General features: G+C 64.4%; 55 protein-coding genes (1 of these 55 only partly in view). 28 read left to right on the forward strand and 27 right to left on the reverse strand.

The window, feature by feature from the left end; genetic code table 11:
* Positions 1 to 167 precede the first annotated feature (167 nt).
* Positions 168 to 1508 (reverse strand): NAD(P)/FAD-dependent oxidoreductase, encoded by a 1341-nt coding sequence (locus BMW76_RS32665; RefSeq protein ID WP_090872780.1) that lies wholly within the window; start codon positions 1506 to 1508, stop codon positions 168 to 170.
* Positions 1509 to 1966: 458 nt separating this feature from the next.
* On the opposite strand from BMW76_RS32665, the gene BMW76_RS32670 reads away from it, so the two are divergent.
* Positions 1967 to 2821, forward strand: a complete 855-nt coding sequence (locus tag BMW76_RS32670; RefSeq protein WP_090872781.1) for a helix-turn-helix domain-containing protein — start codon at positions 1967 to 1969, stop codon at positions 2819 to 2821.
* Between the two features lie 50 nt (positions 2822 to 2871).
* Here the strand turns inward: BMW76_RS32670 and BMW76_RS32675 are convergent, their stop codons facing one another.
* Positions 2872 to 4716 carry an ATP-binding response regulator gene (locus tag BMW76_RS32675; protein ID WP_090872782.1) on the reverse strand — a complete coding sequence of 615 codons (1845 nt, stop codon included), beginning with the start codon at positions 4714 to 4716 and terminating at the stop codon, positions 2872 to 2874.
* Positions 4686 to 5117, reverse strand: a complete 432-nt coding sequence (locus BMW76_RS32680; RefSeq protein WP_245763477.1) for a molybdopterin-dependent oxidoreductase — start codon at positions 5115 to 5117, stop codon at positions 4686 to 4688. Before BMW76_RS32680 ends, BMW76_RS32675 begins: the two co-directional genes overlap by 31 nt.
* 307 nt (positions 5118 to 5424) lie before the next feature.
* Here BMW76_RS32680 and BMW76_RS32685 point away from each other — a divergent pair, with 307 nt between their 5' ends.
* The gene (locus BMW76_RS32685; RefSeq protein WP_090872785.1) at positions 5425 to 6372 is read left to right on the forward strand and encodes a phosphoribosyltransferase; all 948 of its coding nucleotides are present in this window, start codon (positions 5425 to 5427) and stop codon (positions 6370 to 6372) included.
* A gap of 70 nt (positions 6373 to 6442) precedes the next feature.
* Here the strand turns inward: BMW76_RS32685 and BMW76_RS32690 are convergent, their stop codons facing one another.
* Complete coding sequence (locus tag BMW76_RS32690) at positions 6443 to 8119, reverse strand: ATP-binding domain-containing protein (protein ID WP_090872787.1); 1677 nt, start codon at positions 8117 to 8119, stop codon at positions 6443 to 6445.
* A 167-nt stretch (positions 8120 to 8286) separates the two neighbouring features.
* On the opposite strand from BMW76_RS32690, the gene BMW76_RS32695 reads away from it, so the two are divergent.
* The 3 genes from BMW76_RS32695 (at position 8287) to BMW76_RS32705 (ending at position 10284) form a co-directional block, all read left to right on the forward strand.
* Positions 8287 to 8913, forward strand: a complete 627-nt coding sequence (locus BMW76_RS32695; RefSeq protein ID WP_090872789.1) for a glutathione S-transferase family protein — start codon at positions 8287 to 8289, stop codon at positions 8911 to 8913.
* A gap of 4 nt (positions 8914 to 8917) precedes the next feature.
* Positions 8918 to 9544: a glutathione S-transferase family protein gene (locus BMW76_RS32700; protein WP_090872791.1), complete on the forward strand. Its 627-nt coding sequence runs from the start codon at positions 8918 to 8920 to the stop codon at positions 9542 to 9544.
* A 143-nt stretch (positions 9545 to 9687) separates the two neighbouring features.
* Positions 9688 to 10284, forward strand: a complete 597-nt coding sequence (locus tag BMW76_RS32705) for a Fur family transcriptional regulator (RefSeq protein ID WP_090872793.1) — start codon at positions 9688 to 9690, stop codon at positions 10282 to 10284.
* A gap of 42 nt (positions 10285 to 10326) precedes the next feature.
* On the opposite strand, the gene BMW76_RS32710 is transcribed toward BMW76_RS32705, so the two are convergent.
* The 3 genes from BMW76_RS32710 to BMW76_RS32715 all read right to left on the reverse strand — a co-directional run bounded on the left by BMW76_RS32710 (position 10327) and on the right by BMW76_RS32715 (position 12179).
* Positions 10327 to 10791, reverse strand: coding sequence for a response regulator (locus BMW76_RS32710; protein ID WP_090872796.1), 465 nt, complete (start codon positions 10789 to 10791; stop codon positions 10327 to 10329).
* A 335-nt stretch (positions 10792 to 11126) separates the two neighbouring features.
* Entirely contained in the window at positions 11127 to 11297 is a 171-nt protein-coding gene (locus BMW76_RS41405; RefSeq protein WP_177200560.1) for a hypothetical protein, read from the reverse strand.
* Between the two features lie 162 nt (positions 11298 to 11459).
* Complete coding sequence (locus BMW76_RS32715; protein ID WP_090872798.1) at positions 11460 to 12179, reverse strand: TetR/AcrR family transcriptional regulator; 720 nt, start codon at positions 12177 to 12179, stop codon at positions 11460 to 11462.
* 100 nt (positions 12180 to 12279) lie between these two features.
* On the opposite strand from BMW76_RS32715, the gene BMW76_RS32720 reads away from it, so the two are divergent.
* From BMW76_RS32720 to BMW76_RS32730, 3 genes are all read left to right on the forward strand, one after another.
* Entirely contained in the window at positions 12280 to 13788 is a 1509-nt protein-coding gene (locus BMW76_RS32720; protein ID WP_090872800.1) for an MDR family MFS transporter, read from the forward strand.
* A 465-nt stretch (positions 13789 to 14253) separates the two neighbouring features.
* A complete protein-coding gene (locus tag BMW76_RS32725) occupies positions 14254 to 15480 on the forward strand; it encodes a zinc ribbon domain-containing protein (protein WP_090872802.1) in 1227 nt (408 codons plus the stop codon).
* A 142-nt stretch (positions 15481 to 15622) separates the two neighbouring features.
* Positions 15623 to 16744, forward strand: a complete 1122-nt coding sequence (locus BMW76_RS32730) for a TAXI family TRAP transporter solute-binding subunit (RefSeq protein ID WP_090872804.1) — start codon at positions 15623 to 15625, stop codon at positions 16742 to 16744.
* Positions 16745 to 16881: 137 nt separating this feature from the next.
* Here BMW76_RS32730 and BMW76_RS32735 read toward each other — a convergent pair whose 3' ends face one another.
* Positions 16882 to 17436: a thioesterase family protein gene (locus tag BMW76_RS32735; RefSeq protein WP_090872806.1), complete on the reverse strand. Its 555-nt coding sequence runs from the start codon at positions 17434 to 17436 to the stop codon at positions 16882 to 16884.
* A 339-nt stretch (positions 17437 to 17775) separates the two neighbouring features.
* Between BMW76_RS32735 and BMW76_RS32740 the strand changes: the two genes are divergently transcribed.
* Positions 17776 to 18339: a GNAT family N-acetyltransferase gene (locus BMW76_RS32740; protein WP_090872808.1), complete on the forward strand. Its 564-nt coding sequence runs from the start codon at positions 17776 to 17778 to the stop codon at positions 18337 to 18339.
* Positions 18340 to 18391: 52 nt separating this feature from the next.
* Here the strand turns inward: BMW76_RS32740 and BMW76_RS32745 are convergent, their stop codons facing one another.
* Complete coding sequence (locus BMW76_RS32745; protein ID WP_090872810.1) at positions 18392 to 18946, reverse strand: putative glycolipid-binding domain-containing protein; 555 nt, start codon at positions 18944 to 18946, stop codon at positions 18392 to 18394.
* Positions 18947 to 19219: 273 nt separating this feature from the next.
* On the opposite strand from BMW76_RS32745, the gene BMW76_RS32750 reads away from it, so the two are divergent.
* The 8 genes from BMW76_RS32750 to BMW76_RS32780 all read left to right on the forward strand — a co-directional run bounded on the left by BMW76_RS32750 (position 19220) and on the right by BMW76_RS32780 (position 25732).
* A complete protein-coding gene (locus BMW76_RS32750; RefSeq protein WP_090872812.1) occupies positions 19220 to 20335 on the forward strand; it encodes an urea transporter in 1116 nt (371 codons plus the stop codon).
* Positions 20256 to 21032: a class II aldolase/adducin family protein gene (locus tag BMW76_RS32755; RefSeq protein ID WP_090872814.1), complete on the forward strand. Its 777-nt coding sequence runs from the start codon at positions 20256 to 20258 to the stop codon at positions 21030 to 21032. The genes BMW76_RS32750 and BMW76_RS32755 overlap by 80 nt, the downstream gene beginning before the upstream one ends.
* Positions 20953 to 21264: a 4-oxalocrotonate tautomerase gene (locus tag BMW76_RS42530; RefSeq protein WP_090872816.1), complete on the forward strand. Its 312-nt coding sequence runs from the start codon at positions 20953 to 20955 to the stop codon at positions 21262 to 21264. Before BMW76_RS32755 ends, BMW76_RS42530 begins: the two co-directional genes overlap by 80 nt.
* A gap of 171 nt (positions 21265 to 21435) precedes the next feature.
* Entirely contained in the window at positions 21436 to 21663 is a 228-nt protein-coding gene (locus BMW76_RS32765; protein WP_090872818.1) for a hypothetical protein, read from the forward strand.
* Complete coding sequence (locus tag BMW76_RS32770; protein WP_090872820.1) at positions 21660 to 23081, forward strand: cytochrome ubiquinol oxidase subunit I; 1422 nt, start codon at positions 21660 to 21662, stop codon at positions 23079 to 23081. Before BMW76_RS32765 ends, BMW76_RS32770 begins: the two co-directional genes overlap by 4 nt.
* A gap of 39 nt (positions 23082 to 23120) precedes the next feature.
* Entirely contained in the window at positions 23121 to 24122 is a 1002-nt protein-coding gene (gene cydB / locus BMW76_RS32775) for a cytochrome d ubiquinol oxidase subunit II (protein WP_090872822.1), read from the forward strand.
* Positions 24100 to 24258: a hypothetical protein gene (locus BMW76_RS41410; protein WP_177200561.1), complete on the forward strand. Its 159-nt coding sequence runs from the start codon at positions 24100 to 24102 to the stop codon at positions 24256 to 24258. The genes cydB and BMW76_RS41410 overlap by 23 nt, the downstream gene beginning before the upstream one ends.
* A 721-nt stretch (positions 24259 to 24979) precedes the next feature.
* Complete coding sequence (locus BMW76_RS32780; protein WP_090872909.1) at positions 24980 to 25732, forward strand: response regulator transcription factor; 753 nt, start codon at positions 24980 to 24982, stop codon at positions 25730 to 25732.
* Positions 25733 to 25917: 185 nt separating this feature from the next.
* Here BMW76_RS32780 and BMW76_RS32785 read toward each other — a convergent pair whose 3' ends face one another.
* The 3 genes from BMW76_RS32785 to BMW76_RS32795 form a co-directional block, all read right to left on the reverse strand.
* Positions 25918 to 26256: a hypothetical protein gene (locus tag BMW76_RS32785; RefSeq protein WP_245763475.1), complete on the reverse strand. Its 339-nt coding sequence runs from the start codon at positions 26254 to 26256 to the stop codon at positions 25918 to 25920.
* A gap of 127 nt (positions 26257 to 26383) precedes the next feature.
* On the reverse strand, positions 26384 to 26599 hold the full coding sequence (locus BMW76_RS32790) for a hypothetical protein (RefSeq protein ID WP_143062380.1): 216 nt from the start codon (positions 26597 to 26599) through the stop codon (positions 26384 to 26386).
* A 45-nt stretch (positions 26600 to 26644) separates the two neighbouring features.
* On the reverse strand, positions 26645 to 28474 hold the full coding sequence (locus BMW76_RS32795; protein ID WP_090872828.1) for an ATP-binding response regulator: 1830 nt from the start codon (positions 28472 to 28474) through the stop codon (positions 26645 to 26647).
* A gap of 388 nt (positions 28475 to 28862) precedes the next feature.
* Here BMW76_RS32795 and BMW76_RS32800 point away from each other — a divergent pair, with 388 nt between their 5' ends.
* Together BMW76_RS32800 and BMW76_RS32805 are read left to right on the forward strand one after the other, a co-directional pair.
* Positions 28863 to 29672 carry a hypothetical protein gene (locus BMW76_RS32800; protein ID WP_090872830.1) on the forward strand — a complete coding sequence of 270 codons (810 nt, stop codon included), beginning with the start codon at positions 28863 to 28865 and terminating at the stop codon, positions 29670 to 29672.
* Positions 29673 to 30139: 467 nt separating this feature from the next.
* Positions 30140 to 33556 carry an alpha/beta fold hydrolase gene (locus BMW76_RS32805; protein ID WP_090872832.1) on the forward strand — a complete coding sequence of 1139 codons (3417 nt, stop codon included), beginning with the start codon at positions 30140 to 30142 and terminating at the stop codon, positions 33554 to 33556.
* 39 nt (positions 33557 to 33595) lie between these two features.
* Here BMW76_RS32805 and BMW76_RS32810 read toward each other — a convergent pair whose 3' ends face one another.
* Together BMW76_RS32810 and BMW76_RS32815 are read right to left on the reverse strand one after the other, a co-directional pair.
* On the reverse strand, positions 33596 to 35008 hold the full coding sequence (locus BMW76_RS32810) for an FAD-binding oxidoreductase (RefSeq protein ID WP_090872835.1): 1413 nt from the start codon (positions 35006 to 35008) through the stop codon (positions 33596 to 33598).
* On the reverse strand, positions 35005 to 36000 hold the full coding sequence (locus BMW76_RS32815; protein WP_090872837.1) for an isopenicillin N synthase family dioxygenase: 996 nt from the start codon (positions 35998 to 36000) through the stop codon (positions 35005 to 35007). Before BMW76_RS32815 ends, BMW76_RS32810 begins: the two co-directional genes overlap by 4 nt.
* A gap of 340 nt (positions 36001 to 36340) precedes the next feature.
* On the opposite strand from BMW76_RS32815, the gene BMW76_RS32820 reads away from it, so the two are divergent.
* From BMW76_RS32820 to hutC (BMW76_RS32840), 5 genes are all read left to right on the forward strand, one after another.
* A complete protein-coding gene (locus BMW76_RS32820) occupies positions 36341 to 37180 on the forward strand; it encodes a transporter substrate-binding domain-containing protein (RefSeq protein WP_090872840.1) in 840 nt (279 codons plus the stop codon).
* Between the two features lie 83 nt (positions 37181 to 37263).
* Positions 37264 to 37914 (forward strand): amino acid ABC transporter permease, encoded by a 651-nt coding sequence (locus tag BMW76_RS32825; RefSeq protein ID WP_090872842.1) that lies wholly within the window; start codon positions 37264 to 37266, stop codon positions 37912 to 37914.
* A 10-nt stretch (positions 37915 to 37924) separates the two neighbouring features.
* Positions 37925 to 38587 (forward strand): amino acid ABC transporter permease, encoded by a 663-nt coding sequence (locus tag BMW76_RS32830; protein WP_090872844.1) that lies wholly within the window; start codon positions 37925 to 37927, stop codon positions 38585 to 38587.
* A gap of 38 nt (positions 38588 to 38625) precedes the next feature.
* Complete coding sequence (locus tag BMW76_RS32835) at positions 38626 to 39492, forward strand: amino acid ABC transporter ATP-binding protein (protein WP_090872846.1); 867 nt, start codon at positions 38626 to 38628, stop codon at positions 39490 to 39492.
* 23 nt (positions 39493 to 39515) lie between these two features.
* Positions 39516 to 40376: a histidine utilization repressor gene (gene hutC / locus BMW76_RS32840; protein ID WP_245763476.1), complete on the forward strand. Its 861-nt coding sequence runs from the start codon at positions 39516 to 39518 to the stop codon at positions 40374 to 40376.
* A gap of 13 nt (positions 40377 to 40389) precedes the next feature.
* Here hutC (BMW76_RS32840) and hutC (BMW76_RS32845) read toward each other — a convergent pair whose 3' ends face one another.
* The 5 genes from hutC (BMW76_RS32845) to BMW76_RS32865 all read right to left on the reverse strand — a co-directional run bounded on the left by hutC (BMW76_RS32845) (position 40390) and on the right by BMW76_RS32865 (position 45303).
* The gene (gene hutC / locus BMW76_RS32845) at positions 40390 to 41145 is read right to left on the reverse strand and encodes a histidine utilization repressor (RefSeq protein ID WP_090872848.1); all 756 of its coding nucleotides are present in this window, start codon (positions 41143 to 41145) and stop codon (positions 40390 to 40392) included.
* A 137-nt stretch (positions 41146 to 41282) separates the two neighbouring features.
* Positions 41283 to 42908, reverse strand: coding sequence for an HAL/PAL/TAL family ammonia-lyase (locus BMW76_RS32850; RefSeq protein WP_090872850.1), 1626 nt, complete (start codon positions 42906 to 42908; stop codon positions 41283 to 41285).
* 91 nt (positions 42909 to 42999) lie between these two features.
* Positions 43000 to 43791, reverse strand: coding sequence for an ABC transporter ATP-binding protein (locus tag BMW76_RS32855; RefSeq protein WP_090872853.1), 792 nt, complete (start codon positions 43789 to 43791; stop codon positions 43000 to 43002).
* A gap of 21 nt (positions 43792 to 43812) precedes the next feature.
* Positions 43813 to 44565, reverse strand: coding sequence for an ABC transporter permease (locus BMW76_RS32860; RefSeq protein ID WP_090872855.1), 753 nt, complete (start codon positions 44563 to 44565; stop codon positions 43813 to 43815).
* A 15-nt stretch (positions 44566 to 44580) separates the two neighbouring features.
* A complete protein-coding gene (locus BMW76_RS32865; protein ID WP_087732357.1) occupies positions 44581 to 45303 on the reverse strand; it encodes an ABC transporter permease in 723 nt (240 codons plus the stop codon).
* Here BMW76_RS32865 and BMW76_RS42535 point away from each other — a divergent pair.
* Positions 45302 to 45427 (forward strand): hypothetical protein, encoded by a 126-nt coding sequence (locus tag BMW76_RS42535; RefSeq protein ID WP_281248575.1) that lies wholly within the window; start codon positions 45302 to 45304, stop codon positions 45425 to 45427. The genes BMW76_RS32865 and BMW76_RS42535 overlap by 2 nt on opposite strands.
* Here the strand turns inward: BMW76_RS42535 and BMW76_RS32870 are convergent.
* Positions 45417 to 46286, reverse strand: a complete 870-nt coding sequence (locus BMW76_RS32870) for a transporter substrate-binding domain-containing protein (RefSeq protein WP_090872915.1) — start codon at positions 46284 to 46286, stop codon at positions 45417 to 45419. The genes BMW76_RS42535 and BMW76_RS32870 overlap by 11 nt on opposite strands.
* 774 nt (positions 46287 to 47060) lie before the next feature.
* Between BMW76_RS32870 and BMW76_RS32880 the strand changes: the two genes are divergently transcribed.
* Entirely contained in the window at positions 47061 to 47417 is a 357-nt protein-coding gene (locus BMW76_RS32880; RefSeq protein ID WP_090872859.1) for a DUF4148 domain-containing protein, read from the forward strand.
* A gap of 103 nt (positions 47418 to 47520) precedes the next feature.
* Positions 47521 to 48315, forward strand: a complete 795-nt coding sequence (locus BMW76_RS32885) for an alpha/beta fold hydrolase (protein WP_090872861.1) — start codon at positions 47521 to 47523, stop codon at positions 48313 to 48315.
* A gap of 152 nt (positions 48316 to 48467) precedes the next feature.
* Here the strand turns inward: BMW76_RS32885 and BMW76_RS32890 are convergent, their stop codons facing one another.
* From BMW76_RS32890 to BMW76_RS32915, 6 genes are all read right to left on the reverse strand, one after another.
* Positions 48468 to 48728, reverse strand: a complete 261-nt coding sequence (locus tag BMW76_RS32890) for a hypothetical protein (RefSeq protein WP_090872917.1) — start codon at positions 48726 to 48728, stop codon at positions 48468 to 48470.
* Positions 48729 to 49093: 365 nt separating this feature from the next.
* Positions 49094 to 50815, reverse strand: coding sequence for a ubiquinone-dependent pyruvate dehydrogenase (gene poxB / locus BMW76_RS32895; protein ID WP_090872863.1), 1722 nt, complete (start codon positions 50813 to 50815; stop codon positions 49094 to 49096).
* 115 nt (positions 50816 to 50930) lie between these two features.
* Positions 50931 to 51608, reverse strand: a complete 678-nt coding sequence (locus BMW76_RS32900; protein WP_090872864.1) for a methyltransferase family protein — start codon at positions 51606 to 51608, stop codon at positions 50931 to 50933.
* A 43-nt stretch (positions 51609 to 51651) separates the two neighbouring features.
* A complete protein-coding gene (locus BMW76_RS32905; RefSeq protein ID WP_090872866.1) occupies positions 51652 to 52482 on the reverse strand; it encodes an arylamine N-acetyltransferase family protein in 831 nt (276 codons plus the stop codon).
* A gap of 225 nt (positions 52483 to 52707) precedes the next feature.
* Entirely contained in the window at positions 52708 to 53394 is a 687-nt protein-coding gene (locus BMW76_RS32910) for a hypothetical protein (RefSeq protein WP_090872868.1), read from the reverse strand.
* A 172-nt stretch (positions 53395 to 53566) separates the two neighbouring features.
* Entirely contained in the window at positions 53567 to 54463 is an 897-nt protein-coding gene (locus BMW76_RS32915; RefSeq protein ID WP_090872870.1) for a LysR family transcriptional regulator, read from the reverse strand.
* 120 nt (positions 54464 to 54583) lie between these two features.
* Here BMW76_RS32915 and BMW76_RS32920 point away from each other — a divergent pair, with 120 nt between their 5' ends.
* Positions 54584 to 55519 carry a DMT family transporter gene (locus tag BMW76_RS32920; protein ID WP_090872872.1) on the forward strand — a complete coding sequence of 312 codons (936 nt, stop codon included), beginning with the start codon at positions 54584 to 54586 and terminating at the stop codon, positions 55517 to 55519.
* Positions 55520 to 55752: 233 nt separating this feature from the next.
* Here the strand turns inward: BMW76_RS32920 and BMW76_RS32925 are convergent, their stop codons facing one another.
* Positions 55753 to 55818 carry the 3' end of an MFS transporter gene (locus BMW76_RS32925; RefSeq protein ID WP_090872874.1) on the reverse strand. 1239 nt of this gene lie beyond the right edge of the window, so only the last 66 of its 1305 coding nucleotides appear in the window; its start codon lies off the right edge, out of view — the gene reads right to left on this strand; the stop codon is at positions 55753 to 55755.

The raw sequence follows: 55818 nt of genomic DNA on the forward strand, positions 1-55818 counted from the left end.
ACAAGAGCCGTTGCAAACAGAAGCAAGTGCCGCCCCGCACAGGGGCAACGCCCGCGCCGCGAGGCGCATCGCGGATGCCAGCGAAGGGCAAAGCAAACGACCGCACCGCGGATGCCAGCGAAAGAAGCAAAAAACCAACCAGCGTCGCAGACATCAAGAAACCCGACTCACAACATGCTCCTCGGCCTCTGCATCGTCCCATCGAAAAACCGCTGCAACCGGAACGCCGACAAATCCAGCGACGGCCTGCCGTCATCGATCCATTCCGCCATCAGCCGGCCGACGATCGGTCCCATCGCGAAGCCATGTCCGCAGAAGCCGGTGGCGATCAGCAGACCCGGCGTCTGCGACGGCGCGTCGAGCACGGGAATGCCATCCGGCAGCACGTCGATCAGCCCCGCCCATGACTCGACCACCTGCGCATCCTTCAACGCCGGAAAAAGCGTGCGCAGCTTCTGCAACGCGCGCGGCGCGTGCGCGCGATTCGGCTGCGGATTCGGGTCGCGCGGGTGCAGCACGCGCTCGCCCGTGGGCACGACGCCTGGCAGACGGTCGAGCACGTCGCGCACGAACGCACCGTTCAAATGGAAGCTGAACTTCTCGCGCTGCGTCCATAGCTCGGGCAGGAACCACTTCAGCGCGCGGAAATGGCCGAACGTCATGTCGACGTCGACCTGCATGTCGTCGGCGAGATTGATCGCGCCGTTCGCGCGCTGACGGATGCCGAGGCCATGCCCCCAGAACGTCGACGCCGTGATGGCCGGCAACGGGTTCGTGCGCATGCACGTGCCGCGCACGGCCTGCTGCGGCAACGCGATGCCGAGCGTGTCCAGCAGCCGCCAGCTGCTCGCGCCCGCCGCGCAGATCACATGCCGCGCGCGGATCATGCCGCGCTCCGTGACGACGCCCGTCACCGCGCCCGCCGCCCGTTCGATGCCGATCACGCCGCAGCCTTCGAAAAAGCGCGCGCCCGCTTCGACGGCACGTGCGGCAAACGCAGCCGCCGCGCGTCGCGGCTCGGCCTGGCCGTCGCTCGCCGTGTACAGGCCGCCCAACGCCGGGCCGTGCATGCCGTGCACATGGTGGTCGATCTGCGCGCGGTCGAGCACGCGCGTATCGAGCCCATACTGCTTTGCGACGTCCATCCATTGCTGGAACGATGCCCAGTCTTCTTCGTTGTCCGCGACGTAGAGACAGCCGCCCTGCCGCCATTCGAGATCGAAGTTCAGTTCGCGTTCGAGCTGTTCCCAAATGCGCATGCCCGCCATCATCAGCGGCACTTCGGCGGCTTCGCGGCCCTGCTGGCGCACGAAACCCCATGCGCGCGTCGACTGCTGCCCCGCGATGCGCGACTTGTCGAGCACGACAGCCTTCACGCCGCGCCGCGCGAGGTAGTACGCCGCGGCGCAACCCATGATGCCCGCGCCCGCGATGACGACATCGGCTTGATCGGGAAACGGCGCGTCGGCCGGACTCAGGTTTGCGTGCAGCGGATAGGTCGTCGTCATCGGAAAGCGGATCGCGCAACGTGGCGGTGTCGAGGGTCTGCATCTTCTCAGGCCCGCGCGGATGCCGCAATGCCGGTCATGAAGCGAACCGCCACGCACCATCTTTTGCGCGCCGGCCCCACGCGCGATCGGCATCGGCAAAAGACCATCGACACCCGAGACAATGCGTTACGCATACGTTTTCGCCGCTAAAATAGAAGGGCCGGGCAACGAGCGAAGCTGTGCTGATCCGCGCAGGCAATCGAATTCAACAGAACGGGCCGTTTTCACGGCCAGGAGCGGCACGCCGCCGCGCGAGCGCCGCGCGATTCCAGGCGCGCGGCGCGTTTTGCTGTACATTGGCTGTCCCGCGCGGGGGGCGCGCCCATGCGGCGCATCCGGGAGACCCGCGCTACGCGCCGTCGAAACGACGCTTCGTCATAAACAACGATTCATACTGACAGACAGAAACTTCGCGCATGTCCAACGAAGCCACCTCAACCGACTCGCTCGCCGTCGCCGAACGCGTGCGCGAATTGATGAGCCGTCACGGCATCGGCAAGCGTCAGCAGACCAGCGAGCTTTGCCGCATCCTCGATTTGAGTTTTTCGCAGGGCCACCGCAAGCTGCGCGGCAACAGCCCCTGGACGCTCTCGCAGATCAAGAAGGTCGCCGAAGTCTTTGGCGAACCGGCCGCGCAACTGTTCGGCGCGCAGACGCTCGACCCCGGCATGGTCGGCGCCACCGCGCAAGAGGCCGTGTTCGCGATCGGCTCGATCGAGCTCGCGTGCACCGCATGGATCGGCGCGCCGATCGAAGCGGGCAGCCGGCCGGAATTCATCGCGTGGTCGAAGCTCGACCAGTGGCGCGTCGTGCGCTACGACGGCGCGCTCTATCAGAACGCGCACGAAGTCCACAAGATCGAAATCTATCCGCGCCGCGCCGAAACGGACAAGCCGCTGATCGCCGTCGTCGACGACGACCAGGCGTCCGCCGACAACCTGCGCGACTACCTGGAGCGCAGCGGCTTTGCGGCCGTGGCGATCTACGGCCTCGCCGCGTTCGCCGAAACATTGCAGATGCAGGTGTTCGACGGCGTCGTGATCGACTGGCTGTTCGGCCCGCAGACGTCGGCGGAGGCGATCCGCGCGGTGCGCGCTTCGGAAAATCCGGACGCGCCCATCTTCGTGCTGACGGGCGAACTGCTGACGGGCAAGGCGAGCGAATCGGAGATCAGCGACATCGTGCGCAACTACGATGTGGCCTGCTATGAGAAGCCCGCGCGCATGGCAATACTCGTCGCCGACCTGTCGAAGCGTTTGAGCCGGGCTTAATTAAGCGCACCGCAGGGCTACCGGGACAGGACGATCCTGTCCAGCCCGTGTCACCCTTCCACCGACGCCCCGTGCCGCGCCGCCAGCGCGCGCTGCACGGCGTCGCGCAGCACTTCGTAGTGAACGGGCTTGCTCAGGCTGTCGAAGAACGGCGCGTCGCCGTAGCGTGTCGGTCCTTCCGGCGCGTACGCGCTCACGGCGATCACGGGCGTGCGCGCCGCCGCGCACGTGTTCGCGGCGTACTCGGCCATGAATGCGTAGCCGTCCTTGTCCGGCATGTGCAGATCGAGCAGCACGAGATCGCAGCGCCTTGTCGCCAGCCACGCGTGCGCGGCGTCGGCGTTGGCGACGGCTGCCGCGTCGCATTCCATGTGCTCCAGCATTTCGCACAGCGATTCGCGGATCAGCTGGTTGTCGTCGACGATCAGCACCTGCGGGCGCCCATCGCCGTGCGCCTCCTGCGGCGCGGCCGCCGGAGCTGCGGGCGCCGCGACGGATGCGACGGGAATCGTCACCGTGAAGCGCGTGCCCTTGCCCACTTCGCTTTCGACGCCGATCGTCCCGTTGAACAGCGCGACGAGCCCCTGCACGATCGCGAGCCCCATGCCCGCGCCTTCGAAGCGCCGCGTGCGCGACGCGTCGAGCTGCGTGAATTCCTTGAAGATCAGCGGAATCTGGGTGTCGGGCACGCCGGGGCCCGTATCGGTGACGACGATCACGAGCGCGCCCGCGTGCTGCTCGAAATGCAGCGTGACGTTGCCGCGCTCCGTGTAGCGGATCGCGTTGGTCACGAGGTTGTTGACGATCTGTCGGAGGCGATGCGGGTCGGAATCGACGAGACCCGTGCGCCCGCTCGCGCTGCCTTCGAACGCCAGCCCCTTTGCGCGCGCGGCCGGCTCGTGCTCGTCGACGACGGACGCCAGCAGTTCGCGCGGATCGAAATGCTCATGGCGCAACTCGAGCTTGCCGGCGCCCAGCCGCGCGTAGTCGGTGAGGTCCTTCATCTGCGCTTCGAGATGGCGCGCGGCCGTCTCGAGCCGCTGGATCACCTTTCGATCGGCCTCCGTGTGAAAGTTGAAGCCGAGCAGCTCGATCGACGACACGATTGCGTGCAGCGGCGTGCGCAACTCGTGGCTGATCATGCCGAGAAACGCGTCCTTCGCGAGGCTCGCTTCGCGCGCGGCGCGGCTCGCCTGATGCTCGGCGTCGAGCGCGGCGCGCTGCTGCACGATCAGGTTCGTGCGGCGCCGTCCGTTCATCACGAGCAGCGCCGTCGCCGCTGCCGACAGCAACAGCAGCACGAGCCCGCCCGCGAACAGCATCCGGCGCTTCGCGATGAAGTCGGAGTTCATCGCCTCGCGATCCTGCACGTCGACGAAGCGTCGGCTCAGCGCGAGGTCGTTCACTTCCTTCCAGTGCTGGCGCAGTTGCTCGACCATCTGCGACGCAAGCGTCGGCGAACTGGGCAGCGCGTCGAGCATCGGCTGCATCGCGACCAGCATCTCGGACAGCCGCGCGATCTCCCCCTGCTGACGCTGGACGGCCTCAGCCTGCGCGGCGAGGCGCTGAGTCGAGCCCGCCATCACGCGCAGCTTCGACTGCAGCACCTGGAAATGCAGCGTGAGCCGCCGATAGTCGCTGTCGACGCCCGTCTGGTATAGCAACAGCTGGCTTTCGAGCCGCGCGTAGGCGATCTGGAGCTGCGCGGCGTCCCAGTAGAAGCCGTCGTAGGTGCCCGTGACCTGCTGGGTCTCGCGCGGATTGAGCAGAGCCGAGTACAGCAGATAGCTGATCGCCGCGCTCGGCGCCGCCAGCGCGGCGATCCAGATGACAACGAGTACGACGCGGCGCAGTGGGCGCCGTCCTATTTGACGATGAGTGCCTTGATCTGCCATACGAATTTTGCGTCCGCCGACGCCCCCGCCAGCTCGCCGGGAAACTGGTCGCGCGGGTAAATGAGAAACAGCGGGCCGAAGTCGCTGACCTGCAGGCGCTTGCCGTTCATGCTGTACGCGACGATCACGCCATAGCGGCTCGTATCGGAGACAGGAACGGTGTACGTGTAGTCATCGAGCGTGTGGATTTCGATCTCGTCGCCGTACGCGCCCACTGTCTTGAGAATATCCGCGAGCAGCGGCCCCGTGAAGGTCGATTTTGCCGTCCACGTCGTCGAAGTCGTAATGGTATGCGTCGGCAGCGCCAGAATCTGCGCCTCCGAAAAATGAAACACGGTGTGGTCGGAGTCGCTCGTCTTCGCGATTTTGCCTTTCACGTCGAGTTCGAGCGTCGTCGTCATCGGCGCGGCGCTCGCGCCCGGCGCCACGAACGCGAGCGCCAGCACGGGCACGAGCGCGAACGCGCGCCACCATCCGTATTTGTTGTTCTGCACTTTTTGGTCCCTTTCGTGTGGTCTTGTGTTTCTTGTGCGTCTTTTCCCAGCCGTGGCTCGCATTGTGCCTGACATCGCCGTCAGACGATAACGACAGCGCAGTCAGATGCCACGACACAGAATCTTTACACGGCGTGCATAATATCGGCTCAATCTCAAAAATGCCGTTTCGCCGACGCGCGTCCATCCGGCCAAACACCAACCGCAAGCCGTCATGAAAAAGCCGGTTCTACCGTTGACCTACGAACAGCTCGACCACTGGATTGATTCGCTGCAGCCCGCCCTGCTCGAAGAGCGCTTCGCGGCCGCTGTCGGGATCTTACGGGGCGGCGCGCCACTTGCGTTAATGGCTTCGCATGCGATCGGCGTGCCCGTCGCGTTTCTCAGCTACGACCGCCGCGCGCGCCATGTCACGTGGGATTCGGCGCAGCCGCTGCCGCCGCCGGGCTCGAAGGTGCTGTTGTGCGAAGACATCGCGGGACGCGGTTTCACGCTGGTCGACTGCATCGCGTTCCTCGAACAGCACGGGCTGATCGTCAAGACGCTGACGGGCGCGTTCGACGAGATCAGCCGCATTCGCCCGGACTATGCAAACGACGCGTCGGGTTTCTTCGCGCTCTTCCCGTGGGAGCGCCAGGCCTACACGGACGGTTACCGTGAGGACTGGCTGAAGGTCGAGGCGGGTTCCGCCGAGAAAATGGCGCAAGACCACGAGTACGCGACCTACGCAATCGATCTGGACGGCATCCTGCTGCCCGACGTGCCGCTGTCGCGCTATGACGAGGACCTGTCCGCCGCGCTGAACGAACGCGATGCGCTGCTGCCGTTCGAGATCCTGCCCGACGTCGATCTGGAGAAGGTGCGCGCGGTGATCACGGGCCGGCCGCACGTCGATCTGGACCGCACCCGCGCGTGGCTGGAGCGGCACGGCTTCGGCCATCTGGAGCTGGTGATGCGCGCGCCGGACATGCATGACGAAACGCCTGCGGGCGCCGCCGCGCACAAGGCGCAGGCCGCGCTGCGCTGCGGCGTCACGCACTTCGTCGAAAGCGATGCCGTGCAGGCGCTTTTCATCGCGAAGCAGGCGCCGCTTCTGCGCGTGATCTGGTGGGATGCGCTCGAGCGCAAGGGGACGCTGATCAGCGCATCGGCGTGGCGCTGAGCTTGGGCGACTTCGAGCATTCGACGGCCTTCGACGCAGAGCCGCCCGGCCGCGCCTGCCCCGTGGCGCGCTACGCCGCCGCCTGATCCTTCGCTTCGCCCAGCTGCAAGTGCCGCGCGGCGCGCTGCGACGCGACGACGATCAGCTTCATCGTCGCGCGCGTGGCGCCGACGAAGAGCTTGCGCGCATTGCGCTCGTCGAATTCGTCGAAATCGACTTCGCTCAGGATCACGCACGGCGCCGACTGTCCCTTGAAGCGGTAAATCGAGTCGAGCAGCACATCGCCGTCGCGGTAGGCGGGGTTGCCGAACAGATCGTATTTGCCCGTGAAGCTGCGCAGCCGGTGCGGGCCGAGCTGATCGAGCGGCCCGAGCACCGAGCCCTCGCGTCCGCGAAACGACAGCACCGCGATGTCCTGCTTGCGAAAGCCGAGCGCGAGCGCCTGCGTGATCGCGCGCTTGGTCGCGTCGGTGCAGCTTTCGGGCGACTGCGCTTCGTCGTAGGTCGACAGCAGGATGTCCGAGCCGTCGAACGGACTTCCCGCCGCCAGCGCACCCGCGAGCGGCACCGTCGCGCCGACCACGTCGCGCAGATAGTCGAGGATATCGCGCGGGCTGCGATAGTTGGTCGACTCGCGCAGCACCGTCCAGCCCGGCAGCGCGACACTCTCGCGCATGTACAGGTTCTGCAGCGGATCTTCCAGCCACCACCACGCGCCGCCCGGCTTCAGCAGCCGTTCGAGCGCGGGCACCCACGGCTGCTGGAAATCCTGGCCCTCGTCGACGATCAGCACGTCGTATTGCCAGCGCGCGTCGATCGGCGTCGCGGCGAACGCGCTTTCGAGCCTGTCGAATACATCGTTGCTCTGGAAATCGGGCGCCTCGCCGCTTTCGCGCACGACCCAGTCGCATAGCTGGTGATAGTTCGCGACTTTCGCCTCGGGCGGCGCGACGCGCGCGATATGGTCCGCTAGCGGCCGGTTGAAGCACACATAGAGCGGTCGCTCGCCGCGCGCGACGGCATCGTTCATCACCTGCACGGCAAGCTGCGTCTTGCCCGAGCCCGCCGTGCCGATCACGCGCAGCCGGAACGGCGTGAATTCGAGCCGCCGCGCCCATGTCGCGAGCCCGCCCGCGAGCCGCGTGACGAGCGTGCCTGCCTCGCCGACGAGTGCGCTCGCGTCGGGCGTGAGCGCGAGTTCGTCGGCGAGAAAGTGATGGATTTTTGATGCGCATGCGAGACGCGGCTCGTCGGCGGGCAGCGCGTCGAGAATGATGCCGATGAGCTTGTCCTTGCGGTTCGCATCGACGATGCGCGCGGGGTTCACGCCCGCAATCGCCGCATCCCGGACGATGTGGTCCGGGCAATACAGCAGCTCTTCGATGAAATACGTGCCTGCGCCGAAGGCCGCCGTGAAGCGCCGGTGCAGCCCCTCGATCGTGCGCGCGAGCGCGATCGCCACGTTGCGCTCCGTCTGCATGTAGACCTTGACGAGCCCTTTCGGCGTCTCGCGCAGAAAGCCCGTCTTCTGCTCGACGATCATCACGCGCCCCGACGGGCTGACGATCACGAAATCGGCCTCGCCGAACACGGAAAAGCCTTCGTGCAAGCGTGTCCAGTGCACGCCGTGATAGACCGTGTAGTCGCGCGGCAGCGCTTCTTCGAGGAGCGCCAGCGTTTCGCGCTCGCGCGCGGCGGCGCCCGTGGCGGCGAGACTCTTCCAGTCGTCGGGAACTATGCGGGCCATGCGATGCCTCGTCATGTTGGGTGCGCTCATTGTACGCAACGCGTGCATGCGGATTGTGCCGATCGGCGGCGCCCGGAAAGAAAAACCCGCATCGTGTATCGTTACTGGTTGAACGCCGCGCACGAGGCGCGGCTTGCCACTGTAGAAGAGTCAAAGAGGATTACCGGATGATTACAATCTGGGGACGCGCCAACTCGGTCAATGTCCAGAAAGTCTTGTGGGTGTGCGACGAACTCGTCCTGCCTTACGATCGCATCGACGCCGGCCTGCAATTCGGCCGCAACGACGAACCCGACTACCTCGCGATGAACCCGACGGGCAAGATTCCGACGCTCGTCGACGGCGATTACGTGCTGTGGGAATCGAACTCGATTCTGCGCTATCTGGCGATGCAGTACGGCGCGTCGAGCCTGCTGTATCCCACGGAGCCCAAAGCACGCGCGAGCATCGACCGCTGGCTCGACTGGTCGTTGTCCACGCTGCAGCCCGCCGAGCGTCCCGTGTTCTGGACCATCGTGCGCACGCCCGAGGCGGAGCGCGACAACGCGAAGCTCGCCGCCGACATCGACAATGTCGCGAAGCTGTGGAAGCTGCTCGATGTGCACCTGCAAGGGCGCTTTCACATCGAAGGCGATCACTTCACGCTCGCGGACATCGTGCTCGGCGCATACGCGAAGCGCTGGTTCGGGCTGCCGGGCGTCGAGCGTCCGTCTACGCCGAATCTCGAACGCTGGTATCAACGGCTCGCGACGCGCCCAGGCTTCAAGAAATACGTCGATTTCGATCTAACCTGAACTCATGACGATCACGCTCTATGCATGGGGCACGCCGAATGGCCGCAAGGTCAGCGTCGCGCTCGAGGAGATGGAACTGCCGTACGTCGTCAAGCCGATCAACATCACGCAGGACGAGCAGTTCGATCCCGACTTTCTCGCGATCAGCCCGAACAACAAGATTCCCGCGATCGTCGATCCTGACGGACCGGATGGCCATCCGATCAGCGTGTTCGAATCGGGCGCGATCCTGCTGTACCTCGGCGAGAAGACGGGCAAGTTCCTGCCGAAGAGTCTGCGCGAGCGCGTGCCCGTGCTCGAATGGCTGATGTGGCAGATGGGCGGCTTCGGCCCGATGCCGGGACAGGTGCATCATTTCGCGGCGCTCGCTTCCGAGGACGACAAGCGCTACGGCCTCAAGCGCTTTTCGGCCGAGACGCGACGGCTCTATGCAGTGCTGGATAAGCGGCTGGGCAAGACGGAATACGTGGCGGGCGAGTTGTCCGTCGCGGACTTTGCGATTCTCGGCTGGGCGTGGCGGCACGAGCGCCACAAGGTCGATCTCACCGACTACCCGAACGTCAAGCGCTGGTACGACATGCTGTTCGAACGTCCAGGCGTGAGGCGCGGGTTCGAAGCGAAGCTCGACTGACGCGGGCCGTTTAATTGTGCGTGCGCTGACTGCCGCGCATGCGGAGCGGCGGCATTGGTTCAAGCGCGGGGTTCGAGCGCGGGGTTCGAGCGCGGGGTTCAAGCGCGGGGTCCAACCTCGGGGTTCAACCTTATAATCAGCGGATGAAAAACGCCAAGCCAACGGCTGCTGCCGCCGTCGCGCCCGCAACGGCAGACGCGTCCAATCCAGCGCCTCGCGCGGACCACGCGCATCCGCACGCGCACGATCCACGTCACGAGCATCCCGGATATGCGCAGGGCACGCCGGCATCCGCAGAGGCCGCGCTGGCGCTGGCGGAAGAATATTGCCGCGAGCGCGGCGAAAAGCTCACGCCGATCCGCCGCAAGGTGCTGGAACTTCTGCTGACGTCGGGCCGCGCCACCAAGGCCTATTCGCTGCTCGACGACATGCGCCAGATCCACCCCGGCTCCGCGCCGCCCACCGTGTATCGCGCGCTCGATTTCCTGCTGTCCGCGGGGCTCGTGCACAAGATCGAATCGATCAACGCGTTCGCCGTTTGTCACGACCTGACGCAATGTCAGCACGGCATCCTCGTCGTCTGTCAGCAGTGCGGCAATGTCACGGAACTGCATCAGCCCGCGCTGCGCGAGGCGCTCGTCGCGCAAATCGAAAACGCAGGCTACCGGCTCGCCGGAGACGGAATCGAGCTCAAAGGGCTGTGCTCGGCATGCCAGGCCGCGCAAGCGGCCGGCAGCTGAACTCGCCGCGTCTTCGTCAGACGCGGCGCCGCGGGTCGAACGTCAGGTCAAGCCGGCGGCGCGCGCACCGATTGCATCGCGCAGCAGCGTCACCAGTGCGTCGGGCGGTGTGGGCTTCGTCATGAAGTGCTGGAATCCCTCGCCGATGCTGCGCAGCCGGTAGGCCTCATCCGTATGGCCTGTCACGGCCACTGCGACGCAAGGCGCGTGATCGCCGCGAATCTCGTGGTCCCGCAGACGCTGGATCAGATAGAAGCCGTCCATCGCGGGCAGGTCCAGATCGCAGACGACGGCATCGGGCAGCACCTGAATGGCGGCTTCAACGCCCTCTTCGGCATCCGCCACTGCGATCACGTTGGCCCCTTCTGATTCGAGCAGAATTTTCAACGATTCCCTGCTTTGCGGGTCGTCTTCGACGAGCACGATCGTGGCCTGATCGAGCCTCAATACTCCGTTCATCTTGATGTTATTGCTGTAAAAGCTGGTTATGCACTCTGACGTGGCCATGATGTTACGTACTTGTGTACCGCGCCAGCGCCGGCAGCGGAAAAGAGTTCAACGTTTCTACTCTCGTAAGGTCGTTCTTACCAGCGGACGGCGGACGCGCTGTCCGTCCGCCAACCGCTCCCGCCTCGCGTAGTCGTCACTGCGTGCACGGCGCGTTCGCTGCCGCGCACATCCCCTCTTCGGACTCGATTGTCCGCATCGAGTTGCACGCGACTGTACGCCCGCGTGCATGTCTCGCCGTGTTCGAAAAGCGCCAGAACCGGCACGACACTCGATCCCTTGGGCCAGGCGGCACCGCGCCATCTTGATGGCCGCGCAAGGCGCTTGCATGACCATCAAAAGGCATGCAGATAACGAGAGGAAGCTTGTGAAGCGCGCACAGGATGAAAGATGGGCCAGCCGGCCGAAACGGTCGAAGGCAAGGCACTGCGATAATTGCGATCCTCTTCCTGTCCCTCGTTGTCTTCGTCGCCAAGCTGTCGACGCGTGCGCGGAAGATGGCTCATTGCCGCGTCGGCGCAAGAGCATGGCGGACGTCGACCTGCGAAACACACGGATGGATCAAGCACATTGCGTGCCGCTGAAAATTGCGCCCCGGCGATGGCAAGCGCCTTTGCACGTCTGAAGAAAGTGCCTTGCCGGCAAGCGATGCGCAACGGGCGCGCGCCTCACGTGCGCGGCTTCGACACCACGCCATGTGTGAGCAACGCGACGGCATGGCGCGCGATATCGTCCGCCGTCAGCTTTCTGCGCACGGGATCGTGGCGCCACATCGCCGATGTGGCGAGCGGCAGGATTGCCAGCCCGATCACCGATAGAAACACAAGCGACGGTTCCAGATCCGGATTCAGCCGCCCTTCCTTCTGCCACCGCTCGATATACGCGATGCCGCGCCGCTGGTTCGCATCGCCGAAACGCTCGTGCATGCGCTGCTTGAGCAGGCCGCCCTCGCTGATCACTTCTCGAATCCACAGCGACGGAAACCACGGGTAGTCGCCCGCCACCTCGACGAGCCGCTGCGCAAGCAACGTGATCGCAGCGATGGGATCGTCGGGATTCGCTTCGAACGAACCGGCGAGCCGCGTGCGCAGCGGCAGGAAACGCTCGTCGATCAGCACGTCGAGCAGTTGATCGCGGGTCTTGAAGTAGTAGTGCATCATCGCGGGCGTAAAGCCTGCCTCGCGCGCGACCTCGCCGAGCGTCGTGTCGACGATGCCCTGCCGCGCGAACAGCGCAAGCGCCGCGTCCAGCAGACGGGCGCGCTGCTCGGGACCGCGTCCGCTGCCCGCCGGACGGCCGGGACGGCGTGCCGCTGCGGCGGGCGCCGACGCGCCTTCATGGTCCGCATGCGCCGACTGATCCAAACCCGATACCGATTTCCTTGCCATGACAGTGAGATTGACGAATGATCCGATGTCGCATATATTAATCTTCGTGTTAATTAATTTCAAGCCAACTTAAGCCAGCTTGAAAGCATTGGAAGCCCAGATGGAAACCCAGCCTCTTGCCCCTGACGCCGCGTCCGGCACGGCCGAGCGCCCGTCGCTGCGCGTGCTGTTTCCGGCGCTGCTGCTGGTGATGCTGCTCGCCGCGCTCGACCAGACAATCGTGTCGACCGCGCTGCCGACCATCGTCGGCGACCTCGGCGGGCTGGACAGCCTGTCGTGGGTGGTCACCGCCTATCTTTTGACCTCGACGATCGTCGTGCCGCTGTACGGTAAGTTCGGCGACCTGTTCGGCCGCAAGATCGTCTTGCAGACGGCGATCGTGTTGTTCCTGATCGGCTCGGCGCTGTGCGGGCTCGCGCAGAACATGACGGAGCTGATCTTGCTGCGCGCGCTTCAGGGACTCGGCGGCGGCGGACTGCTCGTCATCACGATGGCCGCGATCGGCGACGTGATCCCGCCTGCCGAACGTGGCCGCTATCAAGGCGTGTTCGGCGGCGTGTTCGGACTTGCGACCGTAATCGGCCCGATGATGGGCGGTTTTCTCGTCGACCATCTATCGTGGCGCTGGATTTTCTACATCAACGTGCCGCTCGGCATCGCCGCGCTGCTCGTGATCGGCGCCGTGTTCAAGCCGCGCGTCGCGCACGTGAAGCACACGATCGACTACATGGGCGCGGCCTTTCTCGCGGGCGCCCTCACCTGCGTGATCCTGTTCACGAGCCAGGGCGGCACGGTGTTGCCGTGGACCTCGCCGCAACTGTGGTTCACGCTCGTGCTCGCGTTCATCTGCATCGGCGGGTTCATCTATGAAGAGCGTCTCGCCGTCGAGCCGATCATGCCGCTCGAGCTCTTTCGCGACCGCACGTTTCTGCTGTCGAGCGCGATCGGCTTTATCGTCGGCGTATCGCTGTTCGGCTCGGTGACGTTTCTGCCGATGTATCTGCAGGTCGTGAAGTACTCGACGCCTTCCGAAGCCGGCATGCAGATGCTGCCGATGATGGGCGGCGTGCTCGTGATGTCGATCGTCACGGGACGCATCATCAGCAAGATCGGCAAGTACCGGATGTTCCCGATCATGGGCACGTTCCTCGTCGGCGTCGCGATGATGCTGCTCACCACGCTGAAGATCTCGACGCCCGTTCATGTGATGTATGCGTATATGGGCGTGCTCGGCTGCGGTCTCGGGATGGTGATGCAGGTGCTCATCCTGGCCGTGCAGAACGCGGTGCCGTTCAGGTATCTCGGCACGGCGACGTCGGGCGCGACGCTGTTCCGTTCGATCGGCGGCTCGGTCGGCGTCGCGGCATTCGGCGCGATCTTCTCGAATGGTCTCGCGGCTCGCCTGCAAGCGATGATTCCGCCGGATACCGAACTGCCGCACGCACTCGGCCCCGTTGCGATTCACAACCTGCCCGCTGTGTTGCGCGACGATTACCTGCAGGCATTCGCGAGCGCGCTGCATACGGTGTATCTCGTCGCCGCCTGCGTGGTCGTGCTCGCGTTCGCGCTTGCGTGGCTGCTTAGAGATCATCCGCTGCGCGCGCATTGAAAAGCGCATCAGACGCTTGCAAACACAAGAACAAGAAGACGTACAAAACGACGCGCGAAAGGCGTCCAATGCCTGGATAAAGGCGCGCATCGTCTCCATGACGTGCTTGAGCATAACGGCCGGCGTGCATTGCGCCGGCCTTTTATTTGATCGATGTCTTTCCTATGATCAAAACGTAACGGGCGGCGTTGCAATTCGGCCTATGCATAAACCCTGATGCGTGATCGTTTTATCCCTTTAATTCAAGGGCCGCCGCGACCGATGTGTGCGATAAGTAGCAACGTCGATTGACGCGCCGCGAGAAAGAAACCATATTTGCTCACACACAGCGGCCTCATGATGAAAGAACCGGGCCGGCTGCTACGCAGCGCATGTGGATCGAGTTCCGCCAACTCGCTCGTTTGCTTCAACTTCGATCCTGAGCATGCCGAAATGGCATCGCCTACAACTGGTTGGGGTTCAAGCATGTCTGCTGAAACGACACCTGCCCAGGGCTTCCCAACGCCATGCACACGTTGCGGCGGCGTGCTGTATCAGCATGCCGAGTTCTGCCCGTACTGTGGCGCCGATCATCCTCTCGACAGAGCGCAGCGCAAGCGCGCCGGAACCCAGTTGAGAGCCGTCGATACGCAATCGCCGCATGTGCCCGCCATGGCTACCGATCCTTCGGGTCTGCCCGCGCTCGCATCACCCGACATGCCTATTCCGCCCCTCGCCGTGCCGCACGCTGCATGGCAGGCGGCGGGTCGGTGGATGGTCACGAAAGGCGTCGTGATGCTGCTCTTCGTCGCGGCGTTGGGCTATGCGGCCTGGCTGCTGCTCGGCGACAACCGCCGGCAGGACACGAGCGGCGACGAAACGACCAACAGCGCGAGCACGGCGGGCGGATCGATTTCGCCTTACACACCACCATCCGCATCACCACCCGCACCGCGAGCAACGCCGCAATCCGTGGTGCAATCCGCAGCGCAATCGGCGCGCAGCGCGCCGACGGCAACGAGTGTGAACGCGCCCGTCGCCGACATCACGCCGACACGCGTCGCGCCGTCGAGGCCACCACCCGTCGTCCAGCATTACCGCGATCTCTCCGAAGCGCTGCGCGCGGCACACGCGGGACTCGCGCACAACAGCCTCGCGGAAGCGAAGTCGGCGCTTTCCGATGCGATGTCGATCGAGCCGAACAACGCGGACGCAGCGCAGATCCAGGGCGAAATCGGCGACCGCGAGAAGAGGCGCGACGCCGCGCTCAACGTGGCGAGCAACTGCGCGAAGGACAAGCAGTGGAGCTGCGTGCGCGAGCATGCGGCGCACGCGCTCGCAATCGACGTCAGCAGCGCGGACGCGCAGTCATTGCTCGAGCGCGTAATTCTTTCGACGGGCTGGAAGCCGCTCGCCAGCGCGGCCGCGCCCGCGACTGCCGCCATGAACGTCAACCACGCCGACGCCAATGCCAATGTGAATACGAATACCAACGGCACGCCGTCGCTGCCGCCCCTGCCGCCCGCGATCGCAACGAAAAGCACCGCGACGACAACGAGCGTCACCGCGAATCCGACGGCGACAAACGTGGCAACAAGCGCAGCAACGAACGCGACGAGCAGCAACGCGGCGAGCGCAGCCAGCGGCGTCGACGCCGAGATGCGCGCAATCATCGATTCGGGCTGGAAGCATTCGCCATCGGCGAACAAGTGAACAAATAGCAGAGCACGTCACGCAATCGAGAAGACGCAGCACACACGTATTGCAAGCCTGAAGTAACGGAGCATGCGTGCTATCCGTCAGGCGCATGCGTTTCAACGCACCGCGTTTCAACACACTATAAGGTAGGTAGACCATGCTCAGAACAATACTGACGGGATTGACGGCGCTGTTGAGCTTATTGGTCGCGTCCGTCGCCATCGCTGCGGGGGCGACGGGGGCAGCGGCGGCAGCCGGCGTCGCCACGCACTACAAGATCGTCACGGGACAGGAGCGCGGCACGTACATCCAGATCGGCGCCGATCTCGCGAAATACGTCGCACAGCCCGCGGGCATCGATCTCGAAGTGATGCCATCGAAAGGCTCCGCGGAAAACGTGCAGCGCATGCGCTTCGAGCCGGGCGTCAAGCTCGCGCTCGTGCAATCCGACGTGTATCAGGCCTATATCGACATGGCGAACTCCGGCAACGCGGACGCCGGCACGACGATCCGCCCGTTGCGCCTCATCATGCCGCTCTATAACGAAGAGATCTATTTTGTCGTGCGCAACGACTCGCCGATGAAGACGATGAACGAGATCAAGGACAAGGTGATCAGCATCGGCCCGATCGGCAGCGGCACCGCGCAATCGGCAACGACGCTGTACCGGCTGATGTTCAACCAGCCGATTCCCGAGCAGAACGTGCAGAGCCTCAGCAACGAGGACGCGATTGCCGCGCTCGTCGTAAAGAAGATCGACGTGGCCGTGATTGTCGCGGGACAGCCGGCGAAGCTCTTCACCGACATGAATCCCGATCTGCTGTCGCAGATCCGCTTCCTGCGACTCGACGCGAATGCGCCCGAAACGTCGCGCGCGAAGGAAACGTATTTCCCCGCGACGATACGCCAGAGCAGCTACCCGAACTGGCTTAAAGAAGATGTGCCGACGCTGACCGTCAAGGCGTTTCTCGTCACGTACGACTACGGGTTGCGCGATACGGTCAGCAATCTGAACCGCTTCGCCGATTCGCTGTGCAACAACTTCGATGTGCTTCAGGAGAAAGGACACCCGAAGTGGAAGCAGGTGAAGCTCGAACTGCCGCCGCTCACGAAGGGCTGGCAATACTACCCGCCCATCGAACGGCACTTGCGCGCGTGCATCGCGCACCGCGCGGCCGGCACGCCGACGACGGCCTCCGCGCAACAGCCCGCGCCGCCGAAGGTCAACAAGCGTCCGTGCTCGGATCAGGAGCGTTTGCTGCTGTTGTGCGGCAAGTGATGCGTCGAACCGAAGACGCGTCTTCATCGACGCGTGACGCCACGGCATGACGAATGCCGTGGCGCCTTCATTGCATCATTCGTTGCATATGAGAACAGTGTGCGACGCGGCGCAGCGCGTACAAGTCGTGCACTGGTTCACGCCTGCGCCGGCGCCTCGCGCGCAGCGGATGGAATCGCCATACCGCCTTCGGCCGCGCTCCACTGCACGATCCATTCGGGCAACGCGGGCGAAGCCTGCGTGACGCCCGCGAGTTGCAGCAGATCGTTCGTCGGCACGGTGCCGCCGCCGCGCTTGAGAAACCGCGCACGCACCACGCCCAACGCGACCTGCGCGCCATCGCGGATAAAAGCCTGCTCGATGAACACGTGCTTGTCGTCCCAGCCGATCACGCGCGTCGCCACCTCGTAGCGGTCCCATAGCTCCAGCGATCGGTGAAAGCGCATCGTCTCCAGCGTGACGACGGGATACCACCCTTGCCTCCTCAGTTGTGGCCACATGCCCGAGCGCACCATCAGATCGACACGCGCCAGATCGAGAATCGTGAAGTAGCGGCCATTGGTCATGTGGCGCAGCACATCGAGATCGTTCGGCCACACGCGAAACGGCGTCACGCAAGCGTCTAGCACGTGCAAATGGCTGCGCCGTGGACTCAGCAGCAGAGTAAGGAAGAGACGCAACAGCAGGTTCATGGCAAAGCCTGTATCGGCGACGCCGACTATGGATGAGACTGAGGAAGGAGCCTGCATGTTAATCGACGAGTGCGCAGCCGGAAACCGCAGAAGCGGCGTCTGGTGATAGAGCACCTCTTCGCATCGCGCGTGCGTTTTGTGAGCGATGTGTATTTTCGTCCTGGCGTGCGTCGGTAGCGGGAAAGCCGCGCCTCCTGGTTTTCCTCACCATCCTGGATCGGCTCACCATCCTGGATCGGCTCACCTTATCGTCCGCCGCCGATTTTTGAAGCGCTTCATTTCCGCGCGCGCCGCAGGCATAGTGAGAGGTTTCCAGCTACGACACCGCCATCCGACACAATGAGCGAGACCTCTCCGGCTGCCGCGCCCGTCGTTCGCGACGCGACGGACGCCGACTTTCCCATCATCCAGTCCATCTACGCGCATCACGTGCTGACGGGCGTCGCGTCGTTCGAAGAAGCGCCGCCGTCCGTCGACGAGATGCAAAAGCGCCACGCTGCCGTGCTCTCTCACGGTCTGCCATATATCGTCGCGGTGCTCGACGGCAAGATCGCCGGTTATGCGTATGCAACGCTGTACCGGCCGCGCATCGCCTATCGCTACACGATCGAAGACTCGATCTACGTCGACGACGGCTGCCGCGGACGCGGCGTCGGACGTGCACTGCTCGCCGCGCTGATCGAGCGATGCGAGCAAGGGCCGTGGCGTCAGATGATCGCCGTCATTGCCGACGGCGGACGCGGCGGCTCGTTGTCGCTGCATCGGGACGCGGGATTCGAACTCGTCGGCACGTTGAAGGCCGTCGGCTTCAAGCACGGACGCTGGCTCGATTCGACGATGATGCAGCGCGCGCTCGGACAAGGCAGCGATGCACTGCCAGCGAACGCCGAGACTGCGGAGTAAGCCCCACGCCCACGCGAATCGACGGGCGCGTCGCCAGGCGCGAAGCGCAGCTTCAGGCGAGCGGCAACGTGCGCGTGAACATCGTCGGATAGTCGATCACAAGGCCGTCTTCGTCGACCTTCAGCTCGGCCGCAAAGCCCGTATCGATGCCCTCATAGCGATACTCGCTGCCCGGCTCGACGCACGTGTATGCCTGTTCGACGCGCGAGATCTGCAGATCGGGCGTCGAGATGAAGGCGACGGGGATCGTCTCGCGTGCGCCCTTCGCGAGTTGCAGGCGGCGAATGGGGAGCGTGTTCGTATAAGGCGTCGCGGCGATGTCGATATCGATGCAGCCCGCCAGCGACGCCAGCACGAGACCGTGACCGTCGTGCCAGTTGCCTTCGCCGTCGCCGTGCAGATCGAGTTCCGGGCCGCCGATTACTTTCAGCCACGCATGCACGGTGCGCCACTGCAGATCGCATTTGACGCGGTAAGCAAGGCCATACGGATGGCCATTGCGCTCGCCGATCAGCACGCTCTCGGCATAGAAGCCGTCGGCGCGCGCGTCGAACGCGAGATGCTCGACGCCATCGCCCTCTTCCGGGGTCCATCGCACTTCACGCATGAATCCGTCTCCTTCGATCGATCGCTATCGGTGACATCGTAGCGCGAACACACCGCGATGAACGCAGCGTTTTCCGTTCGGACCGCGTCGGACGCGAACTGGACCGACGTCATGCGCTGCAAAACACGCGCCGCAAATAGCCGTTATCAACGCACGCGCATGCCGTTCGGCGTCCGCCTCGCTATGCTCGCGATTCATCTGCTTCGAATCTCGCTGGCCGCGTGAGTTCCGCCTCATGCGGCTTCGTCACGTCCGCTTCTAATCGATATCGCCATGCACGCCGAGCACCATCAAGAGCCGTTCACTGCGCTGCGCACGCTGCTGCGCAGCTTCGGCCAGATCGTCCTGCAACGCGATGCGCGGACGGGCGCATGCGTGCTCGCCGCATGGCTCGTGTGCGATCCGCGCCTCGCGTGCGCCGCGTCGACGGGCGCGATCGCCGCGAACGTCGGCGCGGTGCTGCGCGGCTACGATCCGGGCGAGACGCGCGATGGGCTGCACGGTTTCAACGGCGCGCTGGCGGCGCTTGCCGCGTTTACGTTCGTCGCCGATGACGCCACCGCGATGGCCATCGCGATTCTCGCCGCGACGGCCGCTGCGTGGTTCCTCGGACCGTGGGCGCGTCTGCTGCGCTCGCGCGGCCTCGGATACTACTCGAGCCCTTGCCTGCTCGTCACGTGGACCTGGCTGCCGATCGTACATGGAGCGTTCGCGGCTTCCAGCGTCGGTGCAGGCGTCGGCTTAAGCGTCGGCGGGAACGCGAGCGACGCCGTTGCGTGGATGCCGTTCGCCCGCGCGTTGCTTGCGGGCATCGCGCAGACATCGTTTGCGTCGACCGCGTGGGCCGGTCTGCTGATTCTCGCGGGCATCGCGATGTCGTCGATGCGATGCGCCGCATTCGCGCTGGCGGGCGCAGCGCTCGCGACGGCGGCGCACTCGCTCATCGGCGTCGATACACTCTCGCTCGACGCGGGCCTGTGGGGATTCAACGGCGCGCTCACCGCGTTGGCATTGGCCGATTGCGGCGCATTGGCCGCGCTCGTTGGCGTGTGCGTGTCGATATCACTGCAACAGGCTGCTGCGTTTTCCGGCGTGCCCGTGCTGACCGCACCCTTTGTCGTGGCCACGTGGACGGTGAGCCATTTCATGCGCGATACTCGCGACACGCACATTTCGCTCAACACAAGCTCCTTCGACTCCGCAGCAAAACGCAGCGCGGACATCGGGGACTCTGAAGAGCCGCGCCGCTTTGCCCGAACGCTGAAGCGGCGAGCATCAGCAACGCTGTTGTATGAGAACGGGAGACATCATGTCATTTGCACACACGCCCGCAGGCCGCATCGCGCAGTCAACGCCGATGTCGGAAGCAGAGCGGCGCACCCGCGTTGATCTCGCGGCCGCCTACCGGCTCTCGGCACTCAACGGCTGGGACGATCTCGTCTATACGCACATCTCCGCGAGCGTGCCCGACGAGCCTGGCCATTTCCTCATCAATCCGTTCGGCCTGTCGTTCGATGAAGTCTGCGCGTCGAATCTGGTGAAGATCGATATCGGCGGCAATATCGTCGGCGAGAGCGAGCATCCCGTGAACGCGACGGGCTTCGCGTTGCACGCCGCCGTGCACGCGGCGCGCGCCGACGCGTTCTGCGTCATGCATCTGCACAACACGGCGGGCGTTGCCGTGTCGCTGCAAAAGGACGGCCTCTTGCCCGGCTCGCAGCACGCGCTGCGCTTTCACGGCTATCTCGCGTATCACGACTACGAGGGCCTCGCGTTCACGCCCGCAGAAGGCGAGCGGCTCGTCGCCGATCTCGGCGACAAGCCCGTGATGCTTCTACGCAATCACGGCACGCTGACGCTGGGCCGCACCGTCGCGGAAGCCTATGTGCTGATGGCGACGCTGATCAAGGCCTGCGAGATCCAGTTGCAGGCGCAGGCGGGCGGCGGGCCGCTTGTGCTGCCATCGGAAGCCGTCGCCGAGCGCACGGCCGAACAGCTTTACGACGATGGCGCGATCGAAGGCGCAATCGAATGGCCCGCGCTGCTGCGCAAGCTCGATCGACTCGATCCGTCGTTCAGAAACTGACGTCGACACGCTTCGTTTCAACTCACTTCAAGGAACACTAGACATGCCTACATTTCATATCGAGCTTTTCGAAGGCCGCACGGTCGAGCAGAAGCGTCAATTCGTCGAAGCGATCACAAAGGCGACGTGCGAATCGCTGAACGTCGAGCCGGGTTCCGTCGACATCATTCTCATCGATGTCAAACGGGAGAACTGGGCGACGGGTGGCCGTCTGTGGTCCGATCCTGCCTGACGAACTACTGCTGAACGCCTCGCACGAAATCCTCATCTGCGACAACGGGCCGCAAGTGCTTCCGCGCTTGCGGCCTTTCTGTTTTCGACGCCGCCGCGCAAACCGCCATGAACCGTCGCGCAACCGTCACGCAAACGATGCTGCGACGCGGTTGATTGACGCACTTTCCCCTTGAGCGCGCGCAACAGGCGCGCCGAACGGCGCAGCAAAAACCTGATCGCGATCAAAGATTTATCTCGCCAGAACGCTCACACGGAAGCGCCGTTCCGCGCCATATCGACGCAGCCCGCGCCGCAGCAAAACCGTCCGCAATCGCTTACGCTCGCCTCACCTGCACGACGCAGTGCGCCCGGCATCCGCCGAGCGCGCCGTGTCTTTCTTTCGGATTCGGACACATGAACACCGCAATCTCCGCCTTCGACCTCGCGCGCATGCAGTTCGCGTTCACGGTCTCGTTTCACATCGTCTTTCCCGCGCTCAGCATCGGTCTCGCGAGCTTCATCGCCGTTCTCGAATGGCGCTGGCTGCAAACGGGCAAGGCCTACTACAAAGACCTTTGTCTGTTCTGGTCGAAGATCTTCGCGGTGGCCTTCGGCATGGGCGTCGTGTCGGGCGTCGTCATGAGCTACGAGTTCGGCACCAACTGGTCGGGCTTCTCCGCGTTCGCCGGTCCCGTGACAGGCCCGCTGCTGATGTACGAAGTGATGACCGCGTTCTTCCTCGAAGCGGGCTTCCTCGGCATCATGCTGTTCGGCTGGCAGCGCGTGAGCCCGCGCGCGCACTTCGGCGCGACGCTGATGGTCGCCGTCGGCACGCTGATCTCGACGTTCTGGATTCTCGCGTCGAATAGCTGGATGCAGACGCCGCAAGGCTTCGATATCGTCGACAACCGCGTCGTGCCCGTCGACTGGTTCAAGATCATCTTCAATCCGTCGTTCCCGTACCGTCTCGCGCACATGGCGATGGCCGCGTTCATCGTGACGGCGCTCGTCGTCGCGGCCGTCGGCGCGTGGCATCTGCTGAAGGGTCGGCGCGACCATGCGGTGAAGAAGATGTTCTCGATGGCGCTGTGGATGCTGCTCGTCCTCGCGCCCATCCAGGCGTTCGTCGGCGACGCGCACGGACTGAACACGCGCGAATATCAGCCCGCGAAGATCGCGGCGATCGAAGGGCTGTGGGACACCGAGAAAGGCGGCACCGCGCTGAACCTGTTCGGCATCCCCGACATGCAGGCTGAGACGACGAAGTACGCCGTGTCGATTCCGCACCTCGGCAGCCTGATCCTCACGCATAGCTGGGACGGCGAAATTCGCGGACTGAAGAGCTTCCCGAAAGAAGATCGCCCGGACTCGACGATCGTGTTCTGGAGCTTCCGCGTGATGGCGGGTCTCGGCATCGCGATGATCGGCTTCGCGGCGGCGGCATGGGTGCTGCGCCGGCGCGGCAAGCTGTATGACGCGAAGTGGTTCCACCGCATCGCGATCGCGATGGGCCCGACGGGCTTCATCTCGCTGCTCGCGGGCTGGATCACGACGGAAGTGGGCCGCCAGCCGTGGGTCGTGTATGGCGTGAAGCGCACCGTCGAAGCGGTGTCGCCGCTCTCCGCGCAACAGGTCGGCATTTCGCTGATGGCGTTCGTCGTCATCTACTTCCTCGTGTTCGGCACGGGCATCTACTACATGTTCAAGCTGATGCGCACGGGTCCCGCGCTGCCGGGCCATACGCCGGACGGCGTACCCGCCTCTTCGTCCGATCTGCGGGTACGCACCGCGCGCCGCCCGCTCTCCCGTCCCATGCAAAGCCCGTCGACCAGATGATCGACGCGTGACCACCCTTCGATACCAGCGAGAGAAAAAATGGATGTAACCGTAGTCTGGGCCGCGATCATCGCACTCGGCCTCTTTATGTATGTCGTGCTCGATGGCTTCGATCTGGGCATCGGCATCGTGTTTCCGTTCTTTCCCGACGAAAAGGAACGCGACCTGATGATGAACACCGTCGCGCCCGTGTGGGACGGCAACGAGACGTGGCTCGTGCTCGGCGGCGCGGGTCTCTTCGCGGTGTTTCCCGTCGTCTATTCGACGGTGCTCTCCGCGCTCTACCTGCCCCTCGTCGGCATGCTCGCGTGCCTGATCTTTCGCGGCGTGTCGTTCGAGATCCGCGCGAAGGCGAATCGCACGAAGCATCTGTGGGACCTGGCGTTCATCGGCGGCTCGGCGGGCGCGGCGTTCTTCCAGGGCATCGCGCTGGGCGCGTTCCTGCAAGGCATTCCCGTCGTCGACGGCAGCTTCGCCGGCAACGCGTTCGGCTGGCTCACGCCGTTCTCGCTGCTGACGGGCCTCGGCCTCGTCGTCACCTATGCGCTGCTCGGCTGCTGCTGGCTCGTCGCGAAGACGGAAGGCGATCTGCAACGCCGGCTGCATCGCGTCGTGTGGCCGCTGACGATCGTGCTGCTCGGCTTCATCGTCGTCGTGAGCCTGTGGACACCGCTGCAGGAACCGACGATCGCGCAGCGCTGGTTCGACGACGGCCTCTTCTGGCGCCTCGCGCCCGTGCCCTTGCTCGTCGCGATCTGCGTGTATTTCATGCGCCGCGCGGTGCGCGGCCGGCACGACAACACGCCGTTCATGCTGGCGCTCGGCCTCGTGCTGCTCGGCTATGTCGGCCTGCTCGTGAGCCTGTGGCCGTACGCGATTCCGTCGAGCGTCACGCTCTGGGAAGCGGCCGCCCCGCGTTCGAGCCAGGTGTTCACGCTCGTCGGCGCGGCCGTCATCATCCCGATCATCATCGCTTACACGACTTTGGGTTACTGGGTCTTCCGCGGCAAGGTGCGCCATGGCGACGCCCACTATCACTAAGCCCGCCCGCGCCCGCTCGCGCCTGCCGGGCTGGCTCTGGTTCATCGCGCTGTGGTGCGGCGGCGTGGGCAGCGCGGTGATCGTCGGCTATGCGTTCAAGGCGCTGATGAACGCGACGCTCTTCGCGATCACCTGAACGGCTGGCGCGAAACGCGAAGCTCTTCACGATCACCTGAACGGCTGGAGCAAAGGATTGCGAGGCATGCGTGGCAGTCCGCGCAGTCAAACATGCCGCGCAGGCTTCGTGTACGAAGCCTCGCCTTCCGCGCCAGGGAACACCCGCACGCCACGGCCGCGCATAGCTCGCTGCCGCCGGCTACACCCGACCGAGCCGCCGCTTCGCCTTCAAAATCCTTCCGCCCGGCTCGTCTACGTAGCAGGCCGCGACATGGACGTACGTCCGGCCACCGATGCAGTGCCGTACAAACCAGCGAAAACCACGCGCGCCAACCGCGTCGACCGGACCGGACTCTCCGGCACGGCCGCAGCGGCAGCGCGAGCGAGACCAGACCGATAGGCGCCGGCGCCGCTGCATTCCGAATGGCCCGCGCAAACAATGACCGGCGGACGCACGCGCATGGGCCGCAAGGCCCGCGCAAGCGATCTGCGGCGAGCATGACCACGCCGACGATCAGGCATATGATCGCGGCGTAGCAAGCAAAAAAGTTGTTGCTGCATGGACGGCCCGTCGCTGACGCGCCGCAGGGAATGCAGCGGGTTGCGGCACGCAGCGTGCGGTTCGTGCGCGCGCGGCGCGGCCTTGCGGACGGATGGCGCACTTCGTGGAGCGCGCCCTCCGCTCCCGTCCCGACCGACAACGCAGGTACAACATCGGCAGGGCCGAAAGCGGAGACATGATGAAGTTTCTCGTAGCCGACGATCATGAACTGATCCGCCAGGGCGTCAAAGGTCTGTTGCGCGGACTCGATCCCGACGCCGTGTTCGACGAAGCCGATACGTGGGAAACGCTGGCCGCCATCGCCAGGCCCGACGCCGACCACGACCTCGCGATCGTCGATCTGCATATGCCAGGCATGACGGGAGCCTCCTCGCTGCAAAACCTGCTGACGGCCAACCCCGCGCTGCCCGTCGTCGTGCTGTCCGCGGAAGAGTCGCCCGACGAGATGCGCGCCGTGCTCGCGGCGGGCGCGCTCGGCTTCGTGCCGAAACGCCAGCCCGCGAGCGTGATGCTCAAGGCGATCGAACTGGTGCTTTCCGGCGGCGCCTACGTGCCGATGGAAGCCCTGAGCCTGCTCGGCAACCGCGAAGCCGCGACGGCAACGATGGAGCCGACGTCGACGGCAAGCGCAGCGACGGCCACCGCGCAAGCGACAGCGCCCGCGCCGCCGGAAGCTGCGCCCATCGTCCGCGTCGAAGCGTTGCAGCCGCATCAGCAGCATCTGCTGGAAAACCTGTCGCCGCGTCAGCAGGAAATCATGCGCCTCGTGCATCGCGGCTGGACCAACAAGATGATCGCGCGCGATCTCGGCGTCGCCGAGGGGACGATCAAGGTCCATCTGTCTGTGATCTTTCGCGCGCTCGGCGTGCACAATCGCGCGACCGCGATTGCCGTAATTAACGGCTGGCTCGAAGCGGGAAAGTCGCTTTAGCGGAAGCCGCGTCGGCGTTGGAATTCGGCGTTGGAATTCGGCGTTGGAATTCGGCGTTGGAATTCGGCGTTGGAATTCGGCGCAGAAGATGCGGAGGACGGCGGCATCGGATGCTGACCGGTGCATATCGGATGCCGCCTTTCGGAAGGACGCGGCCCCCTGGAGCCGCAAAGGCGCATTGCTGGTTACAGCAGTTCGGTCGCGAGCGTGACGCCGAGCGCGACGCCGCCGATCAGGCCGATCGCCCGGCCGAGCAGCAGCGCGTTGAGGTCTTCGTCGAGCACGAACAGGTTGCGGCGCTCGCGCAGCACAGTGCGATGCAAAAGCGGCACGGGGAAAAGCAGCGCACACGACAGCGCGACGGGCAAGCCGAGCCGCATCGCCATATGCGCGTGCCGGCTGGACGGAATGCCGAGATACAGCATGCCGATGACGATAGCGCTCGTCACGACCGCGCCGAGCAGAACGCCGGCGACGAGCCGGTCGGAAGGATGTCCGTTCACTTCGATACCTCGTTGATTCAATAGCCGCGCCAGCGCAAATCCGCTGGGCGCCGACCGTTGGCGGGAGAATTCGCTGCGGACAGCGGATGAAGCGATCGGCGCGATGCCTGCCGATCGCCACGCGACGCCGGTGGCTCGAAGGCCGCCGTTATCGCGAATCGGCGTATTTCAGCAGCCAGGCTTGGGGCCGGTCGATCAGACACTTCTCAAAAAAGGCCGGCGGGCGGGCGCGGGAACACAACGCGGCGTTCGAAAAGCGAATGAGCCGTTTGGATGGAGCGAAGAAGAACAGAACGGACAGCAGCATGCCGCCGATCGCCGCGAACACGGCCTCAGAGAAATTAGCTGGTCTGGTCTGGAACAAACTGCCGCGAACAATGATCGCCGAGCCAGTCGGAACGCCGCGATCTCAGCTACGCGACGTCACCGGCTGCGTAGCCGCGCCTTCCACGCTCGTGGCGGCGTCGGCGTCGGCATCGGCGCCCGGCTGCTGCCACAGCAGTTCCAGCGTGCGGCGCAGGCGCGCTGGCGTTACGGGCTTGTGCAGCACGGGAATCCCCTGCAGCGCGAGCGCCTCCAGTTCCACCGACGCCATATCGCCCGTAATCAGCAGCGTCACGACGCGCTCGCGGCCGCGCCGCCGCAACGCGTCGCGCACGGCGCCGAGCGCCTGCGCGCCCGTCCGGTGGTTCGCGAGCTGGTAATCGCAGAGCACGGCGTCGGGCATGAAGCCTTCGTCGATGGCGAGAAGCGCCTGACGCTCGTCCGGCACGCCGCGCACCACGCAGCCCCAGCGCCCGAGCAGATTCTGGATGCCTTCGAGAATCGCCGGCTCGTCGTCGATGCACAGCACGTGACGACCGAGCGCCGCCGCGCCGCCCGCGCCCGAGTCGTTGAGACCGGCAACGATCCGCGCCGGATCGCCCGCGCGCACCGGGAAGCGGAACACCGTGCCGCGCCCCGGCGCCGAGCGCAGTTGCAGCTTGCCGCCGAGCATCTCGACGAGCCGCTTAACAGTCGGCAGCCCGAGGCCGTGCCCTTGCCGCGCGTCGCGGTGCGGATTGGCGACCTGATAGAACTCCTCGAAGATGCGCTCCTGCTCGGCCTTCGGAATGCCGATGCCCGAATCGCGCACTTCGATATAGCCGCCGTCGAGCCGACCCGCGCGCCGGTAGCCCATCCAGATCGCACCGCCCTCCGTGTAGCGCACCGCGTTCGACAGCAGGTTGCTCAGGATGCGCTCGAGCAGCACCGGGTCGTCGTGGATCACGGCGTCCGTCGGGGCGATGCGCAGCGCGAGGCCCTTCGCGGCCGCCTGCGGCCAGTACTGGCTGCCGACGCGGTCGAACAGTTCCGAGAGCCGGAAATGCAGCTTGATCACCTGCGTGACGCCGCTTTCGAGCCGCGCCAGATCGAGCACCTGGTTGAACAGCTGGTTGAGCGCCTCGACGTTGTTGGCGATGTTGCTGGCCGTCTTCGCATGCTGGACGGACGTCGCCGCCGGATCGTTCAGCGATGCCGCGAGCAGCCCGATCGCGTGCAGCGGCTGCCGCAGGTCGTGGCTCGCGGCCGCGAAGAAGCGCGTCTTCGCGAGACTCGCCTCTTCGGCGACGAGCTTTTGCGCGGCGAGCGATTCGGCGAGCGCCTGCTGATCGACGCGCGCCTGCACGACGCGCTGGAACAGCTTGCGGTAGCTGAGCGCGTAGACGTTGATCGCGCAGAAGAAGAACGCGAGGACGATCGCGAGAATCGTGCGGTCGAACGTGTGCGTGCCGAAGTGCAACACGATCGCGGGCAGCAGCAGGAAAGGAATGGCCGTCGCGAAGTTGGCGACGTCGAAGCCGTTTGACATGAACACGCCCGCCGCCAGCGTGACGAGCATCACCGTGTGCAGGATGGGCAGATCCGTGTGCGGGCTCTGGAACGCGAACCAGATCGCGAGCCCCGGCGCGCTATAGAGCAGCGCGCCCCGCGCCGCGTGCAGGTTGATCCACGTGCGCGGCGAGGCCGCGTCGGGCCAGCGACGATTGCACATCCACAGCGCGAGGCTCGCGCAGTTGGCAAAGCCGTAGAAGATGAAGCACGCGGCAAAAAGATGCGGATGCGGGATGTCATTCCAGTAGATCGCCACCAGCACCGCGATCGAAAACCAGTGCGTGAAGAAGGCAATCGGGTCCTGCGCGTACAGCACGCGCACGAGATCTTCGTCGATCGCACGCTGGATTGGATCGGCCCGCATCGTGCGGTCTCCTGTCCCATGGTTGCTTTCGAGTCCGGCCAGGCCGGCCCCGCTGTTCGATGGTGTTTCTGTTTTTCATTGCAGCGCCGCCGCTTGTTTCGAGTCTGGAATAAAACCCGGGCGACGCTCGTCTTACACCGGCACCGGTACGGCAGTCTTAAGACAGTTTACCCGTCTTGCCGGCGGTTTACCCTTCAGCTATGACTTAATCCATATAGGCGGAGCCGCGTGCAAAAAGCATACTGGTTTCAACGATTCAACAATCAAGCGCGGCCAACAGCCTCTGAAGGTTCAGCTTCACGACCTGTATTACGCCTGTTTGTCGAGGCTCCATCGGCGGGACCACCCGCCCCTACCGCGCACCTTGCCACTTCCGATGGAGGCCTTCATGGGCGCAGTTCCGAGCCAGGTTTTCGCACGCACTCTCGACGACGCCGTACTTCCCGACCTTTGGCGCCGCCGCACGCAGCTGACCGATAACGAAATGATGTCGATGTACGACCTCGTGAAGCGTGCGCTGCGCACCTATCATCCGCTCGAATTGCACGCGCTCGGCGAGGACAAGGAAGAGCTCGTGCACCAGTTCATCTATACGAAGGTGCTGCGCCTCGCGCCTGGCCACGTCGAATCGAAAGCGACGCCCGAAAGCGCGCCGTCCAACAGCTACGCAATCTGCGCTTACTTCCGCCGTTATCTGATCGACTGCCTGCGCAGCGCGAGCCATCAGCGCAACGTGTCGATGGAGCACGAAGGCATGATGCAGGAAATCGATCTGCGCGCGCAGGCGCTCGAAGATCCCGTCGAAAGCGTGCTGATGCAATACGGCCTGAACGAGCGCCGCGTGCGCGAAGCGGCGCGCGAGTTCATCGCGTCGCTCGACTCGCCGGAGCGCATCGTGCTGGCAGGCAGCCTCGGCTGGTGCTCGGAAGCGAAAGGCGGTCTGTCTGCGGTGGCCGCGCAGCATCGTGTGCCCTCCTATCACTATCGCGCTGTGAAGCTCGGCGTCACGATGAAGAAGACGGACGACGCCAGCCAGTTTTCCAACACGAAGATCGGCCAGTGGCTGCGCGACGTCCTTGGCATCGAAATCCACGCCGAAAACCGCGACGCGATCCTCGTCGTGCTGAACCTGCTGGCGACGGAAGCGACAGAAGCCGCCACTGCCCCGGACGACGAAATGATCGAAGTGGCTGCGTGAGGAGTTGGCGTTTCGCGATCGGCGTTCGGTCGGTCGGGCTGTAAGGCGGCTCGATAAGGCGATGCCTGGATGCCCGGATGCCCCGTGCCTGGATGCCCGGATGCCCGTGCCTAGGCACGTTGATGCCTTGATGCCGCGCCGGGTTCGCGGCCGGGTTTCCTCGCGCGCACCGTTCCCGCGCGTTCCAACGCACCTTCCCGGGCGCGTTCCAACGCACATTCCCGCGCACCGCTCCCGCAACCGTTGCCCCGAGGCGCCCTTTCGCGCCGAACGCATCGCGCCCCCGAAAGCGCCTGAAAGCGCCTGAAAGCGCATGAAAAACACACCTGGTTTTGAATTGCACACCCGACCGCGCGTTTTCCCCTTGCATTTCGATGCGCGCCGTCCAGGATAAATAAGCTACGAGCCCGAGCCGTCTTCCTCGGGGTTCCCCCGCCCTGCTGCACACTCTAAAAAGAGGTGGTCGCATGAACCGCTTGTCCAGCGCCCTTGCGGCGATGAAGGATCATTACGAGGTGGTGGTCGTGGGTTCGGGCTATGGCGGCGCGATCGCTGCGAGCCGCATGGCGCGCGCGAAACGCAGCGTCTGCCTGCTCGAGCGCGGCCGCGAATTCATGGCGGGCGACTTTCCCGCGACGCCATTCCAGGGCGCCGAGCAGATCCAGTACAACACCAGTCTCGCGCAGATCGGCTCGCCGCTCGCGCTGCTCGAAATGCACGTGAACCCGGACGTGAACGTCGTGGTCGGCTGCGGGCTGGGCGGCACGTCGCTGATCAACGCAAACGTCGCGCTCAAGCCCGACGCGCGGCTGTGGGACGATCCGCGCTGGCCCGCCGCCGTGCGCGCCGACCAGGCGAACCTCGACGTCTGTTACGAGCGCGCAACGACGATGCTCGGCGCGACGCCCGTTCCCGACGACTATCCCGACCTGCCGAAGCTCGACGCGCTCGCGCTGTCGGCGAAAAAGCTCGGCATGAGCGAGCGCTTCTACCGGCCGCCCATCACGGTGACGTTCAAGGACGGCAAGAACGCGGCGGGCGTCGACCAGCAGCGCTGCACCGGCTGCGGCGACTGCAACTCGGGCTGCAATCACGGCGCGAAGAACTCGACCCACATGAACTATCTGCCCGACGCCGTCGCGCACGGCGCGCAGATCTTCACGGGTGCGGCCGTGCATTCCGTCGTGCGCGACGAAGCGCGCGGCGTCTGGTGCGTCCGCTATCAGCCCGCCGATTTGAAGCGCGAACTGTACGACGCGCCCGAACTGTTCGTGACGGCCGACGTCGTGATCCTGTCGGCGGGCACGCTCGGCTCAACGGCGATCCTGTTGCGCTCGCAGCAGGCGGGTTTGAGGGTGTCGAAACAGCTTGGCCAGCATTTCACCGGCAACGGCGACGTGCTCGCGTTCGCGTTCAACACCGACAAGGTGATCAACGGCGTCGGCTGGGGCACGCATCCCGCCGGCGACATTCCGCCCGTCGGACCGTGCATCACGGGCATCATCGACCATCGCGACACGGCGAACGTGAAGGACGGCTTCGTGATCGAGGAAGGCTCGATCGCCGCGCCCATCGGCGCCGCGCTGATGGGCGTGCTGGGCGTCGCGGCGCCTCTCGAAGGCGTCGAGATGCCCGATCCCGAAAGCGAGCCGCCTCTCGCCGACGAAGCGCGCATCGCCGAAAGCATTCTGCGCGGCCCGTATCACGGCGCGATGCGCAACACGCAAACCTGGCTCGTGATGGCTCACGACGAAGAAAGCGGGCACATCACAGTGGAAGATGGCCGTCCGCGCGTCAGCTGGCCGAACGCGGGCAAGCAGCCGATCTACGAGACGGTGGAAAAGGCGCTGATCGACGCGACGAGCGCGCTCGGCGGCGCCTACGTGCGCAACCCGATTTCTACCGAGGCGTTCCAGAATCGCATCGTCACCGTGCATCCGCTGGGCGGCTGCGCGATGGCCGACGACGCGGCGTATGGCGTCGTCGATCAGGCGGGCCTCGTGTATTCGGATACGCAAGGCCATGCGGTGCACGAAGGGCTCTACGTGATGGACGGCTCGGTGATGCCGCTATCGCTCGGCGTGAATCCGCTGCTGACGATCTCCGCGCTCGCCGAGCGCAACTGCGCGCAGCTTGCGGCGTCGCGTGGATGGCAGATCGACTATGACGCGCCGGGCGAATCGGCCCCGCCGCCCGCGCCGAAAATCGGCCTGCGCTTCACTGAGACGATGATCGGCACGTACTTCGTCGGCGATACGAAGCCCGCGGGACAAGCCGACGATTCCGCCGAAGGCTCGCACATCAGCTTCACGGTGACGGTCGTATCCGACGATCTCGAAGACATGCTCGCGAATCCGCAGCACGAAGCGCACATGGTCGGCACGCTCACGTGCAACGCGCTGTCGGCGCAGCCGATGACCGTCAGCGACGGCGTCTTCAATCTGTTCGTCGTCGACGAAACGAACGTCGAGCGGCGCAACATGAAATACCGGATGACGCTCGATACCGTCGACGGCAAGCGCTTCTATCTGACGGCCGAGAAGATCATCACGCACACGTCGCTGCTCGAACTGTGGACGCAGACGAATACCGCTTACGCGAAAGTGCGCGAATCGGAGGCCGACGATGCGCCCGTCATCGGTCACGCGACGCTCATCATCACGCCGGAAAATTTCCTCAAGCAGCAGCGCACGATCGAAGTGACGAATGCGCCCGATATCGAAACGCGGCTCGCGTGGACGCTGAAATTCGGCCGCTTTTTCGCGGACGTGCTCTACACGGAATATGGCGGCGTCGCCGCGCCGTTGCAGTACTTCAATCCCGAAGCGGCGCCGCGCCTGCGCCGTGCGCTGCGCGCGCCCGCGCCGCACATCACGTACTTCGACACCGAGGACGGCAAGACGCTGCGACTCGCGCGCTATCACGCCGGCGACAAAGGCCCCGTGCTGCTGATTCACGGCTCGGGCGTATCGAGCCGGATCTTCTCGACGGACCTGATCGGCACGAACCTCGTCGAGTTTCTGTGCGCCGCGCGCTACGACGTGTGGCTCGTCGATCTGCGCGTCAGCATCGAATTGCCGAGCGCGACCGGGCGCACGACCGCCGACGAAATCGCGCGCTACGACATACCCGCTGCCGTCGCGAAGGTGCGCGAGCTGGCGGGCGTCGAAGATATACAAGTGTTCGGCCATTGCCTCGGCGCGCTGGCCTTCACGATGTCGCTGATGTCGGGGCTCAAGGGCGTGCGTTCGGCCGTGCTGTCGCAGGTGTCGGCGCATCCCGTACCGGGACTCTTGCAGCGGATCAAGGCGGGCCTGCATACGCCGCAGATTCTTCTGCATCTGGGCATCAAGGACATGACGGCTTACACGCAGCATGAAAAGTGGCCGCACAACCTGCTCGACGAAGCGCTGAAGTTCTTCCCCATCGAGCACGACGAAACCTGCAACAGCCCCGTGTGCCATCGCGCGACTTTCCTGTATGGCCTGCTGTACGAACACGCGCAACTCGACGAGCAACTGCACGCGAATCTGCAGGAGCTATTCGGCATTCACGATGTCGAGCTGTTCAATCAGCTCGCGGCGATGGTGCGCGCGGGACATCTGGTCGATGCGAACGGTGACGACGTGTACATGCCGAACATCGAAGGGATGAAGCTGCCGATCGCGTTCATTCATGGCTCGGAGAATCTCTGCTATCTGCCGACCAGCACACAGATGACGTTCGACATGCTGGTCGAGCGGTTCGGGCCTGAACACTACGAACGGCACGTGATCGACGGCTATGGGCATATCGACTGCGTGTTCGGCAAACGCGCGGCCCTCGATGTGTTTCCGACCGTCGTCAGGCATCTGGATGCGCATGCCCGTGCCGACGTTGCGTGACGAGTGCCGGGGCATTCGTCACGCGCACGTCGTCGCGCGTCAGAACAGCTTGCCCGGATTCAAAATACCGTTCGGATCGAGCGCGTGCTTGATCGCTCTCATCGCGGCCAGTTCTTCCGCCGAGCGCGAGACGGGCAGGAATTCGCGCTTGAGCAACCCGATGCCGTGCTCCGCCGACACGGAGCCGCGCAACGGCGCGAGCATGTCATACACGAGCGCGTACACATCGTGATGATCGACGCCGGGCACCGAGCGCCCGTCGACGGTGACATGCAGATTCGAATCGCCGATATGGCCGAAGAAATACGATTCGTTGCCCGGCCACGCGCGATCGAGCGCCACGCGGCAACGGTCGACGAACGCACCAATCTCGCCGATCGGCAGGCTCACGTCGAAGTTGATCGGGTCCAGCTTGACGGGAAATTCCGCCGTGCATTCGCGGATCGCCCACAGCGCGCGCGTGTCCGCAATCGACTGCGCGATCACCGCATCGCGGATCGCCGATTCGTCGAGCGCATCCGTCAGCGCGTTCGAAAAACGCGCGCCGTCGTCATCGGCATCGAAGCTCGCGTGCTCGATCAGCGCATACAACGGATGCGGCTCCGCGAATGGCGAGCGCGTGCCCGTTAGCTTCACGCCGAAATCGAAGAAGTCCGGCCACATGATTTCGAACGCGCCGATGTCGTTGCCAAAGCGCGTCGAAAGCCGTCGCAGCAGCGCAACCGCCTGCTCGTAGCCGTTCAATGCAACGAGCGCCGTATGCCGCGACGCGCGTTGCGGCTGCAGCTTAAGCACAGCGCGCGTGATCACGCCGAGCGTGCCCTCCGAGCCGATGAACCAGTGCTTCAGGTCATAGCCCGTATTGTTCTTCACCATCTTGTTCAATGAACTGAGCACTGCGCCGTTCGCCAGCACGACTTCGAGCCCCAGCACCTGGTCGCGCGCCGTGCCCGATTGAATCACGCGATTACCGCCCGCATTGGTCGCGAGATTGCCGCCAATCTGACACGAACCGCGCGCGCCGAGATCGAGCGCCAGTTCGAAGCCCGCTTGCGCCGCTGCTTCCTGTGCGGTCTGCAACGTCGTGCCCGCGCGCAACGTGATCGTCGCGGCCGCGCTGTCGATTTCCTCGACGCCCGCGAGACGATCGAGCGACAACGCGATGTCGCCGGCACGCGGAATCGAGCCGCCCGCGAGGCCCGTCATGCCGCCTTGCGGCACCACGGGCTGACGTGCGTCGTTGCAGATCATCAGCGCGCGCGCAACCTGCTCGGTCGTACGCGGCAACAGCAGCGCGGCGGGCCGCGTCGGCCCATGACGCGTCCAGTCCGTCATCGGGCGCTCGCCGATCGCATCGCCGACGCGCACCGCGTCGTCGCCCAATGCATCACGTAACGCTGCCAAAGTCGCGGCGAATGTCGATTCAGGCGCTGCCGGTTCTTTCACTGTCATGCGGTTCCTTGACCTGTTGTGCCTTGCGTCGCGAGCTTCTTCCGGTAGCCCATCGAGCTGTTGATGCGGCCCAGGATGTAGTCGCCTGCCGCGACGGGCTCGTATTTGCTGTCCGCCGATGCCGTGCCCAGATCGCGCGGATCGACGGTCGACGTATAGGTCGGATCGTAGAACGTCGCGATCGAATAGCGCTCGCGACCCGATGCGTTGATCACGCGATGCAGCGTCGAGCGAAAACGGTCGTTGGTCCAGCGCGCCAGCAGATCGCCGACGTTCACGACGAAGCTGCCTTCGATGGGCGGCGCGTCGATCCACGTTTCGTTTGCGATCTCGCGCACCTGCAATCCGCCGACGCGGTCCTGCCACAACAACGTGATGCAGCCATAGTCGGTATGCGGCGCGACGCCGAACTGGTCTTCATCGGATTGCGGCGGCTGCGGCGGATAGTAGACCATCTGCGTGCGCTGCATCCGCTTCGTATAGCGCGATGCGAAGAAGTGCTCGTCGACACCGAGGCCCACGGCCACCGCGCGCAACAGATCGGCGCCGCATGCGCCCACTTCCTCGTAATACGCGTACAGCACGGGCCGCAATTCCGGCATGAAGTCCGGCCAGTTGTTCGGCCCGCGCAACGCCTGTCCCGCGAGCACATCGGGATCGTCCTCGGGCAACTCCAGACCGATGCTGAAGAACTCCTTGTAGTCGGGACGCTTCGCCTGATACATCGTCGCGTCGCCGAGCGCATTGAAGCCGCGATGCCGGTGATTCACTGCCGCGCGCCGCTTCGTCTCGACGGGAAACGCAAAGAACGTGCGCGCGGTCTGTTCCGCGCGATCGATCACCGCTTGCGGCACGCCATGATTGACGATGTAGAAGAAGCCGATCGTCGTGCACGCGTCGCGTATCTCGCGGCCCGCGCGCATCAGTGCGTCACGGTCGCCGGCGCGCACGCCGGCCAGGTCGACGATCGGAATGCGAGTGACTGGCTGCATCGCAAGGCTCCTTCATCATGAAGATTGAACGGACGATTCGACATGCCGCTCGCAGCCACACGAATCGGCACGCGGATCGGCACACGAAATCGCACACGAAATGGCTCGCGGATCAGCCCTCGAATCAGCGAGCGATTTCACGTTGTATATACCGCCAAAAGCGCAATCGCAAGTCGCGTTGCACGCGCCGTCATTCATCTGCAGAAGGAACAGCCGCTGCATTAGGGTTTGACAGCATGCGAATATTTTTTTCGCGCAAAAGCAGCGGTATATACTGCCCCGCATGAATCGCGCGCTATCGCTTTCGAGCGCGACACCGCTTTGCCAACGGGAGAATCTCATGGGTATCTTTGCAGGCTGGAAGTGTCGTCTCGCGATGGTGGCGTTCTGCGCTGCCGCATCCGTGGCCAGCGTGAGCGCGCACGCGGAAGACCAACTCGCGAAGGTCAAGAAAGCGGGCGAACTGGTCGTCGGCACGGAGATGCAGTTCGCGCCGTTCGACTTCCTCGAAAACGGCCAGCAGGCGGGCTTCAACAAAGACCTGTTCGCCGAAGTCGGCAAAGAGCTCGGCGTGAAGGTACGCTTCATCGATCTCCCGTGGCCGAGCGTGCTGCCCGGACTCGAAGCGGGCAAGTTCGACATGGTCGGCGGACCGCTCACCGTGACGAAGGCGCGCATGGAGCGCTACACGTACACGCTGCCCGTCGCCGATGCCACCGACGCACTGCTCAAGCGCGCGAACGACACGTCGCTCAAGCAGTCGTCGGATATCGTCGGCAAGACGGTGGGCGCGGGCAAAGGCTCCGCACAGCTCGACCAGTTGAAGGCGTACATCGCGACATTGCCGAAGCAGCCCGAAGTGCGCGAATACGTCGACAACAACCAGGCCTATGCGGATCTCGCAGCGGGCCGCATCGCGGCAGTCGCGAACTCGATGACGAATATCGCGTACGTCGCGAAGCAACGGCCCGAAACGTTTGCTGTCGTCACGCCGCCATTCGGCGCAAAGGTGTACTTCGCGTATTGCCTGCGCAAGGACGCGGACAGCAAGCCGCTCGCCGACGCGTTCAACGCAGCGCTCGTCAAGATGCACAACGACGGCCGCCTCGCGTCGCTGCAAAAGAAGTGGTTCGGCGTGACGATGGACGCGCCGACCACGATGCCCACGCCCAACTATTGATGCCCTGAGTCGCGCGCGGCGCGTCGGAGGAAATCACGCACGCGACGCGCCGCCCACATGTCCTTTGTTGCAGGTATCAGGCCATGTTCAGCGCCCACGTTTTCGCTCAAGGTTTTCCGCTGCTGTTGCAGGCCGCGCTCGCGACCATCGGCATTTCGCTGACGGGTCTCGTGATCGGCTTCTTCGTCGCGATCGGCGTGTGCTCGGCGCGGCTGTCATCGAATGCGTTCGCGCAACGCTTCGGCGGTGCGTACGTGTTCTTCTTTCGCGGCGTGCCGATGCTCGTGCAACTGCTGCTCGTCTATTACCTGCTGCCGTTTGTCGGCATCAACGTGTCGCCGATCGTCGCCGCGATCAGCGCCGTGTCGCTGTGCTCGGCGTCGTATATCGCGGAGATATTGCGCGGCGGCTTCATGAGCATTCCGCCAGGACAGATCGAAGCGGCGCGCATGCTCGGCCTTTCGCCCATCGATATGCTCCGGCGCATTCAGGTGCCACAGGCGTTCCGGATGACGCTGCCTTCGCTCGTCAACGAAATGGTGCTGCTGATCAAGGCGTCGTCGCTGATCTCCGTCGTCGGCGTGGCCGAGCTGACGCGCACCGCGCAGAACATCGCGGCAAGCACGTACCGGCCACTCGAAGCGTATCTCGCGGCGGGGCTCATCTACTTCGTGATCTGCGGCGCGCTCGCGCTCGTCGCGCACGCCGCCGAGCAACGCCTCGCGCAGACCTGAGGGCCGAACGATGCAGCAATTCGATTCCACCGTCATCACGCACAATCTGCAACCGATCGCCGCCGGACTTGCGACGACGCTCGGCACGTGGCTCGCCGGTGTCGCCATCGGCATCGTGCTCGGCTTTCTGATCGCCGTGTTGCAACTCTTTTGCGGCCGCTGGGTGCGCGGCATCCTGCGCGTATATATCGAACTCTTTCGCGGCACGCCGTTTCTCGTGCAACTTTTTTTGCTCTACTACGGCGGGCCGTCCATCGGGCTGACGCTCGAACCGTTGACGGCCGGCGTGCTCGGACTCGGCCTTTACGGCAGCGCCTATTTCGCGGAAGCGTTCCGCTCCGGATTTCAGTCGATACCGCGCGGCCATCTCGAAGCCGCGTCGTGTCTCGGCCTCACGCGCTGGCAAGCGGTGCTGCGCATCCAGGTGCCGCAAATGCTCGTGCTGATCGTGCCCGCGCTGACCAACCTGATCATCGTGCTCAGCAAGGAAACGGCCGTGCTGTCGATCGTCACCGTGCCCGAGCTCACGTTCGTGCTGACGGGCATCGGCTCGGCGACGTTCGCGTTCGTCGAAACGCTGCTCGTGTTGTGCGTGTGCTACCTCGCGCTCGTCGAGCTGACGTCGCGCGCGGGCATGTGGGCCGAGACGCGCATCGCCCGCTTCATGGCCTGAACGTCAATCGCAAGCGTGAACGGAAATCAAGGTTCATCATGAATGCACTCGTCGACATGCCTGCTTCCTCCCATCTCGGTTCGATGCGATCCGGCAATGCACCACTGATCGAAGTGCGCGATCTGCGCAAGCGCTTCGGCGACGTCGAAGTGCTGCGCGGCGTCGATCTCGACATCAATCGCTCAGAGGTGGTCTGCATCATCGGACCGTCGGGCTCGGGCAAGAGCACGCTGTTGCGCTGCCTCGCCGCGCTGGAGACTTACGACCAGGGCGATGTGCGCATCGAAGGCGAACTGCTCGGCTATAACGAACGCAACGGCAAGCGCGTGCGCGCTTCGCAAGGCGAGATCAACCGCGTGCGCCGCAACGTCGGCATGGTGTTTCAGCAATTCAATCTGTGGCCGCATATGACGGCGCTCGGCAACGTAATGGAAGCGCTGCTGCGCGTGCGCCATCTGTCGCACGACGCCGCAAAGCAGCGCGCAAACGCGATGCTCGACACCGTCGGCCTCGCGCACAAGGGCGATGCCTATCCGGCGAAGCTATCGGGCGGCCAGCAGCAGCGCGTGGCGATTGCACGCGCGCTCGCGATGGAGCCGCACATCATGCTGTTCGACGAGCCGACGTCGGCGCTCGATCCAGAACTCGTCGGCGAAGTGCTGCAAGTGATGAAGCAGCTTGCGCGCGACGGCATGACGATGGCCGTCGTCACGCATGAAATGGGCTTCGCGGCGCAAGTCGCGGACAAGATCGTCTTTATCGATCAGGGGCGCATCGCCGTTCAAGGCAAGCCGCACGACGTCTTTCACGACGGGAACCAGCCACGCCTTCGACAGTTCCTGCAAAACTATTTCGACCGCAATGCATTCTGGTCGCGCGGCAGCGATAGCGCGGAACCGGCATGAACACGTTTTGACGAGGCGCCGCGATGCCCGCCCCCGCCGTCCGCGACAAACTCCGCGCACGCGCGCTTGCGAAGACGCGCAAGCCTCGCGACCCGAATGCGCATGCGGCGAATGCGGCGGCCGCGATTGCAACGGCTTTGGCATCCGATGCGAAGAACGCGCAACCCGCCGCGCGATACGAGCAGGTCAAGCAATACATCCGTCACACGATCGAATCGGGCGAACGCCGCGCGGGCGAGCGCATCCCATCGGAACTCGATCTCGTCGCGTCGCTCGGCGTATCGCGAATGACGGTGAACCGCGCGCTGCGCGAGCTTACGGATGAAGGACTGTTGACGCGCGTATCGGGCGTCGGCACGTTCGTCGCCGAAACGAAGCCGCAATCGACGCTGCTGATGATTGCGCATATCGGCGACGAGATCCGCTCGCGCGGTCACGAATACAGCTATCAGACGGTGCTCACGCGGCGCGAAGTGGCGCCCGTCAATGTGTCGAATGCGTTGGGCTTGCCGCCCGGCGCTTCAGTGTTTCATGTGATCTGCGTGCATCGCGAGAACGGTTTGCCCGTGCAACTCGAAGACCGTTACGTGAACCCCGCCATCGCGCCGGATTTCATCGAGCAGGATTTCTCGGTCACACGTCCTTCCGAATATCTGTTCAGCGTCGTGCCCGCGCACGATGTCGAGCACATCGTCGATGCCGGACTGCCGACGCGCGCCGAAGCCGAGCTGCTGCAGATCGCGACCGAAGAGCCGTGCCTCACGCTGATGCGCCGCACGTGGACGAGCGGCGTCGCGGTGACGTTCGCGCGCTTCGTGCACCCGGGCTCGCGATACCGGCTGGGCTGCCGCTTTGCGCCCGATACGTCGCAGCGGCAGGGCTAGCCCGGAGAAAAATTCAGACGTTCCCGGCCAGATGAAAGCGCGACGCCGGATGCCACAGCTGCACCGATGTCGCGACCTGCTCGCCGACCCAGGTCCTGCGCCACAGCATCAGACAAGGCTCGCCGATCTCCATCATCAGATGGCGGCGCACATGCGCATCGGGCTTTTGCGCATAGATGCGAAACTCCGCGCGCTGGATCGGCGCAAGACGCACCATGTAATGATTCGGCGTTTCCACCGTGAAGTCCTGATCCAGATACTCGGGAAACACGCGCGGATTCACGTAGCGGTCTTCGTATTGAATCGGCTCGGCCTCTTCGTAGTGCACGATGCGCGAATGGAAGACGGGGCCTTTCGCGAGCCCGAGCGCATCGACGGCCAGCGGATCGTCGCTCGATTCGAGTGCGAGCACGCGCGCCGAATGCCGATGCCCGCGCGCGGCGATTTCATCGGCGATATTGCGGATTTCGAGCACCGTCGATTCGTAACGCTGCGGCGCGACGTAGGTGCCTGAACCCTGCACGCGCGTCAGCACGCGTTCCGTCGTGAGCTCACGCAACGCGCGCGAGACCGTCATCCGCGCGACGCCGAACTCCTTCACCAGCTCCGCTTCCGAAGGGATCAATCCGCCCGGCTTCCATACGCCCTCTTCGATCTGCGCAATCACGTAGCGCTTGATCTGCTCATACGCAGGCAATGCTTTTGCCGGCGTCGTGCGCATAGCGGCCGTTCTACTGTCCTCTGTCTCCAGGTGCCCGTTTATCGTCATGTTCTCATCACCTCGTGGGTTGAACTCGCGAGCTCAATGCATTAGTTCAATGCATCAGTTCGATGCCGCAGCCGTGCCTCGTTGCGGCACACCGATAAGCGCGCCGCCGAATCCTCCATGTGCGCCGTGGCACTTCATCATGCGGCCGACTGCGGCGCCTGTTGCGCGATAGCGGTCGGATCGTTCGCGGCACGCGTGACAAAGCCGCCATGATCGTCGAGTGCAGCGCGATTGCCATGCGTCGCCGTCGAATGCAGATCGCCCGAATTCGGCGGCACCGGCGGCGCTGCCTCGCCGATCATCCGGAACGCGGCCGCCATGTCGTCGGCGAGCGGCCGGTCGTCGCGATACGTCGGCACGGTCGCGCGCACGCGGCGCCACAATGCGTCCGTGTGCGGCGCGCGCGGCGCGTCGACGGATTGCAGATCGTATGCCTGCGCCGCCGCCAGCAATTCGATCGCGACGATGCGGCCTGTGTTGTCGACGATCTCCAATGCCTTCAGCGCGGCAGGCGTCGCGTGACATAGATGATCTTCCTGCAAGCCCGACGTGATGCCGCCATCCAGGCTCGCAGGCGCGGCCAGCCGCCGGTTCTGCGCGACGAGCGACGCGGCCGTGTACTGCGCGATCATGAAGCCCGAACACGTGCCGCCCGGCTCTGCGAGAAACGCCGGCAAGCCGCTCACGAGCGGGTTCACGAGCCGGTCGAGGCGCCGTTCAGCCATCGCCGCGACTTGCGCGATTGCCGTCGCGAGGCTGTCCATCGCGAGCGCAATCGATGCGCCCACGGCATGCGCCTGCGAATACACACGCGGCGCATCCGGCGTGCCCGCGACGATCGGGTTGTCGGTAATCGACGCCAGCTCGCGATTCACGACATCGGATGTTGCGTCGAGCACATCGCGCGCCGCGCCGTGCACGTGCGGAATCGTGCGCATCGACAGCGGGTCTTGCGTGCGCTGCCCGACCACGGAAGCAAGAATGCCGCTATCGGCGAGCGCATTGCGCATCCGTTCGCCGACGAGATTCAAACCCGGCGACACGCGCAGCGCGAGCGAATCGGCGTCGAACGCGGCGAGTTGTCCGCGCAGATTTTCGAAGCTCATCGCGGCGATCGCATCCGTCCAGTCGAGCACGCGCTCGGCGCGCGCCAGCGCAAGCGCGGCGAGGCCCGTCACGCACGGCGTGCCGTTGACGAGACTCAGTCCTTCTTTCGCTTCGAGCACGAGCGGCTCGCGCTTCAGACGCCTGAGCGCCTCGCTTCCGGTGAACCGTTCATTGCCGCAACGCACGTGTCCTTCACCGATGCACACCAGCGCGATATGCGCCATATGGCTCAGATAGCCAACCGAGCCGAACGCTGGCACTTCGGGGATATATCCGGCATCGAGCAGCGCGACGAGCTGATCGACGACTTCGAAACGGACGCCCGAGTGCCCGTGCGCGAAGTTGTTGACGGCGGCCGCGATGATCGCGCGCGTTTCCCCGACGCCGAGCGGCGCGCCGACACCGACGGCATGGCTCATCAGAATGTTGCGCGACAGCGTGCGCTGTTCGGACAGCGACACGATCACATCGCACAGCGCGCCCACACCCGTATTCACGCCGTACGCCCGAATGCCGCGCTCGACGATCTGCTCGACGAGCACGCGCGCCGCCGCGATGCGCTCGCGCGCGGCATCGGAAAGCACGAGCGGCTCACCGGCCGCAACCGCGGCCAGTTCGCGCCAGTTCAAGGGACGGTCGGTACGGGTGATAGCCATGATGTTGCCTTTTTCGTGCGAGTACGTGCGCGTTCGTGCGTTTCGTGCGTTTGCTCTTTTGTATGTCTCAGGTTCCAGCGCGACGCTCGCCCTAGTTGGTCGTGCGCGAATGATGGCTCGACACGAATTGCCGGAAACGCTCGGACTTCAGTTCGCCGAACACTTCGTCGGGCGTGCCGTCGCATTCGGTTTGCCCTTGATGCAGGAACATCACGCGATTCGACACGTGCCGCGCAAAGCCCATTTCGTGCGTGACGACGAGCATCGTGCGGCCTTCTTCCGCGAGCGAGCGCATCACGCGCAACACTTCGCCGACCAGTTCGGGATCGAGCGCGGAAGTCGGCTCGTCGAACAGCATGACCTTCGGATGCATCGCGAGCGCGCGCGCAATCGCGACGCGCTGCTGTTGGCCGCCTGACAGATGCGCCGGATAATGCCCGCGCTTTTCGGCGAGACCGACCTTCGCGAGCAGCGCTTCCGCCTCTTCGACGGCTTCCGCGCGGCTGCGCTTCTGCACGCGCATCGGCCCTTCGATCAGGTTTTCGAGCACCGTCATGTGCGACCACAGGTTGAAGTTCTGGAACACCATGCCGAGTTGCGAGCGGATGCGATCGACCTGCTTGCGGTCGTCGGGCTGCAGCTTGCCGTCCTTGCGGCGCTTCATCGTCAGCGTCTCGCCGGCGAGCGCGACGCTGCCGTCATCGGGTGTCTCCAGCAGGTTCAGGCAGCGCAGAAACGTGCTTTTGCCCGAGCCGCTCGCGCCGAGAATCGAAATGACATCGCCTTCGTGCGCGTCGAGCGAAATGCCCTTCAATACGTGATGGTCGCCGAACGACTTGTGGATATTCTTGACCGACAATGCAACGGGTGCCGTAGCGTTCATGTAATTCTCCGGAATGGGCCGTCAGGGTGCGGCACGACGTGCTTCGGTAGCGGGCGGCATCGCGCGCGGCGCTGCGTTCACGGGCATCGCGCGCAGATGGCGCGACAGACGCCGTTCGAGCAAGCCGAGCAGACGCACGACGACGAAGTTCAGGAACAGATAGATCAGTGCGGCGCAGACGAACACTTCCGTCGTGCGATACGTCTGCTGGATGATCTGCTGCGCGACGCCCGTCACTTCCCACACGGTGACGAGACTCGCGAGCGCCGTCGACTTGACGAGCAGCACGGCCTCCGTCGAATACGCGGGCAGGCACTGGCGCAATGCAATCGGACCGATGATCCGGCGCAGAAGCGCAAAGCCGGACAGGCCGATCGAATAGCCCGCTTCGATCTGTCCGACGGGCACGGCCATCAGGCCGCCGCGAATGATCTCCGCCGTATAGCCCGCCGTGCACAGCGCGAGTGACAGCACGGCGCACACATACGGCTCGCGCAGCACGGGCCACAGAAAGCTCTCGCGGATCACGCCGAACTGGCCGAGCCCGTAGTAGACGAGAAACATCTGGATCAGCAGAGGCGAGCCGCGAAACACGAGAATGTACGTGCGCGCGAAGCGGTTCGGCAGCCAGTGCGGCGACACGCGCATCGTGACGATCACGAGCGACAGCAAACCGCCCAGCACCAGCGACGAGAAGAACAGGCCCAGCGTGGTCGGCACGGCGGCGAGCAACTGACGCAGCGTGTCGAACAGAAAGTCGAAATCGAAAGACATGTTGGCGCTCCGTCGTCAGTTGCGCGCGAAGTTGCGCCGGAAGGATCGGCCCACGCGTGCCTCCGCGTGATTGAAGACGCGGTTCGAGATGCCCGTCATCACGAGATACAGTGCGCCGCCCACGACAAAGAACAGGAAGTACTGATGCGTCGAGCCCGCTGCGATCTGGCTTGCGCGCAGCAGTTCGGCGAGGCCCGTCACCGAGATCAGCGCGGAGTCCTTCAGGCTCAGTTGCCACACGTTGCCGATGCCCGGCAATGCGAAGCGCAGCACTTGAGGAATGAGGATGCGGCGCGCCATCGTCATGGTCGGCATGCCGATCGAACGCGCCGCTTCGAGTTCGCCTTTCGATACTGCGAGCACGGCCGCGCGATAGACCTCCGCCTGGTACGCGCCCGAGATCATGCCGACGGCCAGCGCGCCGATCACGAATGGCGGCACGCCGACGAAGCCTTCGGCGCCGAACCATTGGCCGACCGTCGTCACGAGCGTCGAGCCGCCGAAGTAGAACAGATAGATGACGAGCAGTTCGGGCACGCCGCGAAACACCGTCGTGTACAGATCGCCGAGCACGCGCGCGGTGCGAAAGCGCGACAGCTTCGCGGCCGCGACGATCGCGCCGAATACCGCGCCGACTGCGAGCGCCGCGAGCGTCAGCGCGACGGTCATCAATGCCGCGAGCAGCAGTACGCCGCCCCAGCCTTCCTGCCCGAAGCCGAGCGTCTCGATCAGAGCCATGCCCTACTCCTCATCCGTGCTTTCGTTGACAGATCCGCTTCGCCATATCGACGAAGCGGATCGCTACAGCAAGTGCGCGCGCCGCTCGCGCAGCGACGCGCAACCGCCTTCGATCAAGGCGTGACGTCGGTCTTGAACCACTTGGCCGAGAGCTTCTTCACGGTGCCGTCGGCGAGCGCCGCGGCGATGGCCGTGTCGAACTTCGCCCGCAAATCGGCGTCCTGCTTGCGGAACGCGAGGCCTTCGCCCGGACCCCAGATCGGGCCGCCGATCTTGGGGCCCGCCATTGCGATCTGCGCGGATTCCTTCTTGTCGGCGTTCGCCGCGTAATAGGTCACGTCGTCGAACGATGCGTCGATGCGGCCGTTCGCAAGGTCGAGATCACGTTCCGGCGAGGTCTTGTACACGCGGATCGTCGCGATGTCCTTGAAACCGTCGTTGATGAACTTCGTATAGACGGTGCCCGACTGGATGCCGATCGTCTTGCCCTTCAACTGCTTGCGCAATGCGTCGACGGTCGGCTGGTCGGCCTTTGCGTCGCCCGTCAGCTTGACGACGGGTGTCGTCGGCGATGCCTTCGGCAGGATCTTCGTATCGGACACGGCGAACGTCGCGGGCGTCGCTGCATACGGACGCGAGAAGGCAATGATTTTTTCGCGCTCGGGCGTGATCGAGATCGCGTCCATCAGCACGTCGAACTTGCCCGCCTGCAGGCCCGGAATCATGCCGTCCCAATCCTGTGCAACCAGGTTGCACTGAAGCTTGATGCGCTCGCACAGGTTCGCGACCAGCTCGGGCTCGAAGCCGCCCAGCTTGCCGCCCGGCAACGTGAGATTCCACGGCGCGTAGCCGCCTTCCAGTGCGATCGTCACGGACTTCCATTCCTTCGCCTGAGCAGGCGCGCCGACCAATGCCGCAGCGCTCAGAACCGCGCCCAACACTGCCTTCGACAACGCAGTGCGGTTTGACTTCTTCACCTTCACGTCGAATCTCCTTTTCGTTTGAGCGGGTGCCGCCGCTTCCCGCGTGCCGGACATGTATAGACAAGTTTGCATGAGGTCAAAAATCATCGCAACTGGATTCGCCAAAAATAATTGAATTATTCGGGTAAGCCCCTACGAACAAGGGCTCGCGGGCGGGCAATGCGCACCTGCACGTGTATGAAGGGTTTGCGTCAGGCTGGTGCAGCTGACTAGACAGGTTCGCGATTTGCGCGGTGCGTGCATGCACCGCGAGCGAGCGCCGCAAGCCTGCGCCGAGAGCGTGTGCCGAATTCGAGCCGCCGCGCCTCGTGCGCGACACGAACGATCGGTTCATATCTTCTATGACGGCACCGTACTCTTGCGCCTGGTCTGCCCATCTCCAGGGCGCTGCTTCATCAGACGCGCGCATTGTCGGCGCGCGCGTGCGTTATCCGGATGTTCAGCGCACGCAGCGATAGTTGGTCTCCCGTCGTGAGGTCCAGAGCGGCGGCCGTCGCCGCACTACATCGCATGCACTCGCGGCCGGTCGTGTCCGCGAGACAAAAAAATTTCCGCGTGCCGGGAATGAAATCCAAAGCCGCCGTGTTTGTGTCGATGTAGCAAGCAGATTCGAACCAGAACTCATCGCAGGACAAAGACTCGACAGCCGTAAATTCAGCAGTTGATTCCGCAGTTGGAGTAGCGTTTTTATAGCCTGATCCAAGCAGTCCATATCGAACCTTATTACTTCGGATACCGAATTTATTTCGGCCCATTCATTCAAGGAGTCTCATCATGAAGAAGATCTTCGTTTGTCTCGCAGTCGCAGCCGGCGCACTGGCCGCTCCCGCTCTGAGCTTCGCGCAATCGAACGGTCCCGTCACACGCGCCGAGGTCCGCGCCGATCTCATTCGCGTCGAACAGGCGGGCTACCAGCCGGGCCGCGCGAACGACATCGACTACCCTGCCGACATCCAGGCCGCCGAAGCGAAAATCGCCCCGCAGGACAGCGCGAAGTCGGGCAACGACGCCGTCGGCGGCGTCGCGCAGACGGGCACCTCTTCAGGCAAGCCGGCGCGCACCGCGATGGGCAACGGCGACAGCAACTGCGTCGGCCCGGTGAGCTACTGCAACATCTTCTTCGGCAGCTAAATGGCGCGCACATGACCCTGCGCCGCCGCTGTCCGGCGCAGGGCCGCGCCAGCATCCTGTTTTGTTCTGGTCACTTTCTTGTGATCGATTTCCGGAGTCTCTTGTGAAAACTTCGTTGCACGTAGCCACGGCGCTTGCGTTGTCCGCCGGCCTTCTCGCTTCGTCGGGCGCGATGGCGCTGGACGCACAGCCCGCTCATGCACCCGTCGGGAATATCGTCCTGGTTCACGGCGCATGGGTCGATGGCTCGGGCTGGAAGCCCGTCTACGACATCCTGACGAAAGACGGGTATCACGTCAGCATCGTGCAGGAGCCGCTGTCCTCGCTTGACGCCGATGTCGCCGCGACCGAACGCGTTCTCGATCTGCAGAACGGTCCGACGATTCTCGTGGGCCACAGCTATGGTGGCTCCGTGATCACGGAAGCGGGCGTTCATCCGAACGTGGTCGGGCTCGTCTATGTTGCCGCGCATGCGCCGAATGTCGGCGAGGACGAAGGCGCGCTCGGCAAGAACATGCCGAGCTACACATCGAAGCAAACAGGCGCCGTCGAAAAGACAAAAGACGGTTACACCTACCTGAACCCTGCCGTCTTTCCGAAGGACTTCGCCGCCGACCTGCCGCTCAAGAAAGCCGCGTACGAATCGCACGCGCAGATTCTCACAGCCGCGCAGGTGTTCTCGACACCGCTGACGGCCGCCGCATGGACGACGAAACCGAGCTGGGGCATCGTCGCCGCCGACGACAAGATCATCAGCCCCGATCTCGAGCGCTGGTACTACGCGCGTGCGCATAGCCACACGACGGTGATTGCGGGTGCGAGCCATTCGGTATACGAGTCGCGCCCGCAGCAGGTGGCGGCCGTCATCGAAGACGCGGCGAAACACGCGCAGCAGTAATCGCGGGGATCGAAGCAATCGCAGCCGGCGCCTTGTGCACGTCATGCATCATCGCGCGCCGGCCTGCGCATTGCCTGGGTGAAAATCAGTGAGGCAGCGGGTGATCGCTTCAGTCGAACACAGTTGCAGCTCACTTGCAGCTCAGTCGCCGCTCAGTTGCCAAAGTAGATATCGCATTGCGTGCCCGTCGAGCACTTGCGCGAATGCGGCATCGCCTTGCCCGACGACGTCATGCCCGTATCCATCGAGCCCCCGTACGACATATCCGTCGTCGCCTGCGCCGACGCATTCGCGTTGTTCTGCATCGTCGCTTTCGATGCGTCGCTGCTCTGCGCCACATCATCCGCCATTGTCGCGACAGGCACGGCCAGCAACAGCGCGCCCGCCATCGGTAACGCCATCAGGATCTTCATGTCGAACTCCTTCATGCAGACGGAACGCGACAGTCGTCCATCGCGATCCGCCGGACGCTCATGCAACGCTCGCGTGACGGGCATCGTTTCGATCGTTTCGAGCGAGCGCGAAACTGCGCGCAGCAGCCATCCGCGCCGCAGCGTGCCATATGTTGTGTACGCGATTGATCGGACAGCCCCCGAGTCTGTCGGGCGGCGCAGCACGGCGCGAAGAGGCCGGGATGGAGTGGTTCGAATGCCGGCTGCGCAGAGAAGATCCGCGCTGCTGCTTCTGTTATAGACCTTCGCCGCGAGACTGCAATGGTGTGTCGCTGCATTGCAATGCGACGCGCATCGGCAAGCGTTGCGCGCCGCGTCGGTTCTTTTTATCGCAGGTTCGTCTTCGCCAGCTCGACGATTTCATCGCCGCGTCCGTTGAGAATCGCGCGCAACATGTAGAGGCTGAAGCCCTTGGCCTGCGAAAGCTCGATGGTCGGCGGCATCGCGAGTTCGTGCCTGTCGGTGACGACATCGACGAGCGCCGGCCCCTGATGCGCGAACGCCTGCTTCAGCGCCTCTTCGAGTTCTTCCGATTCCTCGACGCGAACCGAGAAAATGCCCGCACCTTTCGCGATTTGCGCAAAATCGGTCTTGCTCAAGTCGACGTTCGTGTCGAGATAGCCGCCCGCTTTCAGTTCCATCGACACGAAGCCGAGCAGACTGTTGTTGTACACAACGACCTTGATGGGCAGATCGAGCTGGCGCGCGGTCAGCAGATCGCCGAGCAGCATCGACAGGCCGCCGTCGCCCGACAGCGATATCACCTGCCGCCCCGGATGCGCCGCCTGCGCGCCGAGCGCCTGCGGCATCGCATTCGCCATCGACCCGTGATTGAACGAGCCATGCAGTTGCCGCTTGCCGTTCATCGTCAGATAGCGCGCGGCCCATAGCGTCGGCGTGCCGACGTCGGCGGTGAAAATCGCGTCGTCGCTGGCGGCTTCGTCGATCATCCGCGTCAGATACTGCGGATGAATCGGGCGGCCCGGATCGGAAGGCGTCGCGAGTTCGTCGAGGTCGCGGCGCGCTTCCTGGTAGTGCGCCGTCGCCATGTCGACGAACGTGCGGTCGTCCTTGCGCTTCAGTTTCGGCAGCAGCGCGGCGACCGTCTCCTTCACCGTGCCCACGAGCCCCATCGCGAGCGGCGCACGCCGCCCGAGTTGCGAACCCCTCCAGTCGATCTGCACGACCTTCGCATCGGGCGGATAAAACGGCCGGTATGGAAAATCGCAGCCGAGCAGCAGCAGCACGTCGCACGACATCATCGCGTGATAGCCGGAGCTGAAGCCGAGCAGACCCGTCATGCCGACGTCGAACGGATTGTCGTATTCGATGAACTGCTTGCCGCGCATCGCATGGACGATGGGCGCGCCCAGCGTGTCCGCGAGCTTCACCACTTCGTCGTGCGCGCCCGCGACGCCGCTGCCGCACATGATCGTCACCGCTTCGCAGTCGTTGAGCATCGTCGCGAGGCGCGCGAGTTCGCTGTCGGGCGGAAGGACTGCGGACGGCGCAGTCGGATTCCACACGGGCGCCTGCGACGGCCCTTCGCTCAGCGCGATATCGCCCGGCAGCACGATCACCGCGACACCGCGCTGTTCGATCGCCGTGCGCATCGCGCGTTCGAGCACGCGCGGAAACTGGGATGCGTTCACGACCAGTTCCGCGAAGTGGCTGCACTCCTTGAAGACTTCCGTCGGATGTGTTTCCTGAAAGTACCCGAGGCCGATTTCCGTCGACGGAATGTGCGCGGCAATCGCGAGCACCGGCTGGTGGCTGCGATGGCAGTCGTAGAGCCCGTTGATCAGGTGCAGGTTGCCGGGGCCGCAACTGCCCGCGCATACGGCAAGCTGGCCGCTCGACGCGGCCTCGGCACCCGCCGCAAATGCGGCCGCTTCTTCGTGACGCGTATGCATCCAGCGGATCGAGCCGACCTGATCGAGACTGAACGCCAAACCGTTGAGACTGTCGCCTGTCACGCCCCAGATGCGTTTGACGCCTGCTGCGGCGAGCGTCTTTGCAAGGTAATCCGCAATCGTGTTCCTGGCCATGAACGTTCCTCGTTGCGATGAGTTTGCGATGGCTGCTGGTGCTTCCGTTCGTCGTGTCTTTCGTCGGCATGCGAGCGGAGCTTGCAACGGCCTGACGCAGTGGGGCGAAGCGCGGTCACCAGACGTGCGGCAAGAACCGATAGCGCACGCGTGCCGCGTATTGCGCATAGCCTTCGAGCTGCGCGCACAGCATGCGTTCTTCGAGCACCGCGCGATACGCGAGCGCCGCGACGAGCAGCGGCACGCATGCGAGGCCCCACCACGAGCCGAGCATCAGCGGCGTGCCGGCGAGAAACAGAATGGCCCACGCATACATCGGATGACGCACGTATGCATACGGCCCGCTGTCGCTGACCTTGTGGCCGCGCTCGGCCTGAATCTTCACGACGGGCGCCGCAAAACTGTTGGCGCGAAACACAGAGCGCATCGCGACCATGCTGACCAGAATAGCAAGCGCACCGACGGCCTGCAGCCAAGGGCCCATCGACGACGAGTGAAAGTGCCGCGCGTCGAGTCCCATCAGCACGAGCCACGCGCACCATCCGATCGCGACGCACACGAGAAAGACCTTGTCCCACGCGCTCTGGCCGCGCTGCGAGAACGAGCCGAGCCGCTCCGCGAGCAGCGCTGGGTCGTAGCCCGCGAGCCACACGCCGATCCACAAACCGAGCCCGCCGAGCTCGATCAGATAGCACCACGCGGCCGGCCACGCGAGCGTATTCGCCGCGCCGAACAGCAGCACGCCCATGAAGGCGATCCACAGCACGTTCTGGATGACGAGACGCGCGATCATCGTTGGTGCCTCGCTCGAATGTCAGACGCGTGTCAGCCGGATGTCAGGCGGGCTGGCTCGCCGTCGACACGCGCCTGTAGATGTCGGCCACGTCGATGTCGCCGAGCTCGATCAGGAACGTGTCGCGCAGACATGTTTCGAGTTCGTGCGCGCTCTCGATGCGGCGCTCGATCGCTTCGCCGTCTTTCGAGCGCGCGGTGAGCCTGTCGTTGAACAGCGTGAGCCGCCCTTCCGGCGTCACGCGGCACACGACGAGACTCGTCGTGAAGAACGACGAGGGATGCGTCGACGTGTACCAGTTCGACACTTCGTAATCGATCCACTCCGCGCGCTGCAGATCGAAGCGATAGGTCTTGAGCCACGTCTCGCCCGATTGCACTTCGAGATCGAACGAACCTTGCGAAGCATCGGCGAGACGGAACGGCTCGTGTGTGGTCTGTTGCGCGACGCCTGTTTGCAGGCGCAACGGCGATGTCAGCGTGACGGCGCCGAAGCCGACGTCGGCGATCCACGGCTGATCGTCGACGCTCACGCGCAACACCATATGCGTGCGCGGCGTGATCGCGTCGGGCTCGCGATTCCACAGCACGCGCGCGATCATCGGCGTCACGTCGAAGCCGAGCTGCATCAGCACATGCGCGAACAGCCCGTTCTGCTCGAAGCAATAGCCGCCGCGCCGCCGCTCGATCAGCTTGTCGACGATCGCGGACAGTCCCAGATCGACGCGCCGGCCCGTCAACGGGTCGAGGTTTTCGAAGGGAATCGACAGCGGATGCAGACGTTGCAGATCGCGCAACACGTCGAGCGTCGCGGCCTGCGGGCCCGTGTAGCCGATGCGCCTGAAATAGCGGTCGAGATCGAGTGTGCTGGACATCGGGTTCTCCTTGTCGAGTTGCGGTTGTCGACTGTCGCGTTGCCCATGAGCATGCTGTGTGAAGCGCATGCCTCATGCAGCGCGATGCGTCGTGCGCCATCGAATTGAAAGCGTATCTTCATTGCTGCGTGCGATGCGTAAAGTCCCACAACGCCTACGCCCATTCATACCCGATCGATCATCACGCGGCGCATCCGCTCGCGACAAGTCCGCCCATCGCAAACCTCAAAAGCCCTTCAGCGCCGAAGCCGCAATGGAGGGCACGCTGATGCCGTGGCTCGTCGCGTACTGCACGGCCGCGCTCAGCGTCGATGCAAGCGACTGCAACTGCCCCGGCGCCGACTGCGCGATATACGACGCCGCTTGCGCCGACTGCGGATTCATGCCCGATTGCAGCAGCGACGAGGGGCTCATTTGCCCGATGCTGCCGAGGCTCGACTGCAGGCTCGAATACTGGCTCACGCCCTGCCCGAGCGATGCAAGGCCATTGGAGAACGCCTGCTTGTCGATGGGCTTTGACGATCCCGATGACGACCGGCTCGCGAATGCCTGCGTGAGTGTCTGCGACAGCGACTGCTGCGTGCTGCCGACCTGCGACAGCTGACTCACCGAAGGCGTGCCGCCGCTCAACAGGCCCGACGCCTGCTGCGCCTGGCTCGCCGCGCTCGACAACCCCATCGCCGATGCGAGGCTCGACTGGCCGCTCAATACCTGCTGGTTCGCGCCGACATAGTTCTGCAGAAGCTGTGAAATGCCGTCCGACGAAGCAGCCGCTCCCGCGTTGCCGGCTCCATTGCCCGACGAGTTGCCGCCGCCGATGCCGAACTGTTGCAGGTTCAGCTGCGCGAAAGCGGCGCTGCTCACGAGCAGGCCCGTAGCGAGTAGCGCTGTGGAAACAATGCGTGTCTTCATGGGTGGCCCTCCTGTCATGTGATCGATACGTGACGTTCGTCGCGGATGCGTGTCGAGTTCGTCGCGACCGTTTCGTCGATTGTGTCGCTTCGACACGCGGACCCGGCTCGCGTTCGCGTTTTCGTCAGACCCAAGGCCGCGTGGCAAATCGCGAGCCTGCCCCTGGAAAGCCTCACACAATGCGACGCGCCTCACGCGGCTCGCGGGCCGGCGCGCGCACCGACAGGTCCTGCACCATTTGCGCGGCGAGATAGTCGCAAGTCGGCCGGTCCGACTTCGCGCTGCGCGCAACGACGATGTCGAGCGGCTCGATCGTCGGCAAGCCCTGCTCGGCGCCGAGGATCGCGAGCCGCGGCGGCACGCTGCAACGTGCGAGCGCGATCACCGAAAGGCCCGCATCGACGGTCGCGACGAGACCGCTCAGGCTCGCGCTACTGTACGCGGCGCGATAGCGGACGCGGGCGCGGTCGAGCGCGGCCAGCGTGTTCGCGCGCGCGACGCAGCCGGGCTCGTAAAGGCCCACGGGCAACGGCGAAACGTTGAGCACGGGCGTATCGGCGGATGCGCCCACCCACACCATCGGCTCGCTGCGCACGAATTCGCCGCGCAGCTTGCGGTCGCGCGTAACGAACGCGAGATCGATCTTGTTGTCCGCGAGCATCGGCGCGAGCGCCGTGCTCTGCGCGCAGACGATCTCGATCTCCACATGCGGATACAGGTTCGAAAAGCGCCGCAATACCGGCGACAACAACGACGACACGTAATCGTCCGGCGCGCCGAGCACCGCGCGCCCCGTCACTTCGGGCCGCACGATCGCCGACCATGCCTCCTCGTGCAGATCGATCACGCGCCGCGCGTATTCGAGCAGCGTGTTGCCCGGACGTGTCAGCGAAAGATTGCGCGTATCGCGAGCAAAAAGCGTCGTACCGAGCATGCGCTCCAGCCGCTTGATCTGCATGCTGACGGCCGCCTGCGAGCGATGCACGGAGACGGCCGCCTTCGTGAAGCTGCCCGCCTCGACGACGGCGACGAAGGTGCGCAACAGATCGACGTCGAACTCGGGATGCATGATTCATCAATCCGGCTTATGGAATTTCTCAATTTTATTCGTTTGTCACGCGAAGGCAACGCATCGATACTCGGATGCATTCGACCACTCAAAGCAGCTCACAGTAAGGAGCCGTTTGCCATGCCGTCCCTGTCGCCGCTATCGCTCAGCCGAAGCCAGCAAGGCGCGCTCACGCTTGCCAGCGGCGGCCTGTTGATGGGCACGATCGGCGTATTCGTCGAGGAAGCGCGGCTCGGCGCGCTGACGCTCGTGTTCTTCCGCTGTCTGTTCGGCTTCATCTCGCTCGCCGCATATTGCGCGTGGCAAGGCTACTTCGCGCGCCGCCATTTCACGCGGCGCACCGTTGTGCTCGCGATGCTGTCCGGCGTGCTGATGGTCACGCAATGGGTCTGGTTCTTCGATGCGATCCATCGCACGAGCATCGCCGTCGCGACCGTCGTGTTCCATGTGCAGCCGTTCTGGGTCGTGCTGATCGGCGCGGCGCTGTTCAATGAGCGGCTCGGCATCGACCGGCTCGGCTGGATCGCGACGGCGTTCGTCGGACTCGTGCTCGCGTCGGGTGTCGCGGCGACGGGCGCGCTGCAAGGACATGCGAGCTACCTGATCGGCATCGGCGAGGCGCTCGCGGGATCGGTGCTGTATGCGAGCGTCACGCTGATCGCGAAGAGTCTCGGCGAACTGCGCCCGCATCTGCTGACGCTCGCGCAATGCGCCGTCGGCGTCGTGTGCTTGCCGTTCATCGCGCCGCTGGGCGCGGAGCATATCGCGCCAGCGCAATGGTTCTGGCTGATCGGCATGGGCGTGCTGCATACGGGGCTGTCGTACGTGCTGATCTACGGCGCGCTGCCGAAGCTCACGACGCCCGTGATCGCCGTGCTGCTGTTCGTCTATCCGCTGACGGCAATCGCCGTCGATGCGATGGTCTACGGACGCGCGCTCAGCCTGCCGCAGATGGGCGGCATGGCACTGATCGTGATCGCGAGCCTGGGCGTGAATCTCGGCTGGCCGCTGCTGTCGGCGTTGCGCATCCAGAAGCCGGGGCACGCGCGGCGCTGAGCGTCTCGTGCGAAAGCAGAAATGCAACGCGGCGCATCGAGGCGCCGCGTTTGCATGGAGAGACTGATCTCAACGAGAGACGCCGTTACTGCGGCTGATCTTAGCCGTTCGTCTCCGGCGCAGTTCGCACGGACAAACCGATCGGAAAAAGAGAACCCGTTACTGCGGCAACTCTTAGCCGTTCGTTTCCGGCGCAGTTCGCACGGACAAACCGATCGGGAAAAGAGGACCCGTTACTGCGGCAGCTCTTCGCCCTTCGTTTCCGGCGCAAACGGAATGATGAACAGGCCGACGATGAA

Source organism: Paraburkholderia diazotrophica (genome assembly GCF_900108945.1).
Lineage (GTDB): Bacteria > Pseudomonadota > Gammaproteobacteria > Burkholderiales > Burkholderiaceae > Paraburkholderia > Paraburkholderia diazotrophica.

What these genes read in the sequence shown, in the direction of transcription:
- poxB (WP_090872863.1), bottom strand. Translation starts at nt 50,815, where the DNA reads ATGGCCAGGAACACGATTGCGGATTACCTTGCAAAGACGCTCGCCGCA.
- BMW76_RS41410 (WP_177200561.1), top strand. Translation starts at nt 24,100, where the DNA reads ATGGCGACGCCCACTATCACTAAGCCCGCCCGCGCCCGCTCGCGCCTG.
- BMW76_RS32675 (WP_090872782.1), bottom strand. Translation starts at nt 4,716, where the DNA reads ATGGCAGATCAAGGCACTCATCGTCAAATAGGACGGCGCCCACTGCGC.
- BMW76_RS41405 (WP_177200560.1), bottom strand. Translation starts at nt 11,297, where the DNA reads ATGAGCCATCTTCCGCGCACGCGTCGACAGCTTGGCGACGAAGACAAC.
- BMW76_RS32750 (WP_090872812.1), top strand. Translation starts at nt 19,220, where the DNA reads ATGCACGCCGAGCACCATCAAGAGCCGTTCACTGCGCTGCGCACGCTG.
- BMW76_RS32725 (WP_090872802.1), top strand. Translation starts at nt 14,254, where the DNA reads ATGTCTGCTGAAACGACACCTGCCCAGGGCTTCCCAACGCCATGCACA.
- BMW76_RS32890 (WP_090872917.1), bottom strand. Translation starts at nt 48,728, where the DNA reads ATGAAGATCCTGATGGCGTTACCGATGGCGGGCGCGCTGTTGCTGGCC.
- BMW76_RS32860 (WP_090872855.1), bottom strand. Translation starts at nt 44,565, where the DNA reads ATGTCTTTCGATTTCGACTTTCTGTTCGACACGCTGCGTCAGTTGCTC.
- BMW76_RS32720 (WP_090872800.1), top strand. Translation starts at nt 12,280, where the DNA reads ATGGAAACCCAGCCTCTTGCCCCTGACGCCGCGTCCGGCACGGCCGAG.
- BMW76_RS32900 (WP_090872864.1), bottom strand. Translation starts at nt 51,608, where the DNA reads ATGATCGCGCGTCTCGTCATCCAGAACGTGCTGTGGATCGCCTTCATG.
- BMW76_RS32770 (WP_090872820.1), top strand. Translation starts at nt 21,660, where the DNA reads ATGAACACCGCAATCTCCGCCTTCGACCTCGCGCGCATGCAGTTCGCG.
- BMW76_RS32745 (WP_090872810.1), bottom strand. Translation starts at nt 18,946, where the DNA reads ATGCGTGAAGTGCGATGGACCCCGGAAGAGGGCGATGGCGTCGAGCAT.
- hutC (WP_090872848.1), bottom strand. Translation starts at nt 41,145, where the DNA reads ATGACGATAAACGGGCACCTGGAGACAGAGGACAGTAGAACGGCCGCT.
- BMW76_RS42535 (WP_281248575.1), top strand. Translation starts at nt 45,302, where the DNA reads ATGCCCTACTCCTCATCCGTGCTTTCGTTGACAGATCCGCTTCGCCAT.
- BMW76_RS32825 (WP_090872842.1), top strand. Translation starts at nt 37,264, where the DNA reads ATGTTCAGCGCCCACGTTTTCGCTCAAGGTTTTCCGCTGCTGTTGCAG.
- BMW76_RS32700 (WP_090872791.1), top strand. Translation starts at nt 8,918, where the DNA reads ATGACGATCACGCTCTATGCATGGGGCACGCCGAATGGCCGCAAGGTC.
- BMW76_RS32665 (WP_090872780.1), bottom strand. Translation starts at nt 1,508, where the DNA reads ATGACGACGACCTATCCGCTGCACGCAAACCTGAGTCCGGCCGACGCG.
- BMW76_RS32690 (WP_090872787.1), bottom strand. Translation starts at nt 8,119, where the DNA reads ATGGCCCGCATAGTTCCCGACGACTGGAAGAGTCTCGCCGCCACGGGC.
- BMW76_RS32680 (WP_245763477.1), bottom strand. Translation starts at nt 5,117, where the DNA reads ATGACGACGACGCTCGAACTCGACGTGAAAGGCAAAATCGCGAAGACG.
- BMW76_RS32705 (WP_090872793.1), top strand. Translation starts at nt 9,688, where the DNA reads ATGAAAAACGCCAAGCCAACGGCTGCTGCCGCCGTCGCGCCCGCAACG.
- BMW76_RS32730 (WP_090872804.1), top strand. Translation starts at nt 15,623, where the DNA reads ATGCTCAGAACAATACTGACGGGATTGACGGCGCTGTTGAGCTTATTG.
- BMW76_RS32800 (WP_090872830.1), top strand. Translation starts at nt 28,863, where the DNA reads ATGGGCGCAGTTCCGAGCCAGGTTTTCGCACGCACTCTCGACGACGCC.
- hutC (WP_245763476.1), top strand. Translation starts at nt 39,516, where the DNA reads ATGCCCGCCCCCGCCGTCCGCGACAAACTCCGCGCACGCGCGCTTGCG.
- BMW76_RS32715 (WP_090872798.1), bottom strand. Translation starts at nt 12,179, where the DNA reads ATGGCAAGGAAATCGGTATCGGGTTTGGATCAGTCGGCGCATGCGGAC.
- BMW76_RS32815 (WP_090872837.1), bottom strand. Translation starts at nt 36,000, where the DNA reads ATGCAGCCAGTCACTCGCATTCCGATCGTCGACCTGGCCGGCGTGCGC.
- BMW76_RS32670 (WP_090872781.1), top strand. Translation starts at nt 1,967, where the DNA reads ATGTCCAACGAAGCCACCTCAACCGACTCGCTCGCCGTCGCCGAACGC.
- BMW76_RS32810 (WP_090872835.1), bottom strand. Translation starts at nt 35,008, where the DNA reads ATGACAGTGAAAGAACCGGCAGCGCCTGAATCGACATTCGCCGCGACT.
- BMW76_RS32850 (WP_090872850.1), bottom strand. Translation starts at nt 42,908, where the DNA reads ATGGCTATCACCCGTACCGACCGTCCCTTGAACTGGCGCGAACTGGCC.
- BMW76_RS32835 (WP_090872846.1), top strand. Translation starts at nt 38,626, where the DNA reads ATGAATGCACTCGTCGACATGCCTGCTTCCTCCCATCTCGGTTCGATG.
- BMW76_RS32710 (WP_090872796.1), bottom strand. Translation starts at nt 10,791, where the DNA reads ATGGCCACGTCAGAGTGCATAACCAGCTTTTACAGCAATAACATCAAG.
- BMW76_RS32880 (WP_090872859.1), top strand. Translation starts at nt 47,061, where the DNA reads ATGAAGAAGATCTTCGTTTGTCTCGCAGTCGCAGCCGGCGCACTGGCC.
- BMW76_RS32795 (WP_090872828.1), bottom strand. Translation starts at nt 28,474, where the DNA reads ATGCGGGCCGATCCAATCCAGCGTGCGATCGACGAAGATCTCGTGCGC.
- BMW76_RS32780 (WP_090872909.1), top strand. Translation starts at nt 24,980, where the DNA reads ATGAAGTTTCTCGTAGCCGACGATCATGAACTGATCCGCCAGGGCGTC.
- BMW76_RS32920 (WP_090872872.1), top strand. Translation starts at nt 54,584, where the DNA reads ATGCCGTCCCTGTCGCCGCTATCGCTCAGCCGAAGCCAGCAAGGCGCG.
- BMW76_RS32735 (WP_090872806.1), bottom strand. Translation starts at nt 17,436, where the DNA reads ATGAACCTGCTGTTGCGTCTCTTCCTTACTCTGCTGCTGAGTCCACGG.
- BMW76_RS32915 (WP_090872870.1), bottom strand. Translation starts at nt 54,463, where the DNA reads ATGCATCCCGAGTTCGACGTCGATCTGTTGCGCACCTTCGTCGCCGTC.
- BMW76_RS32865 (WP_087732357.1), bottom strand. Translation starts at nt 45,303, where the DNA reads ATGGCTCTGATCGAGACGCTCGGCTTCGGGCAGGAAGGCTGGGGCGGC.
- BMW76_RS32740 (WP_090872808.1), top strand. Translation starts at nt 17,776, where the DNA reads ATGAGCGAGACCTCTCCGGCTGCCGCGCCCGTCGTTCGCGACGCGACG.
- BMW76_RS32910 (WP_090872868.1), bottom strand. Translation starts at nt 53,394, where the DNA reads ATGAAGACACGCATTGTTTCCACAGCGCTACTCGCTACGGGCCTGCTC.
- BMW76_RS32830 (WP_090872844.1), top strand. Translation starts at nt 37,925, where the DNA reads ATGCAGCAATTCGATTCCACCGTCATCACGCACAATCTGCAACCGATC.
- BMW76_RS32855 (WP_090872853.1), bottom strand. Translation starts at nt 43,791, where the DNA reads ATGAACGCTACGGCACCCGTTGCATTGTCGGTCAAGAATATCCACAAG.
- BMW76_RS32695 (WP_090872789.1), top strand. Translation starts at nt 8,287, where the DNA reads ATGATTACAATCTGGGGACGCGCCAACTCGGTCAATGTCCAGAAAGTC.
- BMW76_RS42530 (WP_090872816.1), top strand. Translation starts at nt 20,953, where the DNA reads ATGGCGCGATCGAAGGCGCAATCGAATGGCCCGCGCTGCTGCGCAAGC.
- BMW76_RS32805 (WP_090872832.1), top strand. Translation starts at nt 30,140, where the DNA reads ATGAACCGCTTGTCCAGCGCCCTTGCGGCGATGAAGGATCATTACGAG.
- cydB (WP_090872822.1), top strand. Translation starts at nt 23,121, where the DNA reads ATGGATGTAACCGTAGTCTGGGCCGCGATCATCGCACTCGGCCTCTTT.
- BMW76_RS32755 (WP_090872814.1), top strand. Translation starts at nt 20,256, where the DNA reads ATGTCATTTGCACACACGCCCGCAGGCCGCATCGCGCAGTCAACGCCG.
- BMW76_RS32685 (WP_090872785.1), top strand. Translation starts at nt 5,425, where the DNA reads ATGAAAAAGCCGGTTCTACCGTTGACCTACGAACAGCTCGACCACTGG.
- BMW76_RS32905 (WP_090872866.1), bottom strand. Translation starts at nt 52,482, where the DNA reads ATGTCCAGCACACTCGATCTCGACCGCTATTTCAGGCGCATCGGCTAC.
- BMW76_RS32820 (WP_090872840.1), top strand. Translation starts at nt 36,341, where the DNA reads ATGGGTATCTTTGCAGGCTGGAAGTGTCGTCTCGCGATGGTGGCGTTC.